Raw genomic sequence first — 57,671 nt, 5'->3', positions numbered from 1 at the left:
GTCAGACCGGACATGCCTACCGACAGCATACGCGATTTTTTGAGAAAAAACAATGTCAGCAAGCAGATCCTTATGCTGCCAATCTCCAGGCCGCGCGAAAGCGCGTAAAGTGTTGTGATAATTCATAAGCAGTACCATAAATATGCTTTTTGGAGAGAGTGTTGGAGATGGTGGGGCAATGTTGAGGTAAAAAAAGTGCACATTGTGCACTTTTTTTACCTCAACAATTCTATTGCTTTATTGGACGATGCGTGGATAGAGCATGGCTCCGATGGTGACCAGTACTATGGTTACGATCAGTAAGATCCCGAAGTCTTTACTGACATCGGCCATGTTGATGGCTGTGTTGGCCAGCATCAAGGAACGCAAGCCGTCTACCACATAAGTGAGGGGGTTGATGTGGGCGATCGCTTGCAGCCAGGATGGCATAATGGCGATGGGGTAGATGGCGTTACTGGCAAAGAACATTGGCATGGTCAGTACTTGTCCGATACCCATGACACGATCTCGGGTTTTGAGCAGGCAGGCGATGATCAGCGAGAAGGTAGAGAAGCAGCCCGCTCCCATAACCACAAATACCAGCACTCCCAGCAAAGCCAGAGGATTAAAATTCATCTTGACGCCCAGGATCAGGGCGAGCAGGTAAATAACGATGGCCTGTGGTAAGGCGCGAATGCCCGATGAGAGGGCTTTGCCCAATACCAGAGAGCCACGAGGAGTGGGGCTGGCCAGGAACTTATGAATAACGCCCAGGTCTCGTTCCCAGATGATGGCGATACCAGCAAAGATGGAGATAAAGAGGACGCTCTGGGCCAGAATGCCGGGCGCCATAAATTCTAGATAACTGACGTTCTTGCTGCCGGTTGGGATGGCGCGAATACGGGTAAAGACCTCACCAAAGACCAGAATCCAGAGCGCTGGCTGTATGGCACGGGTAACCAGGTCGGTGGCGTCATGACGTATCTTGCGTGCCTCCCATTCAGCAATGGTAAACGTTTTGCCTATGAAGTTGGCCAGCAATGCCAGCGGTGATCTTGAAGTCTGATATGGCAGGGACTGGGCATTGACTTTAGCCAAGTCTTCGTGCTGTACGTCGTGCTCGTGAAGCGTCACGGTAAGTTCCTCCTGATTCAAGGGCATCGCCCGCGAAATGGACGAATACATCATTCAAAGTGACATTCTCGCCGCCCACGGCTGCCTTTAATTCTGCTGGCGTACCCATAGCAGCAATCTGGCCGCGATGCATAATGCCGATACGTGTACACAGGCTATCAGCTTCTTCCATCGAGTGGGTCGTCAAGAAGATCGTCATGTTCGATTCTTCCCGTAGATCCATCAAGTGTTCCCAGATGGCCTGGCGGGCAATTGGATCAAGTCCTACAGTTGGCTCATCCAGGAAGAGCACGTGGGGTTGGTGCAAGAGGGCCTGGGCAACCTCTAGCCGCCGAATCATGCCTCCTGAATAGTGGCGTACCAGTTGTTGTCCCGCATCGGTCAGCCCGACAAATGATAATACCTCGTTGACGCGCGCGTTCCGTACTGTACGAGGCAGGTCATACAGCTTCGCGAAAATCAACAGGTTTTCATAGCCTGTCAGGTTGCCATCAGCCGACAAAGCCTGAGGCACGTAGCCCAGACTATGGCGTACTGCTGTTGTCTGATGCACAATATCAAAGCCGTCCACGCTGGCCTGTCCTGATGTAGGGCTGAGCAGGGTTGTGAGCATCTTGATGGTCGTACTTTTACCGGCGCCATTTGGACCGAGCAGGCCAAACACCTCGCCTTTTGCAACCTCAAAGCTCACATCATTGACGGCGGCATAGTCCCCAAATTTCTTTACTAGATGAGATACTTCAATGATGCCTGTCATTTTTCTTCATTTCTCCAAATCCTTGTGCTTCCGCTGCATCCAGTAAACGCTCGACCAGTCGTTGCAATTCCTGTTGTTCCGGCTCATCGAGTACCTGCAGTAAGTGGGTCAAAGATTCGCGCCTTTGCTGGCGGACCGCATCGATCTGGGTGCGACCCGTATCAGTTAATGAGACCTGTACCACCCGTTCATCCTCTGCCTGCCGTGTGCGTGTAATCAGGCCTGCTTTTTCCAGACGTTTACAGGCCACAGTGGCTGAACCAGTTGTAATGCCGAGTGCCTGGGCCAATTCACCGATGTTTTGTGGGCCAGAGCAGCGCAGGTGGCGCAACAACCAGTATTGCTGCTGTGTCATGTCTGTGTGCCGCGATGGTCGTAGCAGACGCGTCAGTAAAAGTAGGTCTTCAGTTAAACGCTCCGTAGCCATAGGTAATCCTTTGATGGTAGATTGTTTTGATATTCAAAACAATTATACATATAAATATTTTGAATATCAAGGTTTTTTGGGGGCTAATTTAGTTGTGGTGCAGCCGTTCGGCTGCACCACAACTAAATTAGGGAGGCCGGGGGCACAGCCCCGGAGCCCCCAGTCAAGGGGCTGGTTGCCCCTTGCGCCCCCGCCTTGCGAGGGGGAAGAGAGGCCGGGTGGAGCTGCCAGGCAAGGGGGCTGGCTGCCCCTTGCGACCCCGCCTTGCGAGGGGGAAGAGAGGCCGGGTGGAGCTGCCAGGCAAGGGGCTGGTTGCCCCTTGCGCCCCCGCCTTGCGAGGGGGAAGAGAGGCCAGGTGGAGCTGCCAGGCAAGGGGGCTGGCCGCCCCTTGCAACCCCGCCTTGCGAGGGGGAAGAGAGGCCGGGTGGAGCTGCCAGGCAAGGGGTCTGGTTGCCCCTTGCGACCCCGCCTTGCGAGGGGGAAGAGAGGCCGGGTGGAGCTGCCAGGCAAGGGGTCTGGCTGCCCCTTGCGACCCCCACGAAAAGGCAACAAGGGACATGACGCACATAGGTTCGGGGCTTGACCCCGATTGTCGCCCTCCGCAGAGCAGGCGACCCAGTATCCGTGAGCGTTGGTTCCCGTGGGCATGACCCCTGGCAGCTGAGGGTTCCCCCGTTTCAACCTTCGTCATGGCGTTTCGGAGAGGATGCGGACATAGAGGTCCGCATCCTGGGGATTGGTGGTGGTTATTTGATTTGGAAGCTGGTGGTGACTTGTTGGGTGGTGGCGAGTAACTCGTTGGGTAGGAGGATGAAGGTAAAGTCGCTTGAGTCAGCTGGCATGATAAAGGCACATTGTCCCTGGGAGTTGGTCTGGCCGGGGGCAATGCTGGAACTCAGGGTGTTTGAGTCGGGTTTGTTGGTTGTGTTGCCAGATTGGAGCCGCATGACATCGCCGGGAAAGGGATAGACTGTTTTCTGTGAGTTGTTGTCGATCTTGAGGTTGAGGATAATGTACACACTGCCCTGGTCTGCCTGTTTGCCGTTATAGCTGGTCTGTTTGGTGGCACTGGTAATTGTCCAGTTGGCGCCTGCATATTGCAGCAACTTATTGGGTGTGCTGCTAACTGCTTGATATTTGGAGAGATCGGCCCCGTTTTTGAGGGGATATCGATTTGAGACTCGGTGGGCGTGCCGATGCGCAGCGTGAGTTGATCTGGTTTGGTGGTGGTTGGGACGGGGAAATCTATCCAATTGCTACGTTTGATGGATGCGTCTGGCCCGGTAGAGAATTGTTCCTAGTTTGGATGAATGCTTGTATTATCAGGTAGCAATAGAAGCATCGCCTCTGAATAATTGTAGTAGGTGCCATTGGCAGATGTATTTTCTTCGCTGAGTGCGATGCGCAAAACCCCGGAGGTATTTGTATCATCATCTGCAAAGCTAGCTGCCTGCTGGACATTTTGTATGGTCATCTTTACGCTGGAGTAGGTTACAGGTTGGATATTCAGGGTGGTGACAACTGGTTTAGGGGCGTTAGGGGTATTGTTATTGCTATTGTTATTGTTGCTGCTCTGGGTGGTGGTGCTCGCCTGAGTTGTTGCCTGGTTCACCGAGCTGGCAACCTGGTGATAAACAAAGTAGCCAACGCCTCCACATAGGGCCAGAACCAGCAGGATCACGACCAGGAAGCCACAGCCTACCTGTCTTAAAACGCCGCGCGATGAGTCTTTAGTGGGAGTTGCATATGCCGGCACCGGTACTTGAGCCATAGGGGGTACGTCTGGACGATAGCCTTGTTGGGGTTGATAGATGGGAATATCTGGATAACTGCCTGGTCGTGGTCCACTTTCAAAGGTGCCAGGAGGGGGCGGCGGGGGCGTCTGCTGGCGATCGTTTGCCATCGAACCGGGCAGGACTGTGTCTTCAGCATCGACTGAGCGTTCGGTGGCCTGATTGATATTTCCTTCCGCTGTTTGTCCGCAATTTGAGCAAAAACGTTGCCCTGGTAATAATGGTGTTCCGCAATAGCGGCATAAAAACTTTTGTGGCTCTGGCATGGTCTTCTCCTTCAAACATGTGAGTTGGAGTCGAGAAAAATGCGCTTCTTTGAATAAAAGGATGACGTTAGATCTGTGCTACCTAATGAACGATAATGGTTGCTGATTCTATGGCACCAAAATTGCCTGGTTACTGCTGCACAAAACAATGGGATCGCTAGAAGCTAAGGGAATGAGAAAAAAGAGAAAGAAGGATCGTTTCTGCCAATTGTTGTCGCTCTGTGTGTCAAAATGCACCATACCCCGGTGGGGATGAATAAAAAAGTGGAGAGGTTGCGGGTGTAAGGTTCCTGGAGATAAGATAGTTGAGCTGTATCTCCAGGGCCTTTTAAACGAGTTTATGCGCTAACGAGGGCTTTCATCATGGCATTGACGAGCTCAATTTCATCATCATTTACGGTGTGACCCATCTGCGGGTAGATGCGTTTGGTTACGGTTGCACCCATGCGTTGCAGGACGTCCGCGGATAGATCGACCCGTTCCCTGGGGATATGGGGGTCTTTATCGCTACAGCCGAGGATGGCGGGTGTGCCAGAGAGCGAGCCGGGATAGTCACGTACGATGGTGTTTGGTCCGATCAAGCCGCCACTCAGCGCCGCAATACCACCATAACGGCGTGCGTTGCGGGCTGCGAATTCCAGTGAAAGACAGGCGCCCTGCGAAAAACCTAGCAGGATAGTGCGTTCAGGCGCGATCCCTGCCTCTGCCAGACTATCGAGCAATTGCGCAATGACCGATAGCGCCGATGAGAGCTCGGGCTCATTGCTGTTAAGTGGGGCCAGGAAGCTGGTTGGATACCAGGTACTTCCTGCTGCCTGGGGGCAATATAGACAAAGCCCGGCTGCTGCAACTCATTTGATAGACCCAGAATATCGCGGGCTGACGCACCTCGACCATGCATCATGATCATTGCCGCCCGTGCCTGTTCCAGTTGCTCGCCTGCCATGAGCACTGGTTGACCGCGATGTGGCCCGATAATTTTATTGATTGGTGGATTATTCATGTACTTTTATATCTCCATCAGGAACAATGTCCATAGACTGTCTTTTGTTAACACCGGCGCGTTTCATTACATTTATAGCCGGCGTTCTGGATGACCGCAATTCCCGGTCATCCTTGCGTAAGGCTGTAAGGGATATCTGGTTGTTGCCATTGTTTCTGTGGAGAGTATAACTGTTATAGTCGCAAAAGTCATGTCTGGCCGAATTATTGTGCATTAATTCCTATATTATCTAACAAAATCCATGCTCTACCATTTTTTCTGCAGTTAACTGTCCGGCTACATTAGCCTGTCTGGCACTTATATTATGTTGTCCTGGCACCTCTATGTTTGTCCTGGTGCCTCAATGAAAATGCCAATGATATAAATTTTCTGGTAATATGATTCCCTATGCGTTCTTTAAGAGAACGCCGGGGGGATAAGATATGCTCTTCTGTAAGAGTTGTAGATGTACCTGCTGGTAGAAGCTGATCTCCTCGCGCGACATACATTGTTCTACATTCACCCGATACCACTTTTCGTTACTGATACTGGTACCTGGCTGATATTTCCAAATATTCTTACCGTGTCGTACATAGATCTGGTGATTAGCGCAAGGGAGGGTGCAGACGCGGGCACCAAGATTTATCAGCCGCCTTACAAATCCCGAGCCATCGTCGCCTTTAGGGCTATCTTGAAAGCGGGCGCAGTTGCTCCACAGCTGTTTGCGATATAGCATAGTGCCATAGTGCATGCCCTCAACTCCCATGGCTGATGTACTGGCGTCAGCACATTGCCAGCCCTGCATTTTTTGTATGTCCAGCACGGTATGTAAATGGAGACCTGTAATATCCGCTGTGTTAGTGAGCAAAGGAGCGACCTGGTAAGAGAGCCGGGTTGGAGAATACCAGTCATCGTCATCCCAGTGGCAAATCAGTTCTCCCCGGGCAGCCTCACAGGCGAAATTACGTTTGGCGCCCACACTATGGATATATTGAGGGGCGAAATAGCGCACATAAGGACGTTGGGCTACAAGGTCTACCACCAGGTCCTCACCATCATCTACAATAATGAGCTCTTTATTGGGATAATCTTGTTTTTCAAAATAGCCTAAAGCCTGCTCGACAAAGCCGCGTCGGTTTTTTGTCGGCATGATACATGATACAAGTGGTTGTTCCATCCCTTCCACCCTCCCCTTCTCTCCATGGACTTTAATAATAATGATAGCTATTATTGCGGTTTATGCAATAATGCATGCTACCACATAGCTCCATGGCCTATCAGCATGTATGGCGTATTATAAATTTTATGCTCTATATTGTCAATCCAGAGATCACGAGCAAGCGATACAATATCCATTCTTTCCTGTGTGGAGTGTGTGATGGGCGACCGCAACCGCCCACCCACCTGCAAACATGGAGATGACGAGCAAGGGAAGAAAGACACTATCTTTCCTGTGTGGAGTGTGTGTGTGGGCGGCCGCAGCCGCCCACACACACACTCCACACTCCCAGCCCGGCGCCGCAGGCGCCAGAGAGAAACATCAAAGAGCCCTGGATGGTAAATCAGGACTCTTTAAAAGTCTTATTTTGCCATATTGATTTGTGTGCCAAACTTCTTAAAGTCATCGAATGTTGACAGTGCTCCATAAAATGTGACTTAATAGTAAGTGAAAAAATATACACCAATATTTTTCCTCTCAGGATTTGCGCAGAATTTCTAGGCCTACATGTATGACTCGTTCATATCCTGAGAAACTACGACATTTCTGATAGGAACTTATAGAAGTGGAATTTGTTGTAGCGGTTATCCACATCAAAAAAATTTCCAGCGGGCCATTAAACGCAATTGTCAACGCCACTCAATTGCGACTAACTCTGCCGTTTTAATACCGTTTTTACTGCAGAGTTTGCTTCGGAAGATCAGGCAACCTTCCAGGGAACCGAGCTTATATAGTTAAGTAGTTTGCCCAATTGATGACACATTCCTCTTATGTTCAGCACGGAATGTTTCACCAGCCAGCAAGCAGATGTACCATGCTGCTTGAGAGGAGCTTATATATCATGACCTATTCACGTCGAAACATGGTTGAGGAACAACAAGAGGCCAGTCAGAAAATTAAGCAGATAGCTGCTATCTGTGATGAACTCAATTTCAAGCTGGGTCCTATCGACTGGGAACAATATGGAATGCAGGCAATTGTAAACGTTAATGGTATTGATATTGCTCGCCTTATAGAGTTCAGTCAGATTGAGCGTGATTATATTTTGCGCCGTGTGCAGATCCAGCTATTGGCCCAGGCAGCCCTCAAGAGTGCGCATGCCCATTCAGGCGTCAAAGTCTTGATGTGGAGTCCGGTGGATGTGTCCAAGCCAGAGGAATTTTTGAGCCTGTGGATTATTACGCTGGAAACCGATGAGCGTATCCCCATCGCTGAAACAATTAAAAACGGACAGCGCGTCTACGAACCCTATGTGTTTGATCGGGAAGATAAGCAGCAGTTTGTTAAGCTTTTTGGCCCGCCCAGTGAAGGTGAGTATCGTCCAGGCGAGGTGGTGACCCTTAAAGAGCGTGAGCGTGAATTCACCGGCGAAATTCTTTATAGTATTCCTCCTGGCAAAGTTATTCCTGGTCGCAGACAGGCATCGCGAGGCTATCATACCGTGGCTGGAACAGCCTATACAGATGGTGCAGCCGCCAGATATATCGTCGATTGTAAAGACGGTTTCCCCCATATTGTAAATCAGTCTCAGGTGAGCCGAGGCGAGCAGATCAGCTAATTCAATCATCGGCTGTTCGTCATCTATCTGACCAATGAGAAGTGGCGGGCAGCCATCGCCGTTCATGATCCAGGTTCGCTGGTTGCCCCTTATCTTTTTCCTGCCATCAGGGATTCCCGCTTTCTTGCCCTCTTGGCATTACAACCTATGGCTTTGATCCTCTGCCGCCCGAACCCGGCTGCCCATTGCCCTACCAATTTGCTCACAATCATGCTGAGCGCGTCTCTATCGCTAATATACACTTTGGTTTGCGTGTCCTGCGCACTGCTAGCAGTGCCATTGTAGCGCTTTAATATGCTAATTTTTCGCAAGGCTGGTTTTAACGGGTGACTCTTCGCACTGCTTGCGGACGTTTCTAGTATATACGGTCTATAGATATATGATTTTTCAGGTTCGAAGCTTCATTTTACAATCCATCAAAGCTATTAGTGGTATGCCGTTCAATCGTATGAGCGCAGCTGCCTGAGAGGCACCCCCGTTTGCTTGCAACTGATTAAGTTGAATGGCTGAGCCCGTAGCAGCGGAGCTAGCCACAATCGAGCGGCGTTTACGATTGCTTTTTAAATGGTATGGGACAATTCCAGGGATCAAAGGGTTTTAAATTAATGCAGAGTTTATTCCGGAGGCCCGCTACACGATCATCTCCACGAGGAGCATTTGCCTTCGTGTATACGTCCCTCTTTGGCTATCTCGCCAGTTGTATACTTATAGTTTCGATGGTTATCTTAAAATATGTCGATACTTTTATGGAGCGCGCGCCATACTTTGCTATTGCTCCTCTAGGACTGATCTCTATTGTTGTTGCTTTAACATGGGGAGTCGGACCGGGTTTGTTCTCGCTGATATTAGGGTTGCTGGCGACCCAGTTTTATATTATGCCTGGTATTTTTACAACTGACATTGTTCGTGATACGGCGATCGGTGGGCCTTTTGTGCTTTCTGACCTGATTGTAATCGCCTTGATTGGCCGATCGATCGTCATGCAACGAAAGTTAATGCATGTTAATCATCAGCTTGAGCAGGCAGTCTCCCTAAAGGATCATTTTATAACGCGCGCTACCCATGAGCTAAGAACACCACTGACAACGGTACGCGGTCAAGCGCAGCTGGCTTTGCGTAGATTACGGGAGTCTGATTATGAGGTTCCATTGCCTATCATGCAAGCGCATTTTGAAAAAATAGCGGCCCGAGCCGAGGATATGCAAATGTTGCTGGATGATCTTTTGGATCTCAATAGTCTCTATGCTGGCAACTTACCACTCCATTTTGAAACTTGTGATATCGTTGAAATCTGCCTGGAAGTCGTTGGCGAGCAGCATGCAGTCTCCAACCGTATTATTGTTTTCCATGAGTGTGAAGAACATATTGAGCTCTATGCGGATAAAAAGCGGCTGTCTCAGGTGGCCACCAACCTCATTAGTAACGCTATAAAGTATTCAGTTACTGATACAGCTATTAATGTGACCATTGAGCAAAAGAATCGCGAAGTGCTCCTGAAGGTACAGAACGATGGTCTTCCTCTATTAGAGGATGTTCGTCAGCATATCTTTGAACCTTTTTACCGTACTCCAGAGGCTGAAGCGACCCAGCCGGGCTGGGGCCTCGGCCTGGCTATCTGTAAAGAAATCATTGAGCAGCATCATGGTCGTATCTGGGTAGAAACCTCTCTAGATACTGGTACCACATTTTTTGTACAACTTTCTCGATAAATTAAGTAGTTGACAAAATTTATCAAGATTGTTATGATTAATATATAGGCGCTTATCATATTGTTGTATTTAGAGATTTTATTTATAAGCAATACATCTGGCGCACCCGCACATGTTTTCTTATATGGTGCGAAAATTGTGTACAACGCAATTTTCGCACCATATAAGAAAACTTTTTGCGCTCCGAATGCGTGCAAAATCAGGCATGAAGAGCGGGGCGATCATGAGGGTCAGACATATTCTTAAGATCTTTTTGTCTCAGAAGGGAACCTGTTAAATGCGTTCGTTGAAGCTTAATTTTGTCATCCTATGTGCCTTGCTAGCCACTGTGTTGGCTGCCTGTGGTGGAAGTGCCAACCAGGGGAGCAGCACTTCATCCAATGGGGTGACGACCATCAAAGTTGGTGCATCCCCTACGCCCCATGCTGAAATTCTCCGCTATATCAGTGATAACCTGGCGGCTAAAGCAGGCCTGAAAATCCAGGTTGTTGAGTTTACTGATTATGTACAGCCTAACCTGGCCTTGAGAGATGGCCAGATCGATGCTAACTTCTTCCAGCATGTCCCTTATATGGAAGATTTCAACCAGCAGCATGGCATGAATATGGTCGCGGTGGCTAAAGTGCATATCGAGCCACTTGGCATTTACGCGCATAAAGTAAAATCTCTCAACGAGGTTCCGAATGGCGCGGTCGTGGCAATCCCTAATGATGTCACAAATGGTGGTCGTGCCCTGCAGTTGCTGGCTGATCATGGATTGATCACGCTCAGAAGTGGCGCTGGTGTTGGCGCAACTGTACATGACATTGCCAGCAATCCCAAAAATTTGCAGATCAAAGAGTTGGAAGCCGCTCAGTTACCACGCTCGCTGGACGATACCACGCTCTCCGTGATTAACGGCAACTATGCTTTGACTGTAGGCTTGACCCCCTCTAGAGATGCACTGGCACTGGAAAAGGGGCAGGGCAATCCCTACGCCAATGTGCTGGCTGTCATGAAGGGTCACGAGAATGATCCTGGTGTCACCAAACTGGCCAAATTGCTCAATTCTCCCGAGGTCAAAAAATTCATTCAGGATAAATACAAAGGATCGGTAATCCCTGCTTTCTAGATAGCGATGCTGATCTCCAGCCTGCCTTTGCATGCAAAGGCAGGCTGATTCTTAGCCTCCATCGTGGCATTCAGAACGTGATGAATAACGATGGAGGTTTTTGGTAACATTTGCCAGGGGGAAATGTGATGATAACAATTAGTGATTTGAGTAAAGTGTATGGCCAGGGCGAAAAAGCGATTGTTGCGCTGGATAAAGTCAGTTTAGAGGTCCCAAAAGGCGAGATTTTTGGTGTGCTGGGCCAGAGTGGTGCTGGCAAGAGCACGTTGATTCGCTGCGTGAATCTGTTAGAGCGGCCCAGCTCGGGCTCTATTTTTGTCAATGGGCAGGAAATGACTACCCTGGGTGGAAGTGCCCTCCGCCAGGCGCGGCAGCATATCGGCATGATTTTCCAGCATTTTAATCTACTAAGTTCACGCACGATTGCCGATAATATAGCCTTTCCACTTGAGGTAATGGGTTATAGTCGGACAGCGTGCCAGCAGCGAGTAAAAGAATTGCTGGCCCTGGTTGGCCTGGAGCAACGTGCCAACGCTTATCCCGCGCAACTTTCTGGTGGGCAGAAACAACGTGTAGGCATCGCCCGTGCTCTGGCCGGTCAACCAGAGGTCTTGTTATCAGATGAGGCCACTTCGGCCCTTGATCCGCAGACAACCCATTCCATTCTTGAGCTGTTGCAGGATCTAAACCGGCGTATGGGGCTAACCATCCTGCTGATTACCCACGAAATGGGGGTGGTCAAACAGATCTGCCACCAGGTCGCCATTTTAGAGGCCGGAAAACTGGTTGAGCAGGGTCGCGTCGGGGACCTGGCGGCGCGTCCCGAGTCTCGCCTGGCCCAGAGTCTTTTCCCTCGCCCCCAGAGCTATGCGGCCCAGCCAGGTGCCCGTGTGGTTACCATCTCATTTGCTGGCAATAGCGCGGATGAACCGGTACTCTCGAATTTGATTCGGCGTTTTGATTTAAACGTCAATATCTTGAGCGGCAATATTGAGAAATTTGGTGAGCAGCGGGTGGGACAGTTGCAGGCCGAATTTGTGGGTGAGCAATTTGAACAGGCAGTGGACTATTTGAGGAGTCTTGGCTTGCGAGTGGAGGTGAATAACTGATGGATTGGAATTACTGGTCGTATCTGCTGCCGGATCTTCTGCAAGCCACGCAGGACACGCTATGGATGGTGGTTATCTCTACCATTTTTACTATTCTGATCGGCTTGCCGCTAGGTATTTTGTTGGTGATTACGGACCGTAATGGTTTGCTCCAACAGACCTGGCTGCATCAGATCCTGGGATTTATTGTCAATATTGGTCGGTCGCTGCCCTTCATTATTCTGCTGGTTGCCATTACCCCTTTTACACGCTTGCTAGTGGGCACCACTATTGGTACCTCGGCGGCTATTGTGCCCCTGACGGTGGCGGCCATCCCATTCTTTGGACGCGTGGCGGAGACCTCACTGCGTGAAGTTGATAGCGGCGTGGTTGAGGCCGCCAAAGCCATGGGATGTAATGCCTGGCAGATCATCCTTAAAGTATTAATTCCCGAGTCCCTGCCCTCGTTGATTCTGGGCATTGCCATCACGATTATCAGCCTGATCGGTTATTCAGCTATCGCGGGCGCGGTAGGTGCTGGTGGTCTGGGCGACCTGGCTATCCGCTATGGCTACCAGCGCTTCGAGACGCCGGTGATGGTCGTGACCGTGGTATTATTGATTGTGCTGGTCCAACTTATTCAATGGCTGGGCAACACACTGGCTCAGCGACTGACCCGACACGCATAAATAAGCAGCATGCCCGAAATGTTATGAATGAGTGGGGCCGGGGCGCGCCGTATGTGCTGCGCAATACCAAAAAGCATAACTGGCTTTGCAGCGCGTCCGAATTTATGAATGAGTGGGGCCGAGGCGCGCCGTATGTGCTACGCAATACCAAAAAGCATAATTGGCGTCCGCTGGCGCGTCCGAATTTATGAATGAGTGGGGCCGGGGCGCGCCGTATGTGCTACGCAATACCAAAAAGCATAATTGGCTTTGCAGCGCGTCCGAATTTATGAATGAGTGGGGCCGAGGTGCGCCGTATGTGCTACGCAATACCAAAAAGCATAATTGGCTTTGCAGCGCGTCCGAATTTATGAATGAGTGGGGCCGGGGCGCGGCGCGCCCCGGCCCCACTCATTCATAAATTCGGACGCGCCAGCGGACGCCCACACAAAATTATAAATGCAAAAGGAATAAATAAGCAAAGAAAATAGTTTTATACCTTACAACATCTAAATCTCTGAAGCATACGTAAACTTTATAGATAACTATTATTAGTGGTAACCTGAATTGCCTATCAAGCTGTGCTATAATTGGCAGTTCATAGTTACAGTGTCTGGTGTACGTGTAGAAGAAAGTGAGTACCTATTTATGTCTGCATGGCGGAGCAAATATCCGCGTTCACTCTCCCTTTTCTTGTTGACAGCGCTCGTTGTGGTGCTCAGCGCCTGCGGTGGAGCGACCAGCTCACCCAGCCAAGGGAATACAACCCCTGGCGCCAATCAGGTTTTACGTTTCCCAAATGTGGGGACAGCTGATATTGGCAAACTAGATCCAGCCAGTGGTCCCGACGCAAATTCTAACCAGGCCATCAGTATGATTTTCAGTGGACTGGTAAGACCTGATAAAGATTTGAAGGCACAACCTGATCAAGCTACCTCCTGGGATGTGTCGAAAGATAATAAAGTTTATACTTTCCATCTGCGCAACGATATTACTTTTTCAGATGGTACCCCGATTACCGCGCAATCATATGTCTATACCTGGACACGTGCCCTCTTGCCAGAAGTAAAGTCTCCTACCGCCCCGGTTTTAGAGGAGTCTATTCAGGGCGCTAACGATGTAATTACTGGTAAGTCCAAAACCCTGACTGGCGTCAAAGCTCTGGATGCCCATACCTTGCAGGTTACGCTGGTGCGACCTACTTCTTACTTCCTGCAATTATTGACGGTCTCTCTGTTCCAGCCCTTGAATCAGAAGGTAATCGAGCAATATGGGCAGACAGATTGGGTTAATCACGTGGCTGGCAGTGGCATTGGTAGTGGGCCATTCATGATAAAATCCTGGCAGCATGGCGTCCAGATGGATTTTGTGCCCAATCCTCATTACTATGGTAAAAAGACGCAGCTCAAAGAGGTCCAGATGTCCTTTGTCAGAGATGTGTCAACCGCCTTCAAAGCCTATCAGGCCGGTCAATATGATTTTGTCTGGGGTTTGAACTCCACCGATCAGTTGCAGGCGCAGAGCATGTCTGGTTTTGTGCGTAAGCCAATTCTGGAGAGCGATCTGCTCTTCTTTAACAATGAGATTGCTCCTTTTAATAAAACAGCTGTGCGCCAGGCTTTTGCGGCCGCCATTGATAAGCAAGCATTGGCGAAGGCGATCTTCCATGATACCGTTACGCCTGCCAGTACGATCATTCCTCCTGGTATGCCTGGTGCCCAGCCCAATTATCCGGGTATTCCCTTTGATCCAACCAAAGCCAGGGCTTTGTTAAAGAGTGCTTATCCCGATGTTAGCAAGGTGCCACCGATCTCGTTTTCCTATCCATCGTCCCAGGTCACGCCTGAACTGGCTGAAGCTTTACAGCAGATGTGGCAGGATAATCTGGGTGTTAAAGTAAAGCTGAACGGGATGGAATTAACGACCTATAATGCTGAGACCACCAAGCGTACGGTACAATTTGGCTTTACCCAATGGGGTGTCTATTTCCCAGACCCCTATGAATGGTTAGACCTGAGCCTGCTCTCGACCTCGGCCAATAATAATGGTAACTGGAGCAATCCCGAGTTCGACAAAACCGTTGCCCAGGCCGAGCAAACCTCTGGAGATGCACGCCTGGCCCTGTATGCCAAAGCTGAGCGTATCGCTATCGATAATGTTGGCTGGTTGCCTCTCGATCACCAGTCCGCGGCAGCGATCATTCCAGACAAAATCCACGGCTTGACCATGAACAGCAATGGACTCTACTTTGGCGACTGGTCTGATATCTATCTGACCAAATAGCCTTTAGCTTCTGTCCAACTGATCCCGACCACTCTATCTCAGAGTGGTCGGTTTTTTTGTGCTTTGCTTTTATCCAGCAGGGCTTTTTCATGTTCATCTGTGGAGTGTGTGATGGGCGGCTGCGGCCGCCCATCACACACACTCTACCCTCCCAACCCGGCGCTGCAGGCGCCAAAGAGGAATATGAAAAAGTCCTGGCTTTTATCAGACCATGGTTGATAAAGCGCGCGCAAAGATGTTAAGCTTATGCAAAGAGTACGCCACTGGCTAGAAAAGAGGCATCATGTCAAACATCACTATCAGGGATGTTCGTGTCATCCTCACCATGCCAGACACCAGTCGTCTGGTTATCGTCAAAGTGGAAACGAGCGAGCCGGAACTCTATGGCGTTGGTTGTGCCACCTTTACCCAACGCCCATTGACGGTGCGTTCGGCGGTCGAGGATTACCTCAAACCTTTTTTGCTGGGTAAAGAGGTCATGCGTATAGAAGATCTCTGGCAGACCATGTATCAGAACTCCTATTGGCGTAATGGTCCGACTCTCAATAATGCTATTTCGGGCGTGGATATGGCCCTGTGGGATATCAAGGGCAAGCTGGCTGCTATGCCTGTGTATGATCTGCTGGGTGGCAAATGCCGTGAAGCGGCCGCCGTCTACCGCCATGCTGATGGACGTGATGAGGCCGAGGTATTGGAGCACGTTCAGGCTTATATGGAGCAGGGTTATCAACATATTCGCTGCCAATGGGGAGGCTATGGTGGTCGGGCCGCCTTGAAAGTTCCGCCTGAACAGACGCTACCAGGTGCCTATTATGATCCCGAGGCGTATGCGCGCAGTGTGCCACGCCTATTTGACTATCTGCGCAATCACCTGGGGTATGCGATCGAGCTGTTGCACGACGTTCATGAGCGGCTCCCACCCATCGAAGCGATCCGACTGGCTAAGAAGCTTGAACCCTACCAGCTCTTCTTTCTGGAAGACCCTTTTCCGCCAGAGCAGAACGACTATTTTGCTATGCTGCGTCAGCAGTGTGCTACCCCGATTGCCATGGGCGAATTATTTAATAATCCTCATGAATGGCTCCCATTGATTACTAATCGCTGGATTGACTTTATCCGCGTGCACATCAGCCAGATCGGGGGACTGACGCCAGCGAAGAAACTGGCTACGCTCTGCGAAGCCTTTGGTATTCGTACCGCCTGGCATGGCCCGGGCGATACCTCTCCAGTTGGGCACGCCGCTAATCTACACCTGGATCTCAGCAGCCATAACTTCGGTATCCAGGAAGGCCATGCCTTTAGTGAACAGGAGCGTGAAGTTTTCCCAGGTTGTCCAGAGCTGCGTGGAGGCTATCTCTATGCCAACCAGAAGCCAGGCCTGGGCATCGACATCGATGAGCAGCAAGCAGCCCGTTATCCCTGCTCAGATGGCCCGCCCGAATGGACACTGGCCCGCACCTGGGATGGCACCGCCGCCCGGCCATAGCTTTTATCTCAAACGAGGCTTTTGGCCAGGAGCGCGGCAATAAATTCACCATAGGCTTCGCCGATAGGCAATTCATCTTGCATGCGCATGCGGCGGCGTTGCGTCGTCTCATGGCGTTGCAGATGAGGATTGTAGCCGGTTTTCTCGTAGGTTTCCCAATAGAATCCTGTGCCGTAGCGTTGCCAGTAGGGTAGGGTGTCAAACTCGATGCCGCGCTCTTGTAGTAAAGCCTGTTTATATGTCAGTGTCTTGCCTGTGAGCTGTGCTGTAGCCTGATTGGGTTGAAGACCCTCTTTGAGCAAGGTCCAGTGGCACCAGCCATTCAAGGCGCAGCGGGTCGTATCGGTCTGACGCCAGCGAAAATAGTCGATAACTTGCTCCTGGCTCGCACTCAGCCAGATGCGGCTATCGAATTGAACGGCCAGCTGACTGGCAAGGGCGAAAGCCACACTGGCAATGCTGGCCGAAATAGAGATCAGCTTCTCCACCTCGCGGTCAAAGAGATCCCACTGGGGCGGAAAAACAATAGAAATCTCATCGCTTTCTGTAAAAACGTACAGGCCTTGTAACTCTTCGAGCAGGCTTTGCGCGGCAGTGCGCATATATTCTTGAAACCTGCCATCAAAAGGACGTTCGAATTTTGCTCGTGCCGTAAACTTCGTAAAGCCTCGGCCATCGAGCCGGAGCACGATCCAGGTACCTGGTAGACAGCGCAGGGAATGAAAATATTCTAGTTCCCGCATACGTTTTTCAAAATAGTCACTATCCATTGCTACTCGCTTCTAGTTTGTGGTCAATGAACGAATAAATAATTGCTAACCCGACATTCAAGATATTATATATATGCATGAGTATACCCGATAATCTCCAACAGCGTAATTTTTCAGTCCATCTCTGCCAGGGTTTTTTCATGTTCGTCCAGCGATCACCAGCAAGCAATAAGATGTCCATGCTTTCAGGTGTGGAGTGTGTGTGATGGGCGGTTGCAACCGCCCATCACACACACTCCACCTATGAGTCATCCCGGATTTTTCAAAAATCCGAAAAATGGGTTTCGCGCTCCCAATGCGGGAGGTGCAGGAGGTGCAGGGAAGACCCTGCACCCCCCAGTTTTGGGAACTTTTTCAAAAGTTAGGGATGACTCATAACTCCACCCTTCCAACCCGGGGCCACAGGCGCCAAAGAGGAACATTAAAGAGCCCTGTCTTATTATCAATATGCTTGACTTTTAAATATTGGTTCAGTATACTGATTAAGCAATCTTACTTTCTAGAAAGGGATTTTATGCAAGTCCTCTCAATTATGTTTGTGGCGGGTGAGCGCTAAGCACTGTACTTGATGGTACAGTTTTTATTCATGGGCGGCATGTTATTGGCCGTGGTTCCGTGAATGCTGGTATGCGGCTAAACAACTAGCCATACCACTCTTTTTAGCGTACAGTTTTTTGTGGCTGATCTTCACATTAAGCAGTCCAGAACCCTTGTATATTGCGCTAGCTAACCTCCCACAAACCTCTCCACTTTTTCTCGACTTTCTGTGCACGCTTTTTTATGCTTATGCATATGCATTTTCCCAGGCATCCTTATGCCCAGATTTAGTGTGCACTGCATCTCTACTCTTTTTTTATTGCCTTCAGGCACTGGAAGGGAAGTCATTCATGAGTACTAATATGTCAACAATACGTCTTGTCCTCTCTTTGGTTTTTTGCGCCACCGTACAGACTGCACGACGGGCAGCAGGGGCGCCATGGCGATTAAAAAAATACCCACTTTTGGTTTACAGAAAAGATGAGGACAACCATTGCGCACAACACGCAGACATATTAATAATGACTATCACGAGTACTCCGCCCATAAACCCACGCGCCAGCATCGACATAATCGTTCCACCAACGACGTATTCAAATGCAGGCATTGCCGCCGCTTTATCGGTCCTTTGCCGTATGGCGGACACCATAGAAACCACTGTCCATTCTGCCTCTACTCGCGTCATGTAGACGAGAGCAAGGGTGATCGCTTGAATGTATGTGGTTCAAAGATGGCACCGATTGGCTATTTCCAGCGGCCAAATGGTGAGTATGTGCTGGTCCATCGCTGCCTGGGATGTGATTTTGAACGCTTCAACCGGATCGCTGGTGATGACAACTTTGACCTGGTTTTGAACTTGCCAGAGTTGCCGCCACGTACCAGTCGAGACCTGAAGCTACAACGTCTCCAGCAACTATGGGATATCTCAGAGGCTACCGAGACAGAATAGCCGCGCTCAATATAGAGAGGTTGTGTTGTATTTGCGTAAAATACAATACAACCTCTCCCTTTCACGCTACAGACCTGTTTCGCCATACTCAAGCACAACGCCATTATTAGTTGGCAATTTCATATAGAAAGCACCAGATAAGTGATTATAGCGGCAGGTATGGCATTTGCTCAAAGCAAAATTTTTGTAGTGCGAAGGGATAGACGAGACAAAACAGGTAGCAAGGATGTATAATACTCAAAAGTCATGTGTAACAAGGCCAATAGCGGAAGGTCTGGTAGGATGTTCAAAAGGGATAATTTTTTAGCCCTGCTTATTTTAGTTTGCTCGATCTGTGTAGTGTATATGTTGCAGCTGAATAATTTGCTGTACATGATGCGCTATATCGTAGCCATCGAGGTGGTCTTATTTATTATCGTTTTTTTTGTAGAGAGCTGGCACAGTAATGTTTCCTGGCGCCGGAAAGGCCAGATGATCCTCTGTTTACTACCCTTCATTGGTCTGCTAGTTGTCCTCTTTCCCTTTATCGGGAGCGCTTCTTCCCATGTTCCTTCGCAAGATCCCACGGTGAAAGTCTTGAATACCATCAGTGACTACTGGGAGGCAGGCTGGGGCTGTGTGCTCTTTTGTTGTGTCACGATTTTTGCACTCAAAGTACAAAAATTTTATAGCGAGGTCGCTATTGCCGAGGTAGTGCCTGTACAGCCAGTCCCCGAGGTACCAAGGCGCCGGCGTGTTGTCTACCTGGGTGAAGATGTTTCCTATAGACAAGAAGAATGACGAATCATCTGCTCAGCTTTTTATTTGTATAATGGGGTTTTCGTAGGGAGGAACAAAAAGTCGGAATAGGCAATTGGCCAAAAAAGGCTACGGCAAGTTTTTGCCGTAGCTAGAACAGTTCTTCAGAGGAAGAGGGTTGCCGAAGAGGGCAGTGATGACCCTGAACAACCGTTTCTGGGAGCGTATTCCCGCGCGTGACGATGTTGACCACAAGCCTGAGCGCTCCGATCTCGCCCTTTTACCACCCATCCAGGATTTCGTTACTCTGGCTCAGGCGGATTATACCCTTTATACTGCTTTGTCTCTCTTATTACCTCATTGAAGCGCTCTACCAGTTGCGCTGCTTCATTTTCCCGGCCATGGGGCACGGGCACATTGATCGTACTATAATTGTATGTGGTGTTATTCGTGCGGTCATACGTTTTGTGCCGGCAACGAAAGCATAGAACGGTGGGCTGGGATGTCAGGCGTACTGTCTGCAGGCCAGAGAGTTCAAAGAACGTACCTGCCTCCCAGACGCCTTTTCTGGCCAGCGTTATCCGTAGTTGTGTCTGGTGGTGGCGCGCCTTGTGGCGTTTGCGGGCCTCACCGTAATCGTATACCCGCACCATAAATAGGACTCCCATCACTACGATTAGAATAAAACTCACAGCGCCCAGTACACCGACCTGGAATACACCGGTCTGGAAGAGGAGGGCGCTCAGGAGAAAGAGGGCCACTGGTACGATCATATTGGGCAGCCAGTAGCGCAGTTGCGCGGACCGCCAGTCGACGCGATCAAAAAGCGCCCATTCCTCGGGAGTATATTCCCAGTGGACCCAGGCGTTGTTGTAGTCATTGGACCAGTGGGGTTTCTTTGCAGAACTGGGCGATGAATCGTGTGGCATAAAAGGAACTCCATTTCTATGCTGGCATATTGCGGTCCATTATATGGCCGTGCTTAACCGGCATAGAACAAGTATAGGCCAGGAGGGAGTCCTCTGTAAATGAGGTAGGGCACAAGATGGCTGTGATGTCTCTCACTCTGCCTGTCAGGCCAGAATAGCCACTCCCTCGTTGCGCGGATTGTTCACCAGTTTCGACTCTGCTCGCTCGGATAGGGGACCATTCCAGGACGGGGCTAACGGGGGGTAGCATTACCCCTTTTTGGAATGCTTCTCCATCAGAGGCACCCCCAGGATAACCGCAAAAATAGACAGTAAAGCAATTTGTTCTATTTGACTCGGCGAAAGAACGTCCCTGCTCTAAATTTTTTCGTTCAGTTTGAGCCTACGCTATCCCATGCTGCTTCATCCAGTGACTCAGGTAACAGGATCAGAAAGAATTCCTGGTCTATTGCTTCAACTTCTCATATAACGGTATATTGACATAAATAAATACACCTTTGGAGATTTTTTGATGGGCTATGTGGCAAGGGAGAATAATCTTTTGTGTGTTTTTCGTGCGCAAAGATTTTCTGTATATGTATAATAGATCAGAGACTCGTTTGTTCCTATCCTTTCTGCCTGATATAGATTTACTTGAAACTGGTAAAACGGGTCTCTTTTTTATATAGAAAAATATATACGCTAAAAGAGTTAAATGGTATTATCTATAGAAGCGTTGTTCTTCTATATCTAAGTTTTGTTCGATTTTATGAAATACCTCATCATTGATCTCACCCTTATTCCGCATTGCAATTAATACATTTCTTTCTTCATTATGTATGTCTTTTTGGACGTGCCCAAAAAGCTCATGTAGTCGCTGAAGCTTCTGAAGGTCTACTTCTTCATCGTTTTGTTCAATCAAGGCCAGTTTACGTTCATAGTATGAGCGAAGGCGATCAATGTACTTTTGTATACTCGGCTCATCATTTTTCAGTTCATCTAATTTTTTGAGCGCTACCTGAGTCGATGCGATTAACGCTGCCTGGGTTTCCCGTTTGATGGTAGGGTCGTGGTCCACCTTTAACCAGCGTATCAGAGGGCCCAGGGTCAATCCCTGCACTAGAAGGGTAAAGAGGATGACGCCAAAAGTGATGAAGATGAGCAGGTCGCGTTTAGGAAAGCTTGTGCCGTTGGCGACGGTAGTTGGGATGGCCAGTGCGGCAGCCAGAGAGACACCGCCGCGCATACCTGCCCAGCTAATGACCAGGGCATAGCGCCAGCTTACGCCTGGACGTAGATGTGGGATTGCGCGTGGGAGAATCCGTAAGAGGTTGATACAGGCGAAGGTCCAGGCTAGCCGTACACCAATCACGGTCAGACTGATCATAAGAATGTGACCAAGTATGGTGGGTATAGAACGGCTCCCCAGGTTTGCTATTCGATTTGGCAATTGTAGGCCGATTAATAAAAAGATGAAGCTATTTGAGATAAAGACCAGCACATTCCAGAATGAATTGCCTTGTAAGCGGGTTTCGGAAGAGAAGAAGGTTGCTGATTGGCGACCTAAATAGAGTCCGGCCGCGACGGTAGCCAGTACGCCTGATAAGCCCAGTGCCTCAGCGATCAGATAGGCAGCGAACGGTGTGATGATGGTAATGATGATCTGGGTGGTGGTATCCTCAATCTGTCGATGCAGCCAGGTAATACCTAGCGCCAGAATCAGGCCCATCAAGATCCCACCAATGCTGACTATCACAAATTGCAGGCCGGCTGCCGTCAGTGAAAACGTGCCACTAACTGCGGCCGCTATCGCAAAGCGATAGGCCACCAGTCCGGTTGCGTCATTGACCAGGCTCTCGCCTTCAATTACGGCCGCAATACGTCTGATTAGTCCCTGCCCTTGAATAATTGAACTGGCGGCAACGGTATCCGTAGGCGAAACGACAGCACCCAGCACAAAAGCCACTGCCCATGGTAAGCCGGGAATAAAGGTGTGCGCAACAAAAGCTACCGCCAGTAATGTGGCCAGCACCAGTCCAATGGCCAGTAAGAGGATAAAATCTAGCTGATTGCGAAAATCGCGCCAGGAAGTAAACCAGGCTGCAGTATAGATCAGTGGTGGCAGAAAGATAACTAGAATCAGCTCAGATTGTAACTCAATATGTGGAAGAGCGGGTATCAAGCCAATCAAGCCTCCTCCTAACACCAACAAAATAGCATAGGGGAGCCGTAGGCGCGACCCGATGGCTGCCAGGATGACCATAGAGATTAACAATATTAATGTAATCAGGACTATTTTATCAAGTGGCATATCGATTTCCCTTGAACATAGTGTTGCTAGCTGATACCTGCATAGGTGCGGTTGTGCGGATTTTAGCCAGCTAAGAGTATTAAATTACCGCCTCTTTGACACATAAGTAAGATGAAATCTTTATGTATTATATCTGAGAATCTTTTAGATTATATATCCGGGTCAATGAGCCGTCCTTTTCGCATAACATTATATTGGTAAGTAGTTTTTACAAGCCTGTATTTACTTGATTTTTTTATTGAAGCGCAAAGCATGAATCTCAGTTGTTAGATAGTACCGTTGTTCTATAAAATGGTCAGAAATGGTCAAGCGGTCTTTCTTTGCATGGTTGTTCAGACGGCTTTTCTGTCTCGGTTTGTGTTTGTGGGCCGTGTAAAATAAGTAGAAGAATTTGGTAGTACTGAAGAAGGTGGGGATTGTATGTCTACAGCAATCAGAAAAAAATCTCAGACGCCGTCAGGTCAATTATCTATAGACGCTGACCGTCTTATTATTGCTACAAATCGTGGCCCTGTTGAGTATTATAAGACTAAAGAGGGTCAGATCAAATCGCGTCGTGGTTCTGGTGGCGTTGTCACGGCACTGACGAGTACGGTCAGCCAGGTCAATTCTACCTGGGTCGCTTTAGCCATGACGGAAGGCGATCGTGAAGCATTGAAAACGGCGGAAGAGGGTGTGATGCCTTCTCCGATCCGTGATATAGATGTGCGTTTACGCTATGTTACTGTTCCAAAATCTATGTATCGTAAGCATTACGATATGATGAGCAATCGTGTCCTCTGGTTTACCCAGCATTATTTACTCGAACAGGCTGAGGATGTTTTTGCTTTCGACAAGATGCAAGATTTCTGGAATAATGGCTACTATGAAGTCAATAAAGCCATCGCTGATGCGGTCAATGCAGAGATCGCCAGCAAAGACTCAAAAGCGTTGGTTATGTTGCATGACTACCATCTTTATCTGGTTTCCGGGATGATTCGGGCGCAACATCCCTCGGTCGCCATGCAACAGTTTATCCACATTCCATGGCCTGAACATCGTTACTGGGCCTCTTCATTGCCGACCGAGATGACAAAAGATATTCACCGGGGCCTATTGGGCAATGATATCCTTGGTTTTCAGACCCGTGGGGATGCTCATAATTTCCTGGATGGGGTGCGTGCCTTTTTTGAAGATGCCCAGGTGGACCTGGATCAGCGCTATGTCATTCTGGATGGGCATCAGACCTTTGTGCGCGATTATCCTATCTCTATCTCGGTGGCCGATGAGCGTCGCCTGGTGCATAGCAACGCAGGTAAACGGGCCGCTGAAAAAATTAAGCCCTTGCTGAACAAATATACGCTCATGCGCGTCGATCGGATTGAGCCAACCAAGAATATTGTTCAGGGTTTCCTGGCTTATGAGACACTGCTAGAGCAGCATCCAGAGCTACACGGGCAGACAACTTTCCTGGCATTTCTGATCCCTTCACGTCAATCGCTACCCCTGTATCGCAAGTATCAGGATGAAACGATGAAGGTGGTTGAAGATATTAATAAGAAATATGGACGCAAGGACTGGCAGCCGATCCATACCTTTGTCCAGAATGACCGGACCACAGCCCTGGCAGCCCTGCAATTCTATGATGTCTTGCTGGTAAACTCCTTGATCGACGGTATGAATCTGGTGGCTAAAGAAGGAGCGGCCGTCAATACTACTGATGGCGTGCTGATCCTTTCTCGTACCAGCGGCGCTTTCCAGCAGCTCGAAAATGCATCGATCGCCATTTCACCAGCCGGTCGCAATGAAACGGCCGATGCAATTTATAAAGCTTTGATGTTGCCTGAAGCAGAGCGCAAACAACTGGCTGAGCGAGCTCGTCACGAAGTTGAGACCAACGATTTGCGCACCTGGATGACCCAACAGATCGATGACATTAATGATTTGCTAAAAACGCGCTAGTTTTTATCCACACTCAAAAGGAACAGGCTGTTATCTCGCATAGCTTCGCTACAGGCGGCTAGAAGATGATAACAGCCTGTTTTTTGTACCACATAAGATAAAAAAAGTGAGGGCGCGCCTGCGCCCGTCCGCAAGGGGACGAGGAGCTTCCCATGCTAATGGAGATAAGACACACTGTTTTTTATATTGTTGACATGAATCATATATTCATGATATGCTTCATATCATGAATAAAAGACGTGATTATCAGAGCCCCCTTCGTCAAGAGCAGACAAAACGTACTCGTGAACAGATTCTTGAAGGTCTTATTCAGACCATGGCACAAGGAGGATTGGCAGATCTTTCCATTCCAGCCGTCGCACGGGTAGCGGGCGTTTCCGTGCCGACTATCTATCGCTATTTTCGCACTAAGCGCGAACTCATCGAGTCACTTGGCAGCTATATTGTGCAGAAATCTGGCATAATGCCGCCTTCACAGCCTCCCCGGAGTCCCGGAGAGCTGATTGCTCTGGTCAAAGATCTGTTTATCAGCTATGAGGGAACTGACGAGATGCTACGGGCTGCCGCCATGAGTGAGTTGAGCTATGAGATGCGCCAGCAAGCGCTCCCACGGAGGCTGGAACTTATCGAAGAGGCACTGCGACCTGTGGCAGATCGTTTTGACGAGACAGAGCAGATATACCTGCGCAATAGTGTGTTTATTCTCACCACCACAGCGATCGTGCGTGCATTCAAAGACTACCTCAACCTTTCAGGAGAGGAGGCAGCTGAGACGGTCGCGTGGGCTATCCGTACCCTGACGAGCAGTTCCTCTCAGACAGAGGACTAAGACAACCAGAAATGGCTCTTCTACTGGCTCCTCAAAAGGGGCACACTGAGAAGTATATGTTTCTCTGCAAAAAGTGAAACATGCGAGGAAAGATGGTCACCAATGGAATTTATCTGCACATTGATGGATGCAAATCAACAGCAGTTGCCCACTGTGGGGGGCAAAGGGGCTAATCTGGGTGCACTCATCTATGCACATTTTCCCGTTCCGCCAGGCTTTGTTCTCCTCACGAGTGCCTACCAGCAGTTTCTGAAAACGGACGGTCTCCTGGAAGATGTTGAACGGTTGGTCCAACAGGTGTCGTCAGATGATCTTGCTTCGTGTGAGCGCGTCTCACAGGCTATTCGCACGCTTTTTGCGCAACGTCCCATCCCAGAAGCCATCGTCGAGGCGATCTCAGATGCCTATCTACAACTTGCTGCAGGCGCCGTCGCCGTCCGTTCCTCCGCCACAACCGAAGATCTACCAACAGCGTCCTTTGCTGGCTTGCACGAAAGCTACCTCAATATTCAAACGCTCGAAGATATCCTCACCGCAGTACGGCAGTGCTGGTCTTCGCTCTGGACACCGCGTGCACTCAGTTACCGTACTCATTCAGGTATTGCACCGCGCATGGCCAGTATGGCCGTGGTTGTCCAACAAATGGTGCCGGCATATTCCTCTGGCGTACTTTTTACGATTAATCCAGTCAGTGGAGCGCCTGATGAGGTAGTAATCAATGCCACATGGGGTGTCGGTGAAGCACTTGTATCAGGACAGATTACGCCCGACATGATCATTGCAGAGAAGACCAGTGGGCGCGTTATACGACGAGAGGTTGGCAACGCGCCCGTTACTACTACTACTACTAGCATGGGCGACCGTGGCGTGGGCACCATGAGGCAGCCGCAATTTGTGTTGACAGATGATCAGGTAGCGCAGTTAGTGCACCTTGGTGCGCGGATAGAGGAGCAGTTTGGTGCACCGCAAGATATCGAATGGGCCCTGGCAGATGGGCAGGTCTTTATTGTCCAGGCACGCCCGATCACCACGCTTGCAACCGAGCAGGCGGTGCCAGAGAGTTCAGGGATGCTGATCGCGCCGGGCGAAGATACGTGGAACCGCGAACAGGATCAGCCGCCGCAGCCATATGATGTGTGGACACGGACCAATGTGGGCGAGAATCTCCCCTATCCGATCACACCGTTGACTGAGACGCAATTTTCCGTGCTCTTCGGCCTCGACAATGCTTCCTCGGATCAATCCCAACCGCAGTTGGTCCGTCGCTTCTACGGCCGCCTGTATTTTAACGAGGGGGCTATGGTTCGCAACCTTACTGAAGAGATGGGTTTACCGGCTTCCTGGCTACATAAGATGTGGGGAAGCCGGCCGCGTGGCACCGTTGTGCTTAAGAACTCCTTCCGTCCCTTACGCCTGCTACGCAAACTCCTCTCGCTCGTCGCCTCCCGTTTCAAGGCGCCGAAAAAAGCAAAAACGCCACTGCATACTCCCCAGCAATTTTTCGCGCATATCGATCAATGGGTCAGCGAATTCTTGCTCCTCGATCTCAGCCAGCTTGATGACGCTTCGCTCTGGCATGAGGGACTCCCCACCTGGAGTAAACGGGGTGCCTATGCGTGGGCAAACAACATTCGTTTTAGTTTTAGTGCTGTGATAAGCTATGGACTGCTCGAACGCATCGTACATTGGTGGACCGGCAAAGATCTGGCGCAAGACCTGGTCACTGGTCTCACTGGTGTCTATAGTGCTGAAGTGGGTCCAGCACTCTGGCAGATGGCTCGGCTGGCTCAAGAGAGCGGGGTACAAGATATCGTGCTCACGCATGATCCAATCACGGCACTGGCCCTCTTGCGTTCACAGGAGAAAGGACGCTTGCTCATTGAGCAACTTGAGGTATTTCTGGCGCGTCATGGGCATCGTTGCCCCAACGAACTGGAGCTGCGCAATCCACGCTGGGCAGAGGCACCAGAGCAGATCATCGAACTGATCGCCAATTACCTGCGCGCAGGAGAGCACGTCGATCCACTCATTGTCGAGGCTCGCCAGCAGCAGCGTCGTGCTACGGCCGTGACCATCATTGAGGCAAAAGTAGACCCAATCCGCCGTGCTGTCTTTCGCTTCCTGCTGAAACAAGCTCAGCGCGCTGTGACCGTGCGTGACAATAGCCGCTACACTATGGCGAAATTTATTTTTCCTACCCGCAAGGTCTATTCTGAGCTCGGGCGGCGCTGGGTTGAACGCGGCTGGTTGAGGCAGGTAGATGACATCTTCTTCCTGACGCTAGTCGAGATTGAAGACATCGTTGCGACCCCCTCTATGACAACACTCCCGGTTGATTGGCAGACGCGTGTAGAGCAGCGCCGCCTTGCCTATGACTTCTGGTTCACCGTAGTTGCGCCTGAGGCGGTGGGAGCAGATGGATTGCCCATCGCCGAAAAGGAAGAGCATCTTACTTTGCTCAAAGGCACGCCAGCCAGTAGTGGGACCATCCGTGGTCGTGCGCGTATTGTGCAGACAATCCAGGAAGCTATGAGCCTGGAAGCTGGCTCTATTCTCGTGACTGCAGCAACGGATCCAGGCTGGACCCCGATCTTTCCCCTGGTTGGCGGCATCGTCCTGGAGATCGGAGGCCAGCTCTCGCATGGGGCCATTATCGCTCGTGAATACGGCATTCCTGCGGTAGTAAATGTTCCAGGAGCAATGCACCTCATTCAAGATGAGCAAGTGATCGAGCTTGATGGGAGCAAAGGGGTGATCAAGCTTTTCTGATGCCATCCTGGTAGCTCCCAGGCGCGTGTCAGCTTCCATAATCACTCCTTTAGGGGCGCAAGCAGGCGCTTCCACACTTTTTATTATGTGGTGTAGAAAATGTGTATCGCACATTTTCTACACCACATAATAAAAATAAGAGTTCCACTGAAAAGCTTTCGTGCTAGGAAGTTACTTTGTTGGCATTGCGGACCGTCTCAAAGATTTCGCTGGCGACCAGTTCATTACTCCAATAGCTACTATGTGCTTTTCCACCAAAGAGCGCAATCTCGGCGATTTCTCCTAGATTCTGGGTATTGAGCAATGGGTCCAGCAGGCCTGGCTCCTGCGTCAGAATATCTTTGATATCTAGAATCACCTGTTGTTCATCGATCATGGCATAGAGCAGATCCTCTAATGGATACGCAACGGGATCGCCAGGATGAATGTAGTTGCGCCACGGCAATTTTCTTTGCAAGATGTTATGCAGATTTGTGAGTAGTTGTTGCAGCCTGGGGGTGATGTCGTGGGTGTTGGGCATCGTATTCATAATGCCATTGCCATTTTTGACCATCATCAGACTGAACAAACTGATGGGTGAGCCCATCGTGTGGATGCTGCAGAGCAGTAATCCCTGCCTGGCTTGAGCCGTTAAGCCAAAGATTGTCTCACGAATCTCCTCAACGCCCTGGTAGTCAGATGTTTTTTCGGGGTCCCAGCGGGCACTGAAGAGCGCATCGAACAGAATCACTGTTCCCATACTATGGGTAACCAGGTGGATGCGATCGCCTGGCTGCGGACCTGTTCTACCATTTTGTTTAAAGCCTGCCAGAGCTTGCAGGCGCAATCTTTCGACCACCTTAATGCCTGCGAAGCGGCTAATATAGAGGACAGCATCGCCAGTAAATTGTAAGAGTTGATTTCCACGCAGGCCAGTAAAATTCATCTTTTTCCAGAGGGGCGATTGTTCATAAATGTTTAGCAGGGCTGCCTCATCTCCTTTATTGACATCTCCCCAATAGAGCGGAATCATATTAAGGTCTAATGGAGTCTCCAGCGTTTCATTGTGCCGATACAACTGTCGAATGAGCGGATCGGCGTATGTTGGCTCAATCCCTGTCTCACGGGTATTGACGCCATGGATAAAGATGATATGGTCTGTCATGGCTTCTCTCCCTGCATTCCACTTGTTAACCGCTTGCTAGTTAAACAAAAGATGCACCGATTTTTAATAAGGTTAACGAGTAAAGCTATATAATAGACGTACCGCAAGACTTTTTTTTGACTTGCAATTTTGCAAAGCGAGATACAAGCCATCGAATGCAACAATATTGATCATGTTTCTGGTTGCAGATATATACATTGGCGCATTGGTTGTTTATTTAACCGTGGATGTTCTATGATAGTGGATAGTAAGTTGAGCGTGTGCATTGAGAGTTGGAATAGAGAGATTGCCATGACAACAGTTGCTCAAGATAAAGTAACACCAACGCTTCCTGCGGGTCCGCGACCATGGCCTGTGATTGGTAATTTGCTGGCCTTTCGCCAGGATCCACTGGGCTACCTTCAGCAGTTACAACGTACCTATGGAGATATGACCACTGTTTATCTGGGACGTATGCCATTGGTGTTCCTCTTTAAACCGGAATACGTTCGCTATGTGTTGATTGAACATCCACGCGCTTTCACTTCGCGCGAAATTTCTCAGCCCGATGAGACTACGGCGAGCGAGGGCCTGTTAACAATTGATGGCGAGAAGCACCGGCAGCAACGCCGGGCTGTGCAGCCAGCCTTTCACAAGAAACGTGTGGAGAGCTATGCCGATGTAATCTTGCAATATACAGACGATGCTTTATCCGGGTGGCATATCGGAGACACAGTTGATCTGACCCAGAGCATGCAGGAATTGACCCTGCGCATTATTGGCAAATGTTTGTTTGATATCGATTTCGCCTCTCAACTCGATGCCCTGGGTAAGACCTTCGATGAAATGATTGGCAGTCAGGCCGGTATCCTGGATACCCTCTTTAATCTACGCATCGATAATCCTGTGACGGCTTATGGCAAGCGGCTGGCCGCCATGCGCAAGATGAATATGTCGATCTATACGTTGATCGCCCAGCGACGTAGCGAAGCAGTAGAGCGCAATGATGTCCTATCTATGCTACTCACGACTGAAGATGGTAGTACACCGGGCCAGCTCCTGACCGATAAGCAGATCCATGATCACATTTTGACTTTTATCGCAGCTGGCCATGAGACGACTGCCATTGCCCTGGGCTGGAGTTTCTATCTGCTCTCTCAACATCCACATGTACGCGAAAAATTGCAGGAAGAGCTGCGTACAGTCTTAGGTGGGCGTCCCCTCACCCTCGAAGATGTCTCCAAACTCACTTATACCGATTGGGTCTTAAATGAATCAATGCGCCTCTATCCTCCCGCCTGGATACAAGGGCGTTTTGCCGCCGAGGATTTTGAGCTGGATGGCGTACATTTCCAGGCTGGCACACGTGTGATGTTGAGCCAGTGGGTCATGCATCGCCTGCCAGAGATCTGGGGCGATCCGCTGGTCTTTCGCCCTGAGCGCTGGGACCCTGAACATGGACAGCAAGTGCCGTCTGGTGCGTATTTCCCCTTTGGTGGTGGGCCGCGTACCTGCATCGGCATGCCACTGGCACAATTAGAAGCCCGCTTGATCCTGGCGACGGTGATGCAACGCTTTAATCCAGAGGTTCCGGCCAACTATCAGCCGGGCTTTAATCCAGTAATCACGCTACGTCCAAAGCATAGTCTTAAAGCTCGATTGATGCCGGTGCCTGCTAAAGATGACAGGTCGACCCTGGAGCGCCGTGTGATTGTATCGCCGACCCAGGCCCTCGATGAGCGCCGTGGCTGCCGCACCGCGTTGTTGGACTGGCTGAGTTTTTTCAGGTTGTAAGAATCGATGGTTATTGATGCACCGATTTAGCTTCCAGGGAGGTGGCGATTGAGGCCGTGATAATCAAAAACATGGCAATGATATCGCGGACAGTGATGAGCTCTCTCAGGAAGATAAAGCCGATCATTGCGGCCAGGACTGGTTCTATGCTCATGAATATCCCAAAGACACGGGAGGGTAGGCGTCGCAAGGCCTCCATCTCTAGTGAAAATGGGATGATAGTTGAAAGGGCGGAGACGGCCAGGCCGATCAATAAAATATGTGGCGTAAAGACTGCTGGTCCCCCTGTGATGATGCCGAAAGGCGCAATCACGCAGGCTGAGACCAGCATGGATAGCGCCAATCCTTGCCCACCCACAAAAGCACGACCAACCTGCACGTTGAAGATGATATAGACACCCCAGAAGATGCCCGCAATCAAGGCAAAAATAACGCCGAGCAGATCTATATTGGTTGTCCCCAGTGGGGCCAGCAAAATAATACCAGTCGCGGCCAGGGCTGCCCAGATCAGATCTTTCAAGCGGCGCGACTGCAATAATGCGACGCCCAGCGGACCTACAAATTCAAGTGTCACAGCAATGCCCAGAGGAATACGATTAATTGCTATATAAAAAGCTGAATTCATACAGGCAATCGCAATCCCAAAAATAATCATCAGTCCCAATTGTTTACGCGTGATCTGACGGATATTGGGACGCCAGAAGAGCAGCAGCAGCAAAGCGGCAAAGCCCAGACGTAAAAAAGTTGTCCCCACCGTCCCAATGCTCTGGAAGAGACTTTTACCTACGGCTGCGCCCATCTGAGTACAGAACATGGCCAGTAGCGCGAAAACCTGTGGCGGTATGCCTTTCATAAAGGTAGACGATGGCTGTAGTTGAGTCGGGGTTGCTTCTATCTGCGCAGGTATTTTAGGCGTTGGTGTTGGTGTTGATGATAAATTTTGTTGCATCATATCCTCGGTTTTATATATTTAAATTCAATTTTATGGGCGCTATTGCCGCACTTGAGTGGCATTTTCAAATGATGGTAAAAGCCAGCCATTTCTTATTATGCCATATAAGGGAATAATTGGACTGGCGCGCCTCTGGCGCGCAAAAATTTTTTTTCTGGGGCTAGCGGGGCGCCAAGCGCCCCGCTAGCCCCGGAGAAGATACTCAGAGAGCCTCGCTGGCCGCTGAGATGACACTCAGAGAGTCCCGCTGGCCGCTGAGATGACACTCAGATTGTTCCTGTGTCCTTTTATGCTATATTTCTTTTAATTTTGTTTTTTTATTATATGTTGTGGGAAATGTGCAAAGCACATTTCCCACAACATATAATAAAAACCGTACGGGCGCGACTGCGCACGTATACAAGCAAACTGTCAATACAGAACAGCGCTCTGTTCTGTATTGACAGTTTGCTCAATGAATTTTATGATTGAAACAAAGCTCCTCATTGAATGAACGCTAAGAATTCCACACACTTATTTAATCGGTATTTATTTGTTGTAGGGAGAAAAAGCATGTTTGGACCATTACGCTTTAATAAATTGCTTAAAGCTACTCCAGGATTGAAACATTTGAGTTTGACCCCGCAGGCCGCCCACCATGCGAAATCGCACATCTATGAACATGTGCAGGAAGAGATTGAGGTCGATAAAATTCAACGATCCGCCCATGGCGCTAAGGAGACACATGTGCGGGAAGATGTCGTCAAAAATGTTGAGGTCGCGACCCATAAAGGGGCTCATAGTGCCGCCAGCCAGAAACAGGTCACCACGGATATCAAAGTCAAGAAGGTGCAGCAGGTGGATGGCGAAACGACGGAGACACTAACGCACGTGCATGCGACCGTCTTTGGAGTGGCTGAGATTGAGATGACACCACCGCATCCTCCACGGGAAGATACTCCAATCTATGTACAGACGCACAATCGGCTGGTCAATAAATTAGATACCCCTGCGCTATCTGTGGGGTGCGTAAATCGACTTTAAAAGATGCAAAGGAGAACCCCTTCAAGGCCAGCGCTATTGAGACCCACCACTATCCGATTGAGCGTAGCCTGCTCAATGCCTGCGATCCGAAGAAATTGCGGGTCACATTTCCTCAAATCAAGGATCACCAGACACTGGAAGAGTTTATTGACTCGGAAGATAATATCATGGTGCTCTGCGATATCCATCATCGCCATCCCCACTACGGTATTCATCATCTATTGGCGCAGGACTTTTTTATCCAGCCGTATCTCTATGGTGGCTATCAGGTTGTGGCCGAGGTTGAAGAGCAGACTAAAATTCTGGCCGCCAACGAGCGCGTTATTAAAAGGCACACTACTACAAAGAGTTAAGATGACCTTTGACTCTCAGAGTTTATCTATCTGCTGGTAAAGGACAGGATCTGGTGATGATGGGATGAGAGAGCGGCATCGTCAGCAGATCCTGTGCGTTGGAGCTAGTTTTTATTTTACGCCTGGCGGAACGGATTATTCGTAGTTACGTCCGCGGTAGTACCTGCGGGAAACAGCTGATTGATAGCCGCCAGAAAATCTGTGAAGGCCTGAGAAGCGGGCTTACCGGTCAGGGCTGCATATGTCTGGCCCAGGGTGGGAGCGCCTTGCTGCACAATATCTGTCCAACTATACGCGAGTTTTGTATGCAGCCAGTTTAAGAAGAGCAGGCCACAGGCATTGGCAAAGGTATCTTGATCGGTACTTTCATTGGTGCTAATATAGTCGCGCCGTCGACTATTGATCCAGGCCGGAGCAATCAGAAAGCCTGCGTTCTGGGTTGTATGCAATTCCTCGGCCAGGGCACGTGATAGTGCCTCTCCATTAGTGGCCCCACAATCCCAACCCTTACCCTGCACTGCTTCGAAAACTTCGACTTCCTCGGCTACGACCAACATATTAAGCTCTTCAGGATCATCGACTGCATCACAGTATAGATCTGTATCTGAACAACCATGGTGATAGGCGCCTGGAATATTCGGGCCAACCAGAATATTAAAGGGCAAAGAGTTATCTGGAATAGTTACGTTAGCAAAAAAAGATTGTAGTTGTGTGTAATCCTTTTCACATTGCTGGGCAACATACTGGGCATATTTATTGCCATCACTGGCACTTAAAGAGGTCGCATAGTAGATAGAAAAATGGCTGGTCTGTGTGGCCAGGTCTGCCTGAAAATCAAATCCTGTCGCTATGGTATTACGGGTGAGGATACGATCGGTGGATAGTGACATCATTTTTCTCCTGTTTCTGTTTTCAATACTGACTTACTCCAGGTATATAAGACTTTATCCTACTTTTATTATACCTAAATTGCTTGAATTGTAAATGGTGGATCGAACTATTAAATAAGTATAATTAATTGAATATATCGAATAGCTGTGTTTAAATAGTTATTATGCCAATTATGGCGTGCTCATGGTTTAGCAAAAAATGGGGTGAGTGACCCTATTTCACATTTTTAAGCATCCTCATTTCAAGCAGTGTGACTCTTTTTACTGGGAAAGCGTTCAAATTTTGAAACATGTATGATCGCTGATTCGTGCTGCTGAAATAAAGAAAAACTCTCTCTGTAAACGTTCATGGTAATGTACTTTGTTGAATTGGAAACGTTTTGCTTGTGATGTGATAGGACAACCGTACAATAGTACAGTTGTGTCGGTAACGAGGAGTGACCAGTCTGTATGTTTCCATATAATAACCAGATGATCTCAATAATGTATCTCCGTTTGCTCATGAAAGAATCCGAGGAACGACGTATTCATACACGTCACCCAAAGTATTTCTCATGGAAACGGTCTGGCCGATTGGGTGCAAGAAAACTAGGTATTTTGCTGATGAGGATTGGTGGCAAACTAGTTTATTGGGGGACCCCGCCGTATGTTCCACCACTGCCCGATGAGGTATCTTAGCTGCGGGCCTCTGTGCTTGCTTGTGGTCCACCTCAGAGCGACCCTGTATCCGTAGCGCCCGGCTCCGTAATCTAACGCCTCCTTGCCGGGCGACATACCCCCTACATCTCCTTTCATCTTATTGACCTCAATTGCTTGCTCGCTTGATTTTGCTGTCCTGGGAATGTTCTGCCCTTAAGGCGGGGAGTCGATATACGGAACTTGACGTTTGACAAGGTCAGCGGGTAGTCTCTTGAGAGACGTATAAAATATACATAACCTTGAAATTCACGCGTTATGTGTATGTTTAAAAGTAACTACTCAGTAGCCCATGCAATGGGGAAAGGAGAACCAGCAAAAACCGCAGCAATGGCAGCAAGCATTGAGCGCCCCTGCTTGCGCATGGTTGAAAGATAGCTGCGAATGATGCAAAAAGCCGTAGCTCCATCGTCACTGCGGAAGGTTCCGGAAATCTTTTGCTGCACTTTCACCATGCGTAAATCTCGTTCGGCGAGATTGTTGGTAAAAGGCACAGACAGGTCCTCCAGAAAACCCAACACTTGATCAGCTCGCTTTAAGAGCGCATCGAGCAGATTCTTGGAGGCTTCCTGTTTTTTGCGTCCTTGTCGTTTGGGCTGCAGACTTCCTGGGGGAGGGGCTTGAGCGGCATGCGTGGCAAAGCCAGCGGCCAGAATGGCAAAATACTGGGCAAGCCACTGCTCCCGTTCGGGGGTGGGGACGGCGCTCGCTCCTTGGAGGCGCCAGCGATCAGCGGCTTGCTTCATCGCCAGCAACAGATCGAACATGGCTTGTCCCCAAGGCTGCTTCTCCTGTTCGGCGACATACAGGCAGTCGCGTAGCAGGTGGGCTCCGCAGAGGCTATGGGTACAGAGGTAGCGATCATAGCTGGACCAGCGATCATGCATGGAGCGGCCCTGATAGTGTGGCCAGATCCCAATCTGCTCCAGAGCCTGATGCCCTCGTTTGCGATGCCAGGAGTACAGGGTGAGCCAGGGAGTCGCATTGAGATGCATCCAATGCAAGATGCCTTTGACACGCATCCCCGTTTCGTCAGCATGTTGCAAGGGGCTGGCCAGCAGTAAGGTTTTGATCCGCTCGATGCTCGACTCAAGGGTCTTGGCTGCCTGAGCAATCCAACGGACCAGCGTGCCTTCGGACAACTGACACCCGCACAGATCAGCAAGAGCTTCACAGGTGCGTTGCAGTGGCACCAGTTGAAAGTGGGAAAGATAGACCGCCAAGGCTTGGACCTGCGGGCCATACTGGACAGCAGCATCGACGCCTGCCGGAAAAGACGCCTGCGTCACATGCTGGCAATAGGGGCAGCAGATTGCTTGTCGGCAATGCTCCTCGACCAGCAAACGCCACGTGGGCAGATCGTGGACTTGACGGCGTTCGTTGGTGATAGCTGCCTCCTGCTCAAGAGGGTACTGACATGCTTCACAGTGCGTTGGACGATGAAGCACGACGCTATCAGGAGTCAATGCTTGCATCAGGGTATGACCGTGGTGACCGGCTTGTCCACCGGAAGTCTTGCCGCTTTTGCGCCGCTGTTTGCCAGGTTTGCGACCCAATCCATCACTGGAAGGAGGTTTACTACTATTATGACTATCTTTTCCCAATCGCCGTTCAAGCTCTTCAATGCGCAACAAGGCACCTATGAGCAATCCTTCGAGCTCTTCGATCCTGCGATCTTTCTGCTCTGCTTGCTCTTTGAATGCCTCTGCTTGCTCTTTGAGCTCTCGGTAGGCTTTCTGAAGATTTCTCACTTCTTCTTCTGTCATGCTCTTAGTTTATCAGCTTTGTCCAGCTTTTCTCAAGGTACTGAGTAGTTACGTTTAAAAAAGGAGATGTTACTATGCGTGCGGCTATTATTGAGCGACCTGGAACTATACGGGTCAGCGATAAATCAGATCCAACTCCTGGGGTGGATGATCTGCTCGTTCGAGTAGGGGCCTGTGGCATCTGTGGTACTGATCTGCATATCGCCGAAGGCTCCTTTCCTCCTACTCCTTACCCGATTGTGCCTGGCCATGAATTCGCTGGCGAGGTCATAGCGGTAGGCGCCAATATCCAACAAGGGAAAGATCCTGAAGCGGCTAAGTTCAGACCTGGAATCCGTGTAGCGGTCGATCCCTCGCTGTTTTGTGGCAAATGCGATTTTTGCCGGGCGGGCCATGGCAATCTCTGCCTGAACTGGGCTGCCATTGGTGATACAGTGGATGGGGCATTTGCCGAATATGTCAAAGTTCCAGCCGCCAATGCTTATGTCTTGCCCGATACGATATCATATCGTGAAGCCGCCTTAATCGAACCTGTCTCTTGCGCTGTCCATGGCATTCACCGTCTTAATCCACGCCTGGGAGATAAGTGTCTGATTGTTGGCGCTGGCACAATGGGACTCCTCTTACTGCAACTCTTGCTACGCGGCGGCGCATCCCAGGTGGTGGCCATCGATACTAATAGTCAGCGCTTAAAGCGAGCAGAGCAGTTAGGAGCATATCGTACCCAGACAGATATCGCGCAGGTGCTTAAAGATGAGCCACTGGGTTTTGACTGTGTCATCGACGCTACTGGCGTCTCTCAAGCCATGGAAGCGGCCTTTAGTGCCGTACGCCGGGGAGGCAAATTCATGGTCTTTGGCGTGGCTCCGCAGGAAGCCCGCATCTCCCTTTCACCTTTCCGTATCTACAACGATGAAATTACCGTTCTGGGCTCGATGGCCGTTCTCTTCTCCTATGGTGCTGCTGTAGACCTGATCAGTAGCGGGGCCATTGATACTAAAGCTATGTTGACCCAGGCCCTTCCCCTGGAAGATTTTCCAGCCGCCCTTGAAAAAGTGAGACGCGGTGAGGGAGTTAAAACCCAGATTCTTCCAAATGGAGAAATTTAACATAATCTTTATCCACAATAAGTCACATATCGAAGCCATGAAAGCTCTTTTCGGCGTATCATAATATAGAGACTCTGCCGTTGTGATACTATTCAATCTGGTGAAGGCAGCCGCATGGCTGCGGATACGTTACGAGGGTTGAATAGCGGCGGCAGAGCTAGCCGCGAGCAAGCGGCGTTCCCGGTTGCTTTTTATGGTACAAATATATTTTTACGCGCCCGGTGTTTATCGCATTGGGAGATGGAAATATATCATTTGTAAAGTAAGCGGTGTAACCAGAAATCATTTTATTGTGTTTTCTCCTATGAGAAGTAGAAACACGCTGGAGTGTTATGGATGTGAGCGGTGATAAGAGCCTTGTCCAGTTTGCTGACAATGTTGATGCGTATTACGAACGCCTGGTAGCGCTCTATTGGCATCAATTGAAGGCATTTGTGACGACGCGGCTCGGGAACTCTCTAGATGCTGAAGATATCGTGCAAGAGGTATTTATTCGAGCTTATGTGGCATTAGAGCGATATTCTGTGCAGCAAAGACAAGATCTCAAAGCACGTGCGTGGCTCTATAAGATTACCTGGAACCTTTATTATAATTTTGTTAGTCGTTCGCCTGAGCAGCAAGGATTATCTGTAGCCCTGGAGGAGAGACAAGAGCACGAATGGCCTGAGACTGAGGAAGAGAATGGCGTCAATCCGGAAGAGGTATTTGAGCAGTTGGAGCGGCGCCAGGAGTTAGAAGCCCTGGTCGCATCCTTACCTCGTCATTATCAGGCTGTTGTGAGTCTCTATTATTTTGAAGAGCTCAGTCTTCAGGAAGTGGCGGAAGTTCTTAATCAGCCACTTGGTACGGTAAAAGTATATGTACGCCGTGGTATTCAGCAGCTAAGAAAGATATTGCAGATGCAGGTGAATATGGTAGGGTAAAGCCAAGATGGAGAAACATGAGAGCGATCACCCTGGGCGTCCAGAGCATGAAAACGCTGCTGGACAATGGTTGCATGGGACGAGTAATAGTGGTGAGCCTGAGTCGTCGCTTCCTCCTTTAACCTACTTCGGTCTGGGTAAAAACTCTACAACATTTCCGCTTTCACATGAACAATTGCTACTAGATTTGCAGCATTCTGACTGGGTTGTCCGTGTTGGCGCCTTAAAACAGCTTGGACGTCTGCCCCTGCAGGCACCTCGGGAGCTCTTGCTGGCCGCTTTGCAAGATGAACATAAAGCGGTGCGGGCTACGGCCGCTCGTGTGCTTGGTACCACAGATACGGAAATCCCCTTAGAGCCCTTATTAGTCGCGCTTTATGATCCCGATTGGCATGTGCGCTCCTGTGTCGTGATGGCACTGGGCAACCATATTCATCGTGTGCCGCTTGATGCGCTGATCTATGCGCTGGGGGATCAGGATGAAACGGTGCGTGCTGCTGCCGTGACTGTGCTAGGCAAACTGGGAACGCACGCCCCCTGGATGCGTTAACCTCTGCCTCACAAGACCGTTCCTGGATGGTGCGCGAGGCAGCGGTACTGGCCCTGGGTAAAATGAATGAGCTGGCTCCGCGTTCACTGTTGCAGCAAGCCATGGCGGATAAAGATACGAATGTGCGGCAAGCAGCTGAAAAGGTATTACGTGGCCTGGCTGATGTTGCCCTCCAGCATTGGCAGCGCCAACAATGTTCCTCGCCCGATAATGCTTCCTCTTCTGACGTAACTAATAAACCCTCAATCTATGAAAAACAATTGCCTGCCATACCCTCGACCACTCCTCGTACAGATATAGTACCAGCGCCAGCTTATCCTGCCCACTCGCATTTGCTAGCCAGCCTGACAAAATTGGCTGCTACAGCCAGGCATGCTAGCATTGTTATGTTGATTGTAATGTTATTAGGTGGCGTGGCATTTATGTTACAGCCGCCTTTACAGGCTCCAGCCGAGATCAATCATATCGTTGAATATGCCCATTATCATGACATTGGAGGCAAGAGTTCCGGCGTTACCTGGTTGAATAACACCCAATTTGCCTGGGTGGATGGGAATGGGACTATTCAAGTTGCTAATGCCGTTATCAAGCAATCCATGGCCATGTATAACACACCAGCCAGAGTCCTGGATCTGGCATGGGTAGGCTATTCGTTTTATACCGCTGAGCTACAAAATGGGGCGGTAATAATACGAAAAGATAATCGACAAACCATTTTTTCAGTCCCCACCAGTTCGCAGATTCCCGTGGCTACTTTCTCTCCAAATGGTCATTACATTGCCCTGGCCCTCAATGAAACGAGTGCTGTAACCACCATCTCGATCTGGGATACAACCACAGGACACTTCTTGAGCAGCTATACGGCGCAACAGGGCACAATTACTGCCATTGCCTGGCCTACTAGAGGAAATACGCTGGCCTCGATCTGTGCTTCAGTCGATCGAGATGGCCAGCAGATCTGGAAGATCGAGATGTGGGATATGCGCACCGGCCGGTCCAGCCTGACCCAGGAGCCCACTCCATACCTGAGTCTACCGCAACGCGTGGTCGGCCTTTCCTGGTCGCCGGACGACATGCGCCTGGCCTATACGCTCGCCGATGGTGTGGTGCATGTGCATGATCGTGGAACCTTGATTGATGGCACATACAATACCAGAAGCGTCTCTAATAGCAACTGGGATGGCGCGATCGCCTGGTCGCCCGATGGCAAGTATCTGGCCTCCACTGACAAGAATGGTGAAGTCCAGGTGTGGAACGTGTCAGGAGATAATAAAGATGGCCAGCTAGTCTGTACCTATATGCGCCACAAAACACCAGTTGATGCCATCTCCTGGGTTCCCAATGCTGCTATTGATCGCATTGTATCCACAGATATCAGCGGCAACCTTTTTGTCTGGGATGTACAGGATCACTAATCCTCCCCTGGCTAAAAATCAATTTCATCTCTCTCTACAAGGTTTTGCCCTGGTTTGTACTTTAGTTTTGTGTTATCATACAGACAGGTCTGTCTATATAGAGAGAAGTTGTTCATCAAATGGGGAGGGATTGTAATGGAAGCATCAGCGCGTTCGGCACGTGTTCGAATTTTAGATGTAGCCTCTGAATTGTTTTACCAGGAGGGTATTCGCTCAGTTGGTATCGACACCATTATCGAGCGTTCCTCGGTGGCAAAAGCCACTTTCTATTATCATTTCCACTCGAAAGATGCTTTGATTGAGGCTTATCTAGAGCGGCGCCAGATAGCTTTTCTGGCCTGGTTTGATGCTGCGGTTCAACCCTATGCAGGGGCGCCGCAGGAGCAATTGCTGGCCCTTTTTGAGGCTCTAGTTGAGAAAGTTAGCGTGCAGGGCTATCGTGGCTGTGCATTTATCAATGCCTCAACAGAATTTCCCGCTGTTACCCATCCTGGACATCTATTGCCACATTCGACCAAGTATGAAGTGCGGCGGCGCTTGCTCTCCATTTGTCAGCAAACCTCGGCTTCCCAGCCTGCTGTACTGGCTGATCAATTACTGCTACTGATGGAGGGTGTCTTTGCATCAACTCCTATCTTTGGTTCTGATGGACCCGTTTGCTCAGTGAAAGACGCGGCCCGTTTACTGATAGTTGCCCATTGTTCCACAAGCGGCTAGAGAGAATAGATTGACCTGTTAAATTGACCTTCTTGATATGAGTATGCACATAGCAATTGGAAAAGGAAAGAGCATGCATCTCCCATCGAAACGATCACGTTTGCATTATAGTTGGATTATCGCGGTGGTTGTTTTTCTGGCGCTTCTGGCGGCCGCTGGTATGCGCTCGACTCCCAGCGTATTGCTGGTGCCGCTCGAACACGAGTTTGGCTGGAGCGCGGCCACAATTTCGCTGGCAGTCTCTATCAATCTGGTGTTCTATGGCTTGAGTGGACCATTTGTGGCGGCGATTATGGAGCGCTTTGGTATTCGGCGTGTGATGGTGCTGGCCTTACTTCTGATTGCGCTCTCGGCCGGGCTGACAATTTTTATGCATCAACCCTGGCAACTGGATCTCTTGTGGGGACTCCTGGTTGGGCTTGCTACCGGCGCCATTGCCTCGGTATTGGGTACTATGGTGGCGAATCGCTGGTTTGTGAAGCGTAGAGGCCTGGTAATAGGTTTGTTCTCCGCCAGCAATGCGGCCGGACAACTGGTATTTTTGCCCGCTTTGGCGGCTTTAGCGGTCAATTATGGTTGGCGCTCTGCCGCTTTAACCACCGCTGGCGCGGCCCTGCTGGTCGTACCGCTGGTGGCCATCTTTATGCGTGAGCGACCACGAGATATTGGCTTACTCCCTTATGGAGCTGAGGTTGAGGAGGAGGGAGCAGGGGCGAGTAGCACCGATAATCCATTTATTAGTGCTCTCAGAGGGTTAGGACGTGGTTTACGAGTACCTGACTTCTGGTTACTGGCTGGAAGTTTCTTTATCTGTGGCGCCACCACCAATGGTTTGATTGGTACCCACTTGATTCCCGCTTCAATGGACCACGGCATTGCTGAAGTGACTGCTGCCAGTATGCTAGCTTTAATCGGTATTTTTGACCTGATCGGCACTACAATTTCTGGTTGGCTTCTGATCGCATGGATAATCGCTGGCTGTCTCTATTTGACTGATCGATGGGATTCGCTGGTGCTCTGCTGGTATTATGGATTGCGTGGCTGCTCACTATTGCTCTGCCATATGCACTGAGTTCCTCTTATCTCTCGCTAGCTGTATTTATTGTTTTCTATGGGCTGGATTGGGTCGCGACCGTGCCACCAACGGCACGTTTGACCACTGAGCTATTTGGTGTACGCAATGCAGGTGTAATTTATGGCTGGATCTTCGCCTCGCACCAACTGGGGGCCGCGACAGCCGCTTTTATGGCTGGCCTGCTGCGCACCTGGTTGGGATCTTATCAGGTCAGCTTTATTTCGGCTGGCTTGCTTTGCCTTTGTGCTTCAGGTATGGTTATTCGTATTGGCCGGAAGCCACGTCTGCAGCAGCCATTGGTAAGTGATGTGCCATCCGCTATGGATGTTCCGCTGGCTGAAAGCATTTAGAGGCCGTTATGCCCATATCACGTCTTCGGCGGTCACAGTATTACTGGTCGGGTCTATGGATTATGTGGAGTGTGCTTATTGGCCTCCTGTTACTATATCCTACACCCGCCCAGGCTAGAAGTTTGCATGCTAGCCTGTTACGTGCGGATCCTGCTGCCAACAGTGTACAGGCTCTTCCACCGTCACGACTACTGTTAGTGTTTTCTGAGCCGGTCCAACCAATTGTCCAGACGATTACTGTGATGACCCCTTCAGGTCAGCAAATTATACATGGGGCGGTAAAGATCTCTGGCAATCAGTTGGAAATGGGGATTGATGCGCGCTCGAAAGGTAGCTATCTTGTCAGCTGGCAGGTGCTTTCGCAGGATACCCAGCCAGTAAGCGGTAAGTATATATTTAGTGTCGGTCAGCCTGGAGGTCCCTGGGCTAATAGCACCGGACAGGAGCAGCTGCCATTCATATATACTGTCCTGCAAGCTGTAGCACAGCTACTGCACTTCCTGGGCTATGCACTTGGATTTGGGGTTCTGGCTTTCCTCTGGCTGATTGTCTATCCACTACAACTGTCAACGGTAGAAGAGATTCAAGATTACCTTTTACGCCTGGCAAAGTATGGTATCGCCCTGCTGGTATTGGCTGAGCCGCTGGCACTGCTGGCGCAGAGTATGGGGCTAACGGCCAGTCAAGGGCTGAGCTTTGATATTATTGGTGGCCTGCTGGCGACTAATTTTGGTTGGCTGCTATCTTTGCGCCTGGGGGCCGCACTTGTACTATGGATTCTGGTGGGAGCTATACAGCAAGGAGCGAAAAAAGGGGTTCGATTGGCCTGCCTGGTGGGTATTTTACTGGCATTAATCGACAGTTTCAGTAGTCATGCCACGGGCTCCCGTGCTCCCTGGATTAGCCTGCTGGCTCATATGGTTCACCTTATCTCAATGGGCCTCTGGATTGGAGGGCTGAGCAGTTTGACTGGCCTCTGGAGGCACCAGAGACTGCTTGCACAAAAGAGTGTGCTGCTAACACGTTTTGGTTACCTGGCGACTACTGCGGTGGCTGAACTCTTTATTTCAGGGGTGATTATTAGCTGGCTGCAGTTTACCAGTATTTCTAATCTCATCACTACTAATTATGGAAGAGTTCTATTAATAAAGCTCATCATTTTTCTCGCGATTTTGTTCATTTTGGCCTTATTCAGGCGTGCAAGAAAACAACCTATTATATACTGGTGGATATTAGAAGAAGTTGCCTTAATAGGAATTCTAATTCTAGCAGGAATTCTTCTTTCTCTTTCTCCTCCCTTATTAACCCGTTAAAAAGGTCTACATTATCATTGCTTGGCTTTTTCGTGCAGGATTCCTCATCATTTAAGATTGCGAATCCTATATATTGCTATTGATTTAATATGCAATAGCCACGAAAGATTAACTAATTATTAAACTTAGTGAATTCGTAGATTATTATGGACTTGACATATAAATCACCATAGGGTACATATGAAGTGGCACATGGCCACCTGGAAAAATCCAGTGAGAGATCCTGATACTTTACGAAAGGACGAATTCGATGTTTAACAGCAAAAATGAGCAGAGCATGGATATCCTGAGTGAGCAGTCATATCCAGAATTTTTAGTCAACATTGATGCCGAGGAATTGTCTGATCAGCAGCTGCAGAAAGTTAATGGCGCCTGGGGCGGCGGCGGCGGATATGGCTTCGGTTTCGGTGGTTGGGGTGGTGGTTTTGGTGGCTGTGGCGGTTGCGGCGGCGGATATGGCTTCGGCGGCTGGGGTCTGGGTAACTTTGGTGGCTGGGGTGGCTGGGGTGGCTGGGGTGGATACGGTGGTTGGGGTAATGGTGGTAATAATAACAATAACGGCGGCGGCGGTGGACACCATCACGGCGGGCATCATCACGGCGGTCACGGCGGCGGACATCACCACCATTAGTCGGTTGTGTGGTCATGCAGCAAAATGCATGACCACACGTACCTATGTTACTCAGGGCGCAGCTACTTCCATGCAGCTGCGCCCTGAGTAACAACCATCATAACTCACCCTGAGCTTGCGGAACATTCATCATTCATCCCTTCAGTGTACAGTTAATATAAACAATTAATATAAACAATAAGCTTGCTCACGTGCTCATATTTTTTTTGCTCCTCATCCCATTTATTTTACTGAGCGCGGTCACCTGGAAACTGATCCATGTTAACCGATACGTCATGGTGCCGCAGTTAGCCGTCATCAAGCGGTATTTTCAAATGTTGTTTCCAGCATACTATGGCTACTCTCTGGTAGCGGGTATGAAGCAATCTAGCCTACACCAATAGACACAAAATGAAGTTCTTTCAGGAGGAACTTTATTTTTGGTCGACTTCTTTTCTCATTTTCATTCTCCATTTTGACTGTTCAAAAGAGTTCAATTTCCTCATTGAATAGCGTTTCATACTGGAATTTTTCGTTATACGAGCGATAGACTTCTGTGTTTCGCTATTAGATCGACATGCTCTGGCAACGATAGATTAATTAATTATTAAATTTAGTGAATACATCAATTATAGTAGACTTGACATATAAATCAGCATAGGGTACATATGAAGTGGCACATGGCCAACTGGAAAATTTCCAGTGGGACTTCCTGATACTTTATGAAAGGATGAACGTGATGTTTAACAGCAAAAAAGACCAGAGCGTGGATATCCTGAGTGAGCAGTCGTATCCAGAATTTTTAGTCAACATTGATGCCGAGGAATTGTCCGACCAGCAGTTGCAGGATGTCAATGGCACCTGTGGTGGTTGGGGTGGTGGATACGGTGGTTGGGGTAATGGTTTTGGCTATGGCGGCTGTGGTGGTGGATACGGTGGTTGGGGTGGTTGGGGTGGTTGGGGTGGTTACGGTGGTTGGGGTCGTGGTGGCTGGGGCCGTGGTGGTCGCGGTCGGGGTGGACATCATCACGGTGGACATGGCGGACATCATCACGGCGGCCATGGCGGACACGGTGGACATCACCATTAATCAGTTGTATGGTCATGAATTAAAGCTTATGACCATACATACGACACTCCAGGTACAAGTTACCTGGAGTGTCGTTGTTGCCCTCAAAAAAATTTTTAGCTGTGTTTTCCGACGAGCGAGAAAATATACCAGTCCCCATAAGTTGATTTATAAAGAAATTTCTTTATAAAGAATTTTATTTTTGGCCATTTTTCCTAATCGATTCCTTCCCTCAATTTACCCTGCTAAAAAGGCCTGCTATCCTTCCAAAATAACTTTTTATATAAAAAATACTTGTTTTTTTGCGTCTATTCTCCCGCTTATCTCTATTAGGTTTATATGTTCAGGTGATAATAGATTAATTTATTATTAAATTTTGATGATCTAAAAATTATAGTAGACTTGACATATAAATCAGCATAGGGTACATATGAAGTGGCACATGGCCACCTGGAGTTTTTCCCGGTAGGACTTCCTGATACTTTACGAAAGGATGAACGTGATGTTTAATCGCAAAACAGATCAACGCGTAGATGTCCTGAGTGAACAGTCGTATCCCGAACTTTTAGCGAAAGTGGATGCCGAGGAATTGACCGACCAACAGTTAGATGAGGTCAATGGTGGTTGGGGCGGTTATGGCGGTTATGGCGGTTATGGTGGGTGTGGCGGTTATGGCTATGGCTTCGGTTATGGTGGTTGGGGTTATGGTGGTTGGGGTTGGGGTCGTGGTTGGGGTCATCGCCGCTTTGGTAGGGGCCGCTTTGGTCATCGTCACGGTGGTCACGGTGGTCACGGTGGTCACGGCGGTCACGGCGGACATCACCATTAATTTGTGGCGCAGCCATGTGATAAATGGCACAACCACGAGCGCCATCACTCTATGGCCTAGCAGGCAGATTGTTTTTCCTGCTTCCGGAGTGGTGGCGTGCTTGTATATTGTGTTTTAGTATTTATGTCAGCTTATCTTTTTTAATTGCGCCGCCGCGATCGCCAATTGCCCCAGACTCAGCCCTCCATCGTTGACAGGAACCTTCTTGTTGAGATAGATTTCAAAGGCATTCTGGTCCAGAACAGTGACCAGCTCTTCTAGTAGTAATTGATTCTGAAAAACTCCTCCTCCTAGAACCACTTTATGTATGCTATCTCTCTTGCGCACCTCTTTACAGGCATCTACTAACAATTGAATAATTGTGCTATGGAAACGGCGGGCGATGGTGGCTGGTTGAACATGCTGCTCTATATCTCTGACAATAGCCTGGATGGTAGGAAGTACCTCCAATTCTGCCGTGAGAGTTGAGATATTATAAGGATAGCTCTGCTGTGGATCTTTACATGTCAGCGCCAGTTGCTCGAGTTCTATCGCAGCCTGTCCTTCATATTGCACCTGTGAACGAATGCCCAGTAAAGCCGCAACCGCGTCGAAGAGACGCCCCAGGCTGGATGTGGCCGGGCAATTCAAGCGCCGCTCAATCATCTGAGCCAGTGTCTTCCAGGTCTGCCGGGGCAATTGCTGGCTGAATGGGATATGTAATCCCTGAAAGTCACTGCCATAAGCGGCATAAAGATAGGCTGCGGCCATACGCCATGGCTGTTTTATCGCTTGCTCGCCGCCTGGTAAAGGCATATAGGCGAGGTGAAAGCAACGCTCAAAACTACATAGATCTGCCTGCAGGATTTCGCCGCCCCAGATCGCGCCATCTGTACCATAGCCAGAGCCATCGGCGGCAATCCCAATTACAGGTTCAGTCAAAGCATGTTCAATCATCGCGCTGGCTATATGTGCATGATGATGTTGCACGCCTATCCTGGGCAGATCAAGTTCTAACGCATAGCGGGTTGCCAGGTAATCAGGATGCAGGTCGTGTACGACAACTGCCGGTTCGATATCAAAGAGGCGTTTAAAATGCTCAATCCCTTCCCTGAAGGAGAGTAGTGTCTCCAGATTTTCCAGATCCCCGATATGATGACTGATAAATGCCTGTTTTTCTTTGGCCAGACAGAATGTATTCTTGAGGTGCGCGCCACAGGCCAGAATAGGCATGAGGACAGGCCAGGGCAACATCAGTGGTTCTGGTACATAGCCACGAGAGCGGCGTAAGAACTGTGGTCCGCTAGCTGTCACTTTAAGTACCGAGTCATCGCAACGCATAAAGATCTCACGATTATGTGCCAGTATCCCATCACTGATAGCAGCCAGGCGTGTGCTGGCATCCTCATCGCGATAAGCGATTGGCTCATCGCTCACATTGCCGCTGGTCATTACCAGTATGACTGGCAGCTCAGGTGCAAAATATTGCTGGCAGGCAGCCAGGAGCAGATAATGGAGCGGTGTATATGGCAGCATTAATCCCAGCGTTTGATGTCCCGGGGCTACGGCGGGAGCTACAATTTGCTGTTCCCTCTTTTTGAGCAACACAATTGGGCGTCGATGCGATTGCAACAAAACAGCTTCTTCATCATTAATCTGGCAGAGTTGGCGCGCGCTATCCATATTAGCAACCATCAAGGCGAATGGCCTGGCCTCACGTTGCTTGCGGATACGTAGCTGCTGGACAGCCTGATCGTTCATGGCATCGCAGGCCAGGTGGTAGCCGCCCAATCCTTTAATCGCCATCACCGCACCCTGAGCCAGATAGGCGGCGGTCCGCTCAATCTCTGTACCACTAGCTGCCACCAACTCAGTAGCTGGTCGCATCTGCAGATAGACGCCGGGCCCACAGCGGGCGCAGGCATCTGGCTGGGCATGGAAACGGCGATCCAGCGGATCACTATACTCACGCTGGCACTGCTCACACATTTGAAAGCCACGCATAGTCGTATTGGCGCGATCATAGGGAACATCCTGGATAATTGTGAAGCGAGGACCACAATTAGTACAATTGATGAAAGGATAATGGAAGCGGCGATCAAGAGGCTCAAAGAGTTCATGCAAGCAATCGGCACAGATAGCGGTATCTGGCGAGATCAAAGTACGCCTTTCGGCCTGGCGCTGGCTCTCAACAATCACAAAGGCATTCTCACCCTGTATATCCATCTGCGTGACCTGCACCTCATCGATCTGAGCCAGCGGAGGAAGTTCAGTCAGCAAGGCTTGTTGAAATGCTTCCAGCGCGGCGAGTGCTCCCTCAAGCTCGATAACCACGCCCTGACTATTATTGAGGACAAAGCCCCCCAATTGCCAGCGCCGTGCTAATCCATACACAAACGGACGAAAGCCTACTCCCTGCACGATTCCCTGCACAAGTACGCGCCATCGTTCTTGCTCCATCCTCACGCTCCTATTCTATATCCTCTATGTCCAACAGCCCTTTGCCCCATTAGTGTACTTTCTCCACGCTACACCCCCCCGATTTGTAACACCAGTATAAACCTACAAAAACCGCCCCCCATCACTACAAATATTCTCTTCAATCCCTTGACTCTCTCCAATCCCTTTACATATATAGATAGCATATTTTTCAGGGGCAACGCCCCTGAAAAATATGCTATCTATATATCTCATCTCCCTTCAGCCGTCAGCGCGAGGAGCAGGAGGCTCGAGATCAAACGGGCGGTGCAGGAGGGCGGCGAGCCCTTCTACCGGGGGCGGGGCGTCCCCGCCCATTTCCTCCCCCTCCTCCCGCTGTAGGTGGGAAAAAGAGAGCTCATGAAAAAAATATATTCAGATGCTCTGAATATATTTTTGCTTTTTATCTTGCAGAGGCAAGACATAGCAATTATCGGGCGAAAATGTCATCACGATAGATTGTGCTACAAACAGATCCCGCGCCTGTTGATTTGAAACATCAACCGTAACCAGCTCATCGTTCGCTGTCTTCACCATGAAGCGTGTAAATGGACCAAGAAATGTGCGCAATTGAATAATACCAGGTATATGATTGTGCGTTGCCAGCGGCCCTGCTAACTCGGGCTCATCCTGATCATGGATCGCGATCTGCTCTGGGCGAACCAGGATTAAGATTGCATCTCCATCCTGAAAATCTTCCGGCTGCGCAGCAACATAGAAGTCCTGTTGCTTAACCTGGCATTTTCCCTGACTTGCCGAGATAACAGTTCCCTCGAAGCGATTACTGACACCCACAAAAGTGGCTGTAAAGACGGTCTGAGGCTTGCGATAGATCTGCTCTGGATTATCCAACTGCTCAATTTGGCCTTTAGACATCACTGTGATGCGATCTGAGATCGAGAGGGCCTCTTCGTACAGAAAGCAGCATTGCCAGCACACAGAATAGCGTGAGGAAAAAGCTTAGAATGGTTAAAGAGGCTGCCTTATGGGGATCACTCTGCCCTGTCACATTTAGATAGATCGGGAAGGAGGCGATATTAAAAAGGTTGGCCAGCGTGAACTCTCCCATTGCCGTCGAGAAGGTCAGCAATGCCGCGCTGATAACACCGGGTAAGATACTGGGAAGAATAATCGTGGCAAAGGTTCGCGGCGCCGGGTTGGGGGCGTGGAGTGGGTGGTTGCGGCCGCCCACTCCACACCTGAAAGATGTACATTCTCTGGACGGACATTAAATAGCCCTGATATTTATACCTGCGTTTGAGCGCCTGTGGCGCTCAAGGAGTATTCTTGTGTGGTGCAAAAAGTACGCAAGCACACTTTTTGCACCACACAAGAAAAAAAGCCCGGGCGCGCCAGCGCACGTCCGCGTAAGAGCGGCACGCTTCCCAGGATGATGGCAGTAAGACACATACTAAAAAAGTGTGGGAACGCTCACTCTGAAGTTAGCGTTCCCACACTTTTTTATTGTCGCAGTACCCCATCTTTTAATGACGATTACAACTCTTAGTCAAGGTAATCCTGTAAATGATGGGTCATGCTCAACTGGCGCAGTTTGCGCAGCGCCTTCGCCTCAATCTGACGAATCCGCTCACGCGTTACATTGAATGTTTTCCCAACTTCTTCCAGGGAATGGCTCTGACCATCTACAAACCCGAAGCGGATCTGAATGATCTTGCGCTCACGCTCTGACAGATTTAAGAGAACTTTATTGATCTGCTCTTTAAGCAGTTGACGATCAGCCCCCTCAGTCGGTGTTGCGGTTGTCTCATCCTCGACATAGTCGCCCAGGCTACGATCGCTATCCTCGCCAATCGGGGTCTCCAGGCTAACGGGGCGCTGGTTCACATGGATAATCTCAAGCACCTTCTCGGTTGAGATGCCCATGCGGTCCGCGATCTCCTGTGGGGATGGCTCACGGCCCAGCTCCTGCACTAACGAGCGGCTGACGCGGCCCATGCGATTGATCGTTTCCGCCAGGTGCACTGGGAGGCGAATGGTACGGGCCTGATTGGCAATCGAACGGCTCACAGCCTGGCGAATCCACCAGGTTGCATAGGTGCTGAACTTATAGCCCTTCGTATAGTCGAATTTATCGACCGCACCGATCAGACCGGTATTGCCTTCCTGGATCAGATCCTGCAATGACATACCGCGGCCAGTGTACTTTTTAGCGACGCTTACGACCAGGCGCAGATTAGCCTCGATGAGGTGGCGGTGGGCTTCATTTGCCCTCTCCATGATCATGCGATCTGGCATGATTTGTAAGCGCTCTGCACGCAGGCGCTCAATTTTACCACGCTCAATAGCCTGGGCCAGACGTACCTCTTCTTCAGCTGTCAGCAGGGGTGCACGACCAATCTCACGCAGGTACATTGCAACCGAGTCGTCAACTTCGCTGGTACCAGCAACCAGTAAGCTATGTCCCTTTAGATGAGTATCGAGTTGAACATCTTCTTCGAGATCTTCATCCTCTTCGTCCTCTTCTTCCAGGAAAACTTCTCTATCTATTTCAGCATCATGAATATCACTCATTGCCTCGAAATCGGGAACCATCTGCATGTCATCAACCTCAAATGGCAGCGATGGTGTGGTCCCCTCTTTATGTTGTTCTTTAAGCATAGTCGCCATAGGAATCTCCATTATATAGAATAAGTACTGCGTATAAATACATGTAGATGTGATATTCAAGCCAGATGGACTGGTCTGCACTCTCTAGCACAGGTATTAGTAATGATAGACGACCGACATTGGAAAAAACTTAAAAGCATGCTTTAAATAAGCAACCAGAAACGTCGTCGGAACGACTAGCTGATTGGCAGCCTATCTGATTGTAAGGCCAGCCTGATAAATACGGCTGGCTTTGAGCAGCTTGACTCGTCTGACTTCATTGGCAATTACAGTAAGCGTATCGTATAAGTGAACGAGCGTTGTCGGAGAAATCTAGGAGTGTGTTTTCAACATCTTGCCTACTTCACGCACATACAGCGGTGTTATCTCTTTATTTCTATCTATGATAACACATTTCTGTGCTTTTATCTTCCCATTTCATACCTCTATTTGAATTTGGGCCTGGGGGTAGCCTTCAGGGGAACCTGCTTAAACAGGGCATTCCTGATTACTACGAAAAAAATTATGTCCCCGGCGGCCTCAAATTTTCCTGCGCTCGTCTTATCTTTACTACGGACTACCCCTATGCAATGTAACAAAGAATAGCCACTGGAAAATGTACCACTACAATATATCTATCTGGTAGTAGCCCTCTCCAATGTATGCAATACATACCCACTGCTCACTATCCTGCAGGATGGAGCATTAGTCCTATGTAGAGGAGCGGGCATCGTGCCATTCTGTCAAGTTCTTAGAGCTCTTGTGTGCGGAAATCGAGCGCCTGGCAGGCTGCTCAATTAGCTTGAAAAAAGCCCTGTTTGAGAACGTGAAAGGTCGTAGTAAAAATCGTCTATGTCCGTCTAACATTTCGAGAGTGCGAAGCGTACAGTTCGGACTGACCTTGAATGTGACAAATTCTCCTGCGATTATACCATATCGATTGGAAAAATGAAGGTAATCGACGGCGCTACTAGTATTTTTGGCCTATTGGATCTGGCATTCAGGCACCCCCTCTTATCTCCTGGCGACTATGATTATAGGTCGAAATGTATTTAATTGATTTTTTAGTAATAAAGAACTATATTGTATATTAAGGGATTAAGTTTATGCTGTCTGTATAAGTTGTTTAAGCCGGTAATAGATAGGGATGATGGGAAGGGAGAGTCTTTATGACAGATAATGTGCGGCTCCGCCGCTTTAGCGCGGATGCGCCCGATGCTCAGGGTTATCAGATCAATCGTCTCCATGGTAAATTTCCAAACCAGCCGTTTCGTTCGCTGCCCCAACCTACTGGAAAGCCCCCTTATCATGTGAATCTAGAAGAGATTCTGCCTGCACAGGCCGTTCAAGACATGATTGCCGCCAGGAAAATGGTCTTCCATACTGCTGGTGATACTGGCGGTGTGAAAAGTCCGGCGGATCAGCAACTGGTGATTGATCATATGGAGAATGATTTCCAGGTTGCTGATCCACTTGAGCGCCCTGCCTTCTTTTACCATCTCGGCGACGTCGTCTATTATTATGGGGAAGAGGATCAGTATTATTCACAATTTTACGAGCCAAACGCCCATTATTCCGCGCCCATTTTTGCTATTCCTGGTAATCATGATGGCGATTTGATCGATACGTCGGTCCCATCCCTGCAGGCCTTTGTCACCAATTTTTGTGCGCGTGAGGCCCAGATTGCCCCTTCTTCAGGCGATGCGCCACGTGACACGATGACACAGCCGAATGTCTACTGGACCTTGAATACGCCTTTTGCTACGTTTATTGGCCTCTATACCAATGTGCCTGAAGGTGGCGCGCTGGATGCGACCCAGATTAACTGGTTCCATAATGAATTGACGCAAGCCCCTACCGATAAAGCTTTGATTGTGGCCATGCATCATCCCATCTTCTCGGCCGATAAGCATCACTCCGGGAGCCAGTATATGGAAGGTATCCTGGATGATGCCATGCAAGCCACTGGTCGCATACCACAGTTGGTGTTGACGGCGCATGTGCATAACTATCAGCGTTTTAGTCGCCAGTACAATAACAAGCTGATCACTTATCTGGTCGTAGGAGGAGGAGGCTACTGGAACCTGCACCATATGCTCGACTCCATTAAAAATCCGCCTACCCCGATCGACCTACCCTTTCCCCTCCCCGATCGCAGCGATGTCAGCCTGAACATGTTCTGTGACGACCGGCACGGATACCTGAAAATGAGCATCACGCCAGATAGCATTGCGGGCGAATACTATACCGTCCCACGGCCACAAGAATCCTGGAGCGCGCCCGCCTCCCTGCTCGATCAATTCTCAATTTCACTCACGTAATCGCATCTCTGATCGCAAATGCAATCAGAAAGATCATTCCCATTAGAAGAAAAAGCAAAATATTAAAGAAAAGCAAAACATGTACGTGTGGGGGCTTGCCCCCGCTTTTAACCTTTCCGCATGATAAAGCAACAATAAGAATTAAAAGCCACTGTCTGATCCGGTGCATAGCATTATTATTGTTGATTTTTCGAGCAGGTAGGGTAGAAGCGGGGCAAGCCCCGCACGTACATTTTGGTTTATTGTTCGTTTGCGCTGGGGGCATTATAATGAAGAGTATAGATAATTGAATATTTGGATAAAATATTTTGTATTTTATGACAACCAGGGAAGGGATAATCAGCGTATGGATATGTCCGCGCGCATACAGGAGGCACTGGCCACGATTGCTCAGGAAGAGCAGGTGCGTATTATTTATGCCTGTGAGTCGGGGAGTCGGGCCTGGGGAATTGCCAGTCAGAATAGTGATTATGACGTGCGTTTTCTCTATGTGCGACCCCAGAATGATTATCTGCGGCTTGATATGCCGCGCGATGTTATTGAGTTGCCGATTGTGGATGATCTGGATATCAATGGCTGGGATATCTTTAAAGCCTTGCGCCTCTTGCGCAATTCGAATCCACCTTTGCTAGAATGGCTCTTCTCACCGATTGTGTACCAGGAGAGCTCTATTTATGTGGAGGCGTTGCGCGACATTGCGCGACGCTTGTATTCTCAAACATCGATTTTTTATCATTATAGTAATATGGCCTATCGCAACTATCATGCCTATATTGAGCAGAAAGATAGTGTCTCGCTCAAGAAATATCTCTATGTGTTGCGTCCAATCATTGCATTATTGTATTTGCAGCAACATAGTAAGCTGGCTCCTACCAGTTTCATCCAAACGATGGCCGCTGTCCAGTTTCCTCAAGAGGTGCGCGTGCGTATTGAGCAGTTGCTTGTACTGAAGCAGGCTGGTGAGGAGATGGGTATGGGCGATGCCGATCCGATGCTGAATGCATTTATTGTTGAGCATCTGGATCGCTGGCGCGATCCTTCTTTTAAGCAGCAGCAGCCTAAGAGCTCCTGGAAAGAGCTGGATGGGTTGTTACTCTCCATCTTGAATGAGGCCAGGGAGGTTACAGCGGAACGCTAGTCTTCTGTTCCTGCTGGCGTCTCTGTCTGCATCGATGGTGGCAGATTGCCCAGTGTTTCGCCATTATGGGCAAAGTAGTCAATGACGAATTGGCGGAACTGGCGCACAGCCAGCGAGAGATAGCGTTCTTCGGACCAGGCCAGCCCGATTGTGCGCTGACAGATCGGTTCCTCAATGCGTAGTATACTGAATGATGGGTCTGGTTGCTGGATAATGGTCTGCCAGCTTACCGCTGAGCTAAAGGTCATGCCCAGTCCGGCCCTGACCAGTCCACGAATGGCGGCTGGCTCATCCCCTTCAAAGATGATTTTTGGCGTAAAGCCAGCCTGCTGGCAATATTGATCGGTGATGTCGCGCAATCCATAGCCAGGCTTGACGCTGACAAAGGCATCGTTAGCTACCTCGCTCAGCTTTATGCTGCTGCGTGCGGCCAGGCGATGGTTGCCAGGCACGATCAGAAAAATCTCTTCGGTCATCAGTGAGATCCAGTGGATGCCAGGCTGTGTGATAGGTGGCGAGGCGAGGCAGAGGTCGATTTCGCCACGTTCCAATTGATCGATCATGGCCAGATTGGGCTGTTGAAAGAGGCGAAAGCTGATATCCGGATACTGGGCGCAGAAGACGCTCAGGATCTCTGCCAGCAGATTGACGTTGGCCGTGCCGATAGCGATTGAGCCATGTTCGAGTCCGGCCATATCTTGCAGTTGCCGTTTCCCTTCATCTAGCTCGAAAAAAGCGCGCTCAACCTGCTGTAGAAATATCTTGCCAAATTTATTCAAGCGTATCTGGCGACCGTGGCGATCAAAAAGTGGTACACCCAGCTCTTTCTCTAAGTGCGCAATCATTTTACTTAGCGAAGGCTGTGCGATCGTTAGCTCCTCTGCCGCACGCGTCATATGCTCATGCCGTGCTACCGTCTGAAAGTAGCGTAATTGTAATAAATCCACCTCTCCTCCTTCCCCATTTTTTCTCTCCGTCCTTCCGGAGGAAAGCGGGGTGCCGGGCGGCAGCCCCTGATGGAGTGTGATGGCAGGCATGTTGGGGGCATGCCAGTCCTCGTAATCCTGCTATGAGTCATCCCGGATTTTTCAAAAATCCGAAAAACGGGTTTTGCGCTCCTAATGCGGGAGGTGCAGGAGGGCGGCTAGCCCTCCTGCCGGGGTCTGACACAAATCTAGTTGATTCGAAAGGAGGGAAGCGAGTTGCATTCCCTGCAACACGTTCTGGATATACATCCACCCCAACCACAAGGTTTTCCATCCAGGTGGGCCATCGCCTTTGCGACCCAAGTAGCCACCATGACGTGCAATGCCATGCCAGCATTGCTGCACCGTCATGGTTTTTGCTGGATGCCCACTCAAATGAGCCACCACCAGGACAATATCAGTGGGTATCACTGCCCGTGCCAGCTCGTCAGGACATTGACGCGAAAGCACACGCAATTGCAACAAGCGCACGGCAATGGGGGCAATGATGCCCAGCAACGTTCGCAACCCCTCGTAATCCCGAATCTCTCGTTCTTCCATATGGCATCCCGTCTTGAGACCTTGGTGATAGTCCTCAACAATCCAACGCCTGCGATACCACTCGACCCGCTCTTGGGCTTGAGTTGCCGTGTGGGTGGGGACCGAGGTCAACAAGATCCAGTCCAAGGCTTCAACCCCTTCTGGGGATCAGGTTCCCACACACGGATGACCCAGATCACCAGCGGACGCCACTGGTTGGCTTCCCGTGTGCGGGGAGGCAACAGACGCACGGGCTGCCAACTCACGGCCAAAAGGGCCTTGCGGGCCGGGTGTTTCTGGCTACTCTTGAGTTCCAGCCACATGCTCGACCGAATGGGCATCTGCTTGACCACCTCCAGCAAATGCAGCGTGGGGCTACGATGATGATGCGATCGTGGGGGCACCGGTGTCTCTCCTTGTTCCACCAACAGATCAATACAGCGATCTTCATAGGCCCGGACGAGAAAATCACACCCCTGCTCTCGACATTGGCGCATGAACGCAAAGATGTCACTGTAGCGGTCGCCCATATGAATCCATTGACTGCCAGCAGGAGGCGAGCCCAGGATGCGCACACTGCGCTCCCATACCTCCGATTCCCGTTCGCGTTTCCAGCGTTGTTGCTTGCTCTCTTTCTCAGGGGCTGGCTGGCGCAAAAAGGGTTCTTGATGAGCCAATCCCAACAACTGATCGTGCTGAGGTACAACAGCCAGGACGCTTTGCAACAGAAAGCCGTGATGCGTTCCGTTGCCAATGGGCCCCAGTCCACGCGTCGTAGGATGAGCCTGGTAATCCATCTCTGTGGTATCCTGAATCAACAAGACCTGTGCCTGCTGGTGGCATGCTTGCCGTGTGTGTTGCAGGTGGGGAGCAA

The 57,671-nt window shown here is 49.7% G+C and carries 49 protein-coding genes and 1 pseudogene (1 of these 50 running past the window's edge); 27 read left to right on the top strand and 23 right to left on the bottom strand.

The features are described 5' to 3' along the window. Positions 1 to 237: 237 nt before the first annotated feature. The 9 genes from EL645_RS30000 to EL645_RS29965 all read right to left on the bottom strand — a co-directional run bounded on the left by EL645_RS30000 (position 238) and on the right by EL645_RS29965 (position 6,515). The gene (locus EL645_RS30000) at positions 238 to 1,113 is read right to left on the bottom strand and encodes an ABC transporter permease (protein ID WP_246035628.1); all 876 of its coding nucleotides are present in this window, start codon (positions 1,111 to 1,113) and stop codon (positions 238 to 240) included. Beyond that, a complete protein-coding gene (locus EL645_RS29995; RefSeq protein ID WP_126555623.1) occupies positions 1,070 to 1,870 on the bottom strand; it encodes an ABC transporter ATP-binding protein in 801 nt (266 codons plus the stop codon). The genes EL645_RS30000 and EL645_RS29995 overlap by 44 nt, the downstream gene beginning before the upstream one ends. Further along, positions 1,854 to 2,297, bottom strand: a complete 444-nt coding sequence (locus EL645_RS29990) for a MarR family winged helix-turn-helix transcriptional regulator (protein WP_126555620.1) — start codon at positions 2,295 to 2,297, stop codon at positions 1,854 to 1,856. Before EL645_RS29990 ends, EL645_RS29995 begins: the two co-directional genes overlap by 17 nt. 163 nt (positions 2,298 to 2,460) lie before the next feature. Then, entirely contained in the window at positions 2,461 to 2,988 is a 528-nt protein-coding gene (locus EL645_RS29985; protein WP_126555618.1) for a hypothetical protein, read from the bottom strand. A gap of 55 nt (positions 2,989 to 3,043) precedes the next feature. After that, the gene (locus tag EL645_RS29980) at positions 3,044 to 3,403 is read right to left on the bottom strand and encodes a DUF4352 domain-containing protein (protein WP_161977808.1); all 360 of its coding nucleotides are present in this window, start codon (positions 3,401 to 3,403) and stop codon (positions 3,044 to 3,046) included. A gap of 191 nt (positions 3,404 to 3,594) precedes the next feature. Continuing rightward, positions 3,595 to 4,356, bottom strand: a complete 762-nt coding sequence (locus tag EL645_RS29975) for a zinc ribbon domain-containing protein (RefSeq protein ID WP_126555613.1) — start codon at positions 4,354 to 4,356, stop codon at positions 3,595 to 3,597. A gap of 338 nt (positions 4,357 to 4,694) precedes the next feature. Then, the gene (locus EL645_RS29970) at positions 4,695 to 5,138 is read right to left on the bottom strand and encodes an alpha/beta hydrolase (protein WP_218032305.1); all 444 of its coding nucleotides are present in this window, start codon (positions 5,136 to 5,138) and stop codon (positions 4,695 to 4,697) included. Beyond that, positions 5,024 to 5,359 carry an alpha/beta hydrolase gene (locus tag EL645_RS41590; RefSeq protein WP_218032129.1) on the bottom strand — a complete coding sequence of 112 codons (336 nt, stop codon included), beginning with the start codon at positions 5,357 to 5,359 and terminating at the stop codon, positions 5,024 to 5,026. Before EL645_RS41590 ends, EL645_RS29970 begins: the two co-directional genes overlap by 115 nt. Before the next feature lie 385 nt (positions 5,360 to 5,744). Continuing rightward, complete coding sequence (locus EL645_RS29965; RefSeq protein ID WP_126555610.1) at positions 5,745 to 6,515, bottom strand: glycosyltransferase family 2 protein; 771 nt, start codon at positions 6,513 to 6,515, stop codon at positions 5,745 to 5,747. 883 nt (positions 6,516 to 7,398) lie between these two features. Here EL645_RS29965 and EL645_RS29960 point away from each other — a divergent pair. From EL645_RS29960 to EL645_RS29930, 7 genes are all read left to right on the top strand, one after another. Then, positions 7,399 to 8,115: a hypothetical protein gene (locus EL645_RS29960; RefSeq protein WP_126555607.1), complete on the top strand. Its 717-nt coding sequence runs from the start codon at positions 7,399 to 7,401 to the stop codon at positions 8,113 to 8,115. A gap of 665 nt (positions 8,116 to 8,780) precedes the next feature. Then, the gene (locus EL645_RS29955; RefSeq protein ID WP_161977807.1) at positions 8,781 to 9,824 is read left to right on the top strand and encodes a sensor histidine kinase; all 1,044 of its coding nucleotides are present in this window, start codon (positions 8,781 to 8,783) and stop codon (positions 9,822 to 9,824) included. 277 nt (positions 9,825 to 10,101) lie between these two features. After that, positions 10,102 to 10,935, top strand: coding sequence for a MetQ/NlpA family ABC transporter substrate-binding protein (locus tag EL645_RS29950; protein WP_126555601.1), 834 nt, complete (start codon positions 10,102 to 10,104; stop codon positions 10,933 to 10,935). 128 nt (positions 10,936 to 11,063) lie between these two features. Further along, positions 11,064 to 12,044 (top strand): methionine ABC transporter ATP-binding protein, encoded by a 981-nt coding sequence (locus tag EL645_RS29945; RefSeq protein WP_126555598.1) that lies wholly within the window; start codon positions 11,064 to 11,066, stop codon positions 12,042 to 12,044. Further along, positions 12,044 to 12,712, top strand: coding sequence for a methionine ABC transporter permease (locus EL645_RS29940; protein ID WP_126555595.1), 669 nt, complete (start codon positions 12,044 to 12,046; stop codon positions 12,710 to 12,712). Before EL645_RS29945 ends, EL645_RS29940 begins: the two co-directional genes overlap by 1 nt. Before the next feature lie 627 nt (positions 12,713 to 13,339). Continuing rightward, positions 13,340 to 14,974 (top strand): peptide ABC transporter substrate-binding protein, encoded by a 1,635-nt coding sequence (locus tag EL645_RS29935; RefSeq protein ID WP_126555592.1) that lies wholly within the window; start codon positions 13,340 to 13,342, stop codon positions 14,972 to 14,974. 283 nt (positions 14,975 to 15,257) lie between these two features. Beyond that, positions 15,258 to 16,460: an enolase C-terminal domain-like protein gene (locus EL645_RS29930; RefSeq protein WP_126555589.1), complete on the top strand. Its 1,203-nt coding sequence runs from the start codon at positions 15,258 to 15,260 to the stop codon at positions 16,458 to 16,460. Positions 16,461 to 16,468: 8 nt separating this feature from the next. Here EL645_RS29930 and EL645_RS29925 read toward each other — a convergent pair whose 3' ends face one another. Beyond that, positions 16,469 to 17,230: a tRNA(His) guanylyltransferase Thg1 family protein gene (locus EL645_RS29925; RefSeq protein ID WP_126555586.1), complete on the bottom strand. Its 762-nt coding sequence runs from the start codon at positions 17,228 to 17,230 to the stop codon at positions 16,469 to 16,471. A gap of 1,030 nt (positions 17,231 to 18,260) precedes the next feature. On the opposite strand from EL645_RS29925, the gene EL645_RS29920 reads away from it, so the two are divergent. Both EL645_RS29920 and EL645_RS29915 read left to right on the top strand, forming a co-directional pair. After that, the gene (locus EL645_RS29920; protein ID WP_218032128.1) at positions 18,261 to 18,716 is read left to right on the top strand and encodes an RNHCP domain-containing protein; all 456 of its coding nucleotides are present in this window, start codon (positions 18,261 to 18,263) and stop codon (positions 18,714 to 18,716) included. A gap of 345 nt (positions 18,717 to 19,061) precedes the next feature. Further along, positions 19,062 to 19,496 carry a hypothetical protein gene (locus tag EL645_RS29915; protein ID WP_136625315.1) on the top strand — a complete coding sequence of 145 codons (435 nt, stop codon included), beginning with the start codon at positions 19,062 to 19,064 and terminating at the stop codon, positions 19,494 to 19,496. 260 nt (positions 19,497 to 19,756) lie between these two features. Here EL645_RS29915 and EL645_RS29910 read toward each other — a convergent pair whose 3' ends face one another. Next, a complete protein-coding gene (locus tag EL645_RS29910; protein ID WP_126555580.1) occupies positions 19,757 to 20,383 on the bottom strand; it encodes a hypothetical protein in 627 nt (208 codons plus the stop codon). 700 nt (positions 20,384 to 21,083) lie between these two features. Further along, complete coding sequence (locus tag EL645_RS29905) at positions 21,084 to 22,673, bottom strand: Na+/H+ antiporter (RefSeq protein WP_126555577.1); 1,590 nt, start codon at positions 22,671 to 22,673, stop codon at positions 21,084 to 21,086. A 420-nt stretch (positions 22,674 to 23,093) separates the two neighbouring features. On the opposite strand from EL645_RS29905, the gene EL645_RS29900 reads away from it, so the two are divergent. The 3 genes from EL645_RS29900 to EL645_RS29890 all read left to right on the top strand — a co-directional run bounded on the left by EL645_RS29900 (position 23,094) and on the right by EL645_RS29890 (position 28,212). Next, positions 23,094 to 24,614, top strand: a complete 1,521-nt coding sequence (locus EL645_RS29900) for an alpha,alpha-trehalose-phosphate synthase (UDP-forming) (RefSeq protein WP_126555574.1) — start codon at positions 23,094 to 23,096, stop codon at positions 24,612 to 24,614. Positions 24,615 to 24,840: 226 nt separating this feature from the next. Beyond that, positions 24,841 to 25,443, top strand: a complete 603-nt coding sequence (locus EL645_RS29895; protein WP_161977806.1) for a TetR/AcrR family transcriptional regulator — start codon at positions 24,841 to 24,843, stop codon at positions 25,441 to 25,443. Between the two features lie 102 nt (positions 25,444 to 25,545). Beyond that, entirely contained in the window at positions 25,546 to 28,212 is a 2,667-nt protein-coding gene (locus EL645_RS29890; protein WP_126555568.1) for a PEP/pyruvate-binding domain-containing protein, read from the top strand. Between the two features lie 163 nt (positions 28,213 to 28,375). On the opposite strand, the gene EL645_RS29885 is transcribed toward EL645_RS29890, so the two are convergent. Continuing rightward, the gene (locus tag EL645_RS29885) at positions 28,376 to 29,356 is read right to left on the bottom strand and encodes a hypothetical protein (protein WP_126555565.1); all 981 of its coding nucleotides are present in this window, start codon (positions 29,354 to 29,356) and stop codon (positions 28,376 to 28,378) included. A 291-nt stretch (positions 29,357 to 29,647) separates the two neighbouring features. Between EL645_RS29885 and EL645_RS29880 the strand changes: the two genes are divergently transcribed. Further along, positions 29,648 to 31,129, top strand: a complete 1,482-nt coding sequence (locus tag EL645_RS29880; protein WP_161977805.1) for a cytochrome P450 — start codon at positions 29,648 to 29,650, stop codon at positions 31,127 to 31,129. 10 nt (positions 31,130 to 31,139) lie between these two features. Here the strand turns inward: EL645_RS29880 and EL645_RS29875 are convergent, their stop codons facing one another. After that, a complete protein-coding gene (locus EL645_RS29875) occupies positions 31,140 to 32,081 on the bottom strand; it encodes an EamA family transporter (RefSeq protein WP_218032127.1) in 942 nt (313 codons plus the stop codon). Between the two features lie 552 nt (positions 32,082 to 32,633). On the opposite strand from EL645_RS29875, the gene EL645_RS29870 reads away from it, so the two are divergent. Then, the gene (locus tag EL645_RS29870) at positions 32,634 to 33,104 is read left to right on the top strand and encodes a hypothetical protein (protein ID WP_126555560.1); all 471 of its coding nucleotides are present in this window, start codon (positions 32,634 to 32,636) and stop codon (positions 33,102 to 33,104) included. Next, positions 33,086 to 33,457, top strand: coding sequence for a hypothetical protein (locus tag EL645_RS29865; protein WP_126555557.1), 372 nt, complete (start codon positions 33,086 to 33,088; stop codon positions 33,455 to 33,457). The genes EL645_RS29870 and EL645_RS29865 overlap by 19 nt, the downstream gene beginning before the upstream one ends. A gap of 116 nt (positions 33,458 to 33,573) precedes the next feature. On the opposite strand, the gene EL645_RS29860 is transcribed toward EL645_RS29865, so the two are convergent. Continuing rightward, a complete protein-coding gene (locus EL645_RS29860) occupies positions 33,574 to 34,350 on the bottom strand; it encodes a hypothetical protein (protein WP_126555555.1) in 777 nt (258 codons plus the stop codon). Between the two features lie 971 nt (positions 34,351 to 35,321). Then, positions 35,322 to 36,809, bottom strand: a complete 1,488-nt coding sequence (tnpC, locus tag EL645_RS29855; protein WP_126548577.1) for an IS66 family transposase — start codon at positions 36,807 to 36,809, stop codon at positions 35,322 to 35,324. Positions 36,810 to 36,883: 74 nt separating this feature from the next. Between tnpC and EL645_RS29850 the strand changes: the two genes are divergently transcribed. The 10 genes and pseudogenes from EL645_RS29850 to EL645_RS29805 all read left to right on the top strand — a co-directional run bounded on the left by EL645_RS29850 (position 36,884) and on the right by EL645_RS29805 (position 46,769). Then, positions 36,884 to 37,918, top strand: coding sequence for a zinc-dependent alcohol dehydrogenase family protein (locus EL645_RS29850; protein WP_126555552.1), 1,035 nt, complete (start codon positions 36,884 to 36,886; stop codon positions 37,916 to 37,918). A gap of 338 nt (positions 37,919 to 38,256) precedes the next feature. Further along, positions 38,257 to 38,841 carry an RNA polymerase sigma factor gene (locus EL645_RS29845; protein WP_161977804.1) on the top strand — a complete coding sequence of 195 codons (585 nt, stop codon included), beginning with the start codon at positions 38,257 to 38,259 and terminating at the stop codon, positions 38,839 to 38,841. Positions 38,842 to 38,848: 7 nt separating this feature from the next. Further along, positions 38,849 to 39,391 carry a HEAT repeat domain-containing protein gene (locus EL645_RS29840; protein ID WP_126555547.1) on the top strand — a complete coding sequence of 181 codons (543 nt, stop codon included), beginning with the start codon at positions 38,849 to 38,851 and terminating at the stop codon, positions 39,389 to 39,391. Next, the gene (locus tag EL645_RS29835; protein ID WP_218032304.1) at positions 39,379 to 40,806 is read left to right on the top strand and encodes a WD40 domain-containing protein; all 1,428 of its coding nucleotides are present in this window, start codon (positions 39,379 to 39,381) and stop codon (positions 40,804 to 40,806) included. The genes EL645_RS29840 and EL645_RS29835 overlap by 13 nt, the downstream gene beginning before the upstream one ends. Positions 40,807 to 40,941: 135 nt before the next feature. After that, entirely contained in the window at positions 40,942 to 41,523 is a 582-nt protein-coding gene (locus EL645_RS29830) for a TetR/AcrR family transcriptional regulator (RefSeq protein ID WP_126555540.1), read from the top strand. Positions 41,524 to 41,596: 73 nt separating this feature from the next. Beyond that, a pseudogene (locus EL645_RS29825) lies at positions 41,597 to 42,948 on the top strand (MFS transporter). An 8-nt stretch (positions 42,949 to 42,956) separates the two neighbouring features. Continuing rightward, positions 42,957 to 44,261, top strand: coding sequence for a copper resistance CopC/CopD family protein (locus EL645_RS29820; protein ID WP_126555537.1), 1,305 nt, complete (start codon positions 42,957 to 42,959; stop codon positions 44,259 to 44,261). 250 nt (positions 44,262 to 44,511) lie between these two features. Continuing rightward, positions 44,512 to 44,892 (top strand): hypothetical protein, encoded by a 381-nt coding sequence (locus tag EL645_RS40360; protein WP_176599845.1) that lies wholly within the window; start codon positions 44,512 to 44,514, stop codon positions 44,890 to 44,892. A gap of 718 nt (positions 44,893 to 45,610) precedes the next feature. Next, a complete protein-coding gene (locus EL645_RS40355) occupies positions 45,611 to 45,961 on the top strand; it encodes a hypothetical protein (protein WP_176599843.1) in 351 nt (116 codons plus the stop codon). A gap of 481 nt (positions 45,962 to 46,442) precedes the next feature. After that, complete coding sequence (locus EL645_RS29805) at positions 46,443 to 46,769, top strand: hypothetical protein (RefSeq protein WP_176599844.1); 327 nt, start codon at positions 46,443 to 46,445, stop codon at positions 46,767 to 46,769. A gap of 126 nt (positions 46,770 to 46,895) precedes the next feature. Here EL645_RS29805 and hypF read toward each other — a convergent pair whose 3' ends face one another. The 4 genes from hypF to rpoD form a co-directional block, all read right to left on the bottom strand. Next, positions 46,896 to 49,208: a carbamoyltransferase HypF gene (gene hypF, locus EL645_RS29800; RefSeq protein ID WP_126555534.1), complete on the bottom strand. Its 2,313-nt coding sequence runs from the start codon at positions 49,206 to 49,208 to the stop codon at positions 46,896 to 46,898. A gap of 393 nt (positions 49,209 to 49,601) precedes the next feature. Then, complete coding sequence (locus EL645_RS29795) at positions 49,602 to 50,102, bottom strand: TOBE domain-containing protein (RefSeq protein WP_126555531.1); 501 nt, start codon at positions 50,100 to 50,102, stop codon at positions 49,602 to 49,604. Then, positions 50,095 to 50,418, bottom strand: a complete 324-nt coding sequence (locus EL645_RS29790; protein WP_126555529.1) for an ABC transporter permease subunit — start codon at positions 50,416 to 50,418, stop codon at positions 50,095 to 50,097. Before EL645_RS29790 ends, EL645_RS29795 begins: the two co-directional genes overlap by 8 nt. A 311-nt stretch (positions 50,419 to 50,729) precedes the next feature. Beyond that, entirely contained in the window at positions 50,730 to 51,854 is a 1,125-nt protein-coding gene (gene rpoD, locus EL645_RS29785; RefSeq protein ID WP_307720594.1) for an RNA polymerase sigma factor RpoD, read from the bottom strand. Positions 51,855 to 53,002: 1,148 nt separating this feature from the next. On the opposite strand from rpoD, the gene EL645_RS29780 reads away from it, so the two are divergent. Next, the gene (locus tag EL645_RS29780; protein ID WP_126555524.1) at positions 53,003 to 54,154 is read left to right on the top strand and encodes a metallophosphoesterase family protein; all 1,152 of its coding nucleotides are present in this window, start codon (positions 53,003 to 53,005) and stop codon (positions 54,152 to 54,154) included. Positions 54,155 to 54,500: 346 nt separating this feature from the next. Further along, positions 54,501 to 55,292 carry a nucleotidyltransferase domain-containing protein gene (locus EL645_RS29775; protein ID WP_126555521.1) on the top strand — a complete coding sequence of 264 codons (792 nt, stop codon included), beginning with the start codon at positions 54,501 to 54,503 and terminating at the stop codon, positions 55,290 to 55,292. Here the strand turns inward: EL645_RS29775 and EL645_RS29770 are convergent. The 3 genes from EL645_RS29770 to EL645_RS29760 all read right to left on the bottom strand — a co-directional run. Next, positions 55,289 to 56,239 carry a LysR family transcriptional regulator gene (locus tag EL645_RS29770; protein ID WP_126555518.1) on the bottom strand — a complete coding sequence of 317 codons (951 nt, stop codon included), beginning with the start codon at positions 56,237 to 56,239 and terminating at the stop codon, positions 55,289 to 55,291. The genes EL645_RS29775 and EL645_RS29770 overlap by 4 nt on opposite strands. 171 nt (positions 56,240 to 56,410) lie before the next feature. Then, complete coding sequence (locus tag EL645_RS29765) at positions 56,411 to 56,944, bottom strand: IS4 family transposase (protein WP_126555516.1); 534 nt, start codon at positions 56,942 to 56,944, stop codon at positions 56,411 to 56,413. After that, positions 56,926 to 57,671, bottom strand: the 3' portion of a protein-coding gene (locus tag EL645_RS29760) for an IS4/Tn5 family transposase DNA-binding protein (RefSeq protein ID WP_161977803.1). 220 nt of this gene lie beyond the right edge of the window; the window shows 746 of its 966 coding nt (coding positions 221–966); the start codon falls outside the window, past its right edge; its stop codon occupies positions 56,926 to 56,928. Before EL645_RS29760 ends, EL645_RS29765 begins: the two co-directional genes overlap by 19 nt.

The sequence above is a fragment of the Dictyobacter kobayashii genome, assembly GCF_003967555.1.
In the GTDB taxonomy this organism is placed as follows: Bacteria; Chloroflexota; Ktedonobacteria; order Ktedonobacterales; family Ktedonobacteraceae; genus Dictyobacter; species Dictyobacter kobayashii.
Note: the sequence above shows the minus strand (reverse complement) of the source record. Positions and strands in the feature narration are given on the sequence as shown.

What these genes read in the sequence shown, in the direction of transcription:
- rpoD (WP_307720594.1), bottom strand. Translation starts at nt 51,854, where the DNA reads ATGGCGACTATGCTTAAAGAACAACATAAAGAGGGGACCACACCATCG.
- EL645_RS29990 (WP_126555620.1), bottom strand. Translation starts at nt 2,297, where the DNA reads ATGGCTACGGAGCGTTTAACTGAAGACCTACTTTTACTGACGCGTCTG.
- hypF (WP_126555534.1), bottom strand. Translation starts at nt 49,208, where the DNA reads ATGGAGCAAGAACGATGGCGCGTACTTGTGCAGGGAATCGTGCAGGGA.
- EL645_RS29930 (WP_126555589.1), top strand. Translation starts at nt 15,258, where the DNA reads ATGTCAAACATCACTATCAGGGATGTTCGTGTCATCCTCACCATGCCA.
- EL645_RS29885 (WP_126555565.1), bottom strand. Translation starts at nt 29,356, where the DNA reads ATGACAGACCATATCATCTTTATCCATGGCGTCAATACCCGTGAGACA.
- EL645_RS29890 (WP_126555568.1), top strand. Translation starts at nt 25,546, where the DNA reads ATGGAATTTATCTGCACATTGATGGATGCAAATCAACAGCAGTTGCCC.
- EL645_RS29985 (WP_126555618.1), bottom strand. Translation starts at nt 2,988, where the DNA reads ATGACGAAGGTTGAAACGGGGGAACCCTCAGCTGCCAGGGGTCATGCC.
- EL645_RS29840 (WP_126555547.1), top strand. Translation starts at nt 38,849, where the DNA reads ATGGAGAAACATGAGAGCGATCACCCTGGGCGTCCAGAGCATGAAAAC.
- tnpC (WP_126548577.1), bottom strand. Translation starts at nt 36,809, where the DNA reads ATGACAGAAGAAGAAGTGAGAAATCTTCAGAAAGCCTACCGAGAGCTC.
- EL645_RS29795 (WP_126555531.1), bottom strand. Translation starts at nt 50,102, where the DNA reads ATGTCTAAAGGCCAAATTGAGCAGTTGGATAATCCAGAGCAGATCTAT.
- EL645_RS40355 (WP_176599843.1), top strand. Translation starts at nt 45,611, where the DNA reads ATGTTTAACAGCAAAAAAGACCAGAGCGTGGATATCCTGAGTGAGCAG.
- EL645_RS40360 (WP_176599845.1), top strand. Translation starts at nt 44,512, where the DNA reads ATGTTTAACAGCAAAAATGAGCAGAGCATGGATATCCTGAGTGAGCAG.
- EL645_RS29975 (WP_126555613.1), bottom strand. Translation starts at nt 4,356, where the DNA reads ATGCCAGAGCCACAAAAGTTTTTATGCCGCTATTGCGGAACACCATTA.
- EL645_RS29965 (WP_126555610.1), bottom strand. Translation starts at nt 6,515, where the DNA reads ATGGAACAACCACTTGTATCATGTATCATGCCGACAAAAAACCGACGC.
- EL645_RS29880 (WP_161977805.1), top strand. Translation starts at nt 29,648, where the DNA reads ATGACAACAGTTGCTCAAGATAAAGTAACACCAACGCTTCCTGCGGGT.
- EL645_RS29915 (WP_136625315.1), top strand. Translation starts at nt 19,062, where the DNA reads ATGTTGCAGCTGAATAATTTGCTGTACATGATGCGCTATATCGTAGCC.
- EL645_RS29940 (WP_126555595.1), top strand. Translation starts at nt 12,044, where the DNA reads ATGGATTGGAATTACTGGTCGTATCTGCTGCCGGATCTTCTGCAAGCC.
- EL645_RS29945 (WP_126555598.1), top strand. Translation starts at nt 11,064, where the DNA reads ATGATAACAATTAGTGATTTGAGTAAAGTGTATGGCCAGGGCGAAAAA.
- EL645_RS29830 (WP_126555540.1), top strand. Translation starts at nt 40,942, where the DNA reads ATGGAAGCATCAGCGCGTTCGGCACGTGTTCGAATTTTAGATGTAGCC.
- EL645_RS29905 (WP_126555577.1), bottom strand. Translation starts at nt 22,673, where the DNA reads ATGCCACTTGATAAAATAGTCCTGATTACATTAATATTGTTAATCTCT.
- EL645_RS29870 (WP_126555560.1), top strand. Translation starts at nt 32,634, where the DNA reads ATGTTTGGACCATTACGCTTTAATAAATTGCTTAAAGCTACTCCAGGA.
- EL645_RS29775 (WP_126555521.1), top strand. Translation starts at nt 54,501, where the DNA reads ATGGATATGTCCGCGCGCATACAGGAGGCACTGGCCACGATTGCTCAG.
- EL645_RS29805 (WP_176599844.1), top strand. Translation starts at nt 46,443, where the DNA reads ATGTTTAATCGCAAAACAGATCAACGCGTAGATGTCCTGAGTGAACAG.
- EL645_RS29875 (WP_218032127.1), bottom strand. Translation starts at nt 32,081, where the DNA reads ATGATGCAACAAAATTTATCATCAACACCAACACCAACGCCTAAAATA.
- EL645_RS29925 (WP_126555586.1), bottom strand. Translation starts at nt 17,230, where the DNA reads ATGGATAGTGACTATTTTGAAAAACGTATGCGGGAACTAGAATATTTT.
- EL645_RS29950 (WP_126555601.1), top strand. Translation starts at nt 10,102, where the DNA reads ATGCGTTCGTTGAAGCTTAATTTTGTCATCCTATGTGCCTTGCTAGCC.
- EL645_RS29995 (WP_126555623.1), bottom strand. Translation starts at nt 1,870, where the DNA reads ATGACAGGCATCATTGAAGTATCTCATCTAGTAAAGAAATTTGGGGAC.
- EL645_RS29895 (WP_161977806.1), top strand. Translation starts at nt 24,841, where the DNA reads ATGAATAAAAGACGTGATTATCAGAGCCCCCTTCGTCAAGAGCAGACA.
- EL645_RS29820 (WP_126555537.1), top strand. Translation starts at nt 42,957, where the DNA reads ATGCCCATATCACGTCTTCGGCGGTCACAGTATTACTGGTCGGGTCTA.
- EL645_RS29780 (WP_126555524.1), top strand. Translation starts at nt 53,003, where the DNA reads ATGACAGATAATGTGCGGCTCCGCCGCTTTAGCGCGGATGCGCCCGAT.
- EL645_RS29850 (WP_126555552.1), top strand. Translation starts at nt 36,884, where the DNA reads ATGCGTGCGGCTATTATTGAGCGACCTGGAACTATACGGGTCAGCGAT.
- EL645_RS29935 (WP_126555592.1), top strand. Translation starts at nt 13,340, where the DNA reads ATGTCTGCATGGCGGAGCAAATATCCGCGTTCACTCTCCCTTTTCTTG.
- EL645_RS29900 (WP_126555574.1), top strand. Translation starts at nt 23,094, where the DNA reads ATGTCTACAGCAATCAGAAAAAAATCTCAGACGCCGTCAGGTCAATTA.
- EL645_RS29860 (WP_126555555.1), bottom strand. Translation starts at nt 34,350, where the DNA reads ATGATGTCACTATCCACCGATCGTATCCTCACCCGTAATACCATAGCG.
- EL645_RS29910 (WP_126555580.1), bottom strand. Translation starts at nt 20,383, where the DNA reads ATGCCACACGATTCATCGCCCAGTTCTGCAAAGAAACCCCACTGGTCC.
- EL645_RS29960 (WP_126555607.1), top strand. Translation starts at nt 7,399, where the DNA reads ATGACCTATTCACGTCGAAACATGGTTGAGGAACAACAAGAGGCCAGT.
- EL645_RS41590 (WP_218032129.1), bottom strand. Translation starts at nt 5,359, where the DNA reads ATGAATAATCCACCAATCAATAAAATTATCGGGCCACATCGCGGTCAA.